Annotated in this window: 66 protein-coding genes and 2 tRNA genes (1 of these 68 running past the window's edge); 18 read left to right on the top strand and 50 right to left on the bottom strand. The window is 63.7% G+C overall.

What is annotated here, in order from left to right; all coding sequences use genetic code 11:
• From VL52_RS13190 to VL52_RS13120, 15 genes are all read right to left on the bottom strand, one after another.
• Positions 1-298: the 5' portion of a lysozyme inhibitor LprI family protein gene (locus tag VL52_RS13190; RefSeq protein ID WP_046157437.1), read on the bottom strand. It extends 59 nt beyond the left edge of the window; 298 of the gene's 357 nt are visible here — the first part of the coding sequence; the start codon lies at positions 296-298; its stop codon lies beyond the left edge, outside the window.
• Positions 299-384: 86 nt separating this feature from the next.
• Positions 385-1,620: a glycosyltransferase family 4 protein gene (locus VL52_RS13185; protein WP_046157436.1), complete on the bottom strand. Its 1,236-nt coding sequence runs from the start codon at positions 1,618-1,620 to the stop codon at positions 385-387.
• A 3-nt stretch (positions 1,621-1,623) separates the two neighbouring features.
• Positions 1,624-2,718, bottom strand: a complete 1,095-nt coding sequence (locus tag VL52_RS13180; protein WP_046157461.1) for a glycosyltransferase family 4 protein — start codon at positions 2,716-2,718, stop codon at positions 1,624-1,626.
• Positions 2,719-2,723: 5 nt separating this feature from the next.
• On the bottom strand, positions 2,724-3,806 hold the full coding sequence (locus VL52_RS13175) for a glycosyltransferase (protein ID WP_046157435.1): 1,083 nt from the start codon (positions 3,804-3,806) through the stop codon (positions 2,724-2,726).
• Complete coding sequence (locus VL52_RS13170; protein WP_046157434.1) at positions 3,799-4,380, bottom strand: acyltransferase; 582 nt, start codon at positions 4,378-4,380, stop codon at positions 3,799-3,801. The genes VL52_RS13175 and VL52_RS13170 overlap by 8 nt, the downstream gene beginning before the upstream one ends.
• Positions 4,377-5,648, bottom strand: coding sequence for a lipopolysaccharide biosynthesis protein (locus tag VL52_RS13165; RefSeq protein ID WP_046157433.1), 1,272 nt, complete (start codon positions 5,646-5,648; stop codon positions 4,377-4,379). Before VL52_RS13165 ends, VL52_RS13170 begins: the two co-directional genes overlap by 4 nt.
• A gap of 4 nt (positions 5,649-5,652) precedes the next feature.
• Positions 5,653-6,750, bottom strand: a complete 1,098-nt coding sequence (locus VL52_RS13160) for a DegT/DnrJ/EryC1/StrS family aminotransferase (RefSeq protein ID WP_046157432.1) — start codon at positions 6,748-6,750, stop codon at positions 5,653-5,655.
• Positions 6,751-6,848: 98 nt separating this feature from the next.
• Positions 6,849-7,430 carry an acyltransferase gene (locus tag VL52_RS13155; protein WP_021477408.1) on the bottom strand — a complete coding sequence of 194 codons (582 nt, stop codon included), beginning with the start codon at positions 7,428-7,430 and terminating at the stop codon, positions 6,849-6,851.
• Positions 7,427-7,693 carry a hypothetical protein gene (locus VL52_RS13150; RefSeq protein ID WP_046157431.1) on the bottom strand — a complete coding sequence of 89 codons (267 nt, stop codon included), beginning with the start codon at positions 7,691-7,693 and terminating at the stop codon, positions 7,427-7,429. The genes VL52_RS13155 and VL52_RS13150 overlap by 4 nt, the downstream gene beginning before the upstream one ends.
• Before the next feature lie 10 nt (positions 7,694-7,703).
• Positions 7,704-8,762, bottom strand: coding sequence for a Gfo/Idh/MocA family protein (locus VL52_RS13145; RefSeq protein WP_046157430.1), 1,059 nt, complete (start codon positions 8,760-8,762; stop codon positions 7,704-7,706).
• Positions 8,759-9,343, bottom strand: a complete 585-nt coding sequence (locus tag VL52_RS13140; protein ID WP_082113738.1) for a YdcF family protein — start codon at positions 9,341-9,343, stop codon at positions 8,759-8,761. The genes VL52_RS13145 and VL52_RS13140 overlap by 4 nt, the downstream gene beginning before the upstream one ends.
• Before the next feature lie 3 nt (positions 9,344-9,346).
• Positions 9,347-10,651: a nucleotide sugar dehydrogenase gene (locus VL52_RS13135; RefSeq protein ID WP_046157459.1), complete on the bottom strand. Its 1,305-nt coding sequence runs from the start codon at positions 10,649-10,651 to the stop codon at positions 9,347-9,349.
• A gap of 225 nt (positions 10,652-10,876) precedes the next feature.
• On the bottom strand, positions 10,877-11,677 hold the full coding sequence (locus VL52_RS13130; RefSeq protein WP_021477413.1) for a polyamine aminopropyltransferase: 801 nt from the start codon (positions 11,675-11,677) through the stop codon (positions 10,877-10,879).
• A complete protein-coding gene (gene ttcA, locus VL52_RS13125) occupies positions 11,667-12,632 on the bottom strand; it encodes a tRNA 2-thiocytidine(32) synthetase TtcA (RefSeq protein WP_046157429.1) in 966 nt (321 codons plus the stop codon). Before ttcA ends, VL52_RS13130 begins: the two co-directional genes overlap by 11 nt.
• 75 nt (positions 12,633-12,707) lie before the next feature.
• Positions 12,708-13,466: a pteridine reductase gene (locus VL52_RS13120; RefSeq protein ID WP_046157428.1), complete on the bottom strand. Its 759-nt coding sequence runs from the start codon at positions 13,464-13,466 to the stop codon at positions 12,708-12,710.
• A gap of 85 nt (positions 13,467-13,551) precedes the next feature.
• On the opposite strand from VL52_RS13120, the gene VL52_RS13115 reads away from it, so the two are divergent.
• The 4 genes from VL52_RS13115 (at position 13,552) to VL52_RS13100 (ending at position 16,808) form a co-directional block, all read left to right on the top strand.
• Positions 13,552-14,709 carry a class I SAM-dependent methyltransferase gene (locus VL52_RS13115; protein WP_046157427.1) on the top strand — a complete coding sequence of 386 codons (1,158 nt, stop codon included), beginning with the start codon at positions 13,552-13,554 and terminating at the stop codon, positions 14,707-14,709.
• An 87-nt stretch (positions 14,710-14,796) separates the two neighbouring features.
• A tRNA-Met gene (locus tag VL52_RS13110) sits at positions 14,797-14,873 on the top strand.
• Positions 14,874-14,909: 36 nt separating this feature from the next.
• Positions 14,910-14,986: transfer RNA gene (locus VL52_RS13105), tRNA-Met, on the top strand.
• Positions 14,987-15,116: 130 nt separating this feature from the next.
• Positions 15,117-16,808 carry a sensor domain-containing diguanylate cyclase gene (locus VL52_RS13100; protein ID WP_046157426.1) on the top strand — a complete coding sequence of 564 codons (1,692 nt, stop codon included), beginning with the start codon at positions 15,117-15,119 and terminating at the stop codon, positions 16,806-16,808.
• Positions 16,809-16,884: 76 nt separating this feature from the next.
• Here the strand turns inward: VL52_RS13100 and VL52_RS13095 are convergent, their stop codons facing one another.
• The 4 genes from VL52_RS13095 to VL52_RS13080 form a co-directional block, all read right to left on the bottom strand.
• Entirely contained in the window at positions 16,885-18,528 is a 1,644-nt protein-coding gene (locus tag VL52_RS13095; protein ID WP_046157425.1) for an acyl-CoA dehydrogenase family protein, read from the bottom strand.
• Between the two features lie 111 nt (positions 18,529-18,639).
• On the bottom strand, positions 18,640-19,500 hold the full coding sequence (locus VL52_RS13090; RefSeq protein WP_046157424.1) for an AraC family transcriptional regulator: 861 nt from the start codon (positions 19,498-19,500) through the stop codon (positions 18,640-18,642).
• Between the two features lie 132 nt (positions 19,501-19,632).
• Positions 19,633-21,330, bottom strand: a complete 1,698-nt coding sequence (locus VL52_RS13085) for a hydrogenase maturation protein (RefSeq protein WP_046157423.1) — start codon at positions 21,328-21,330, stop codon at positions 19,633-19,635.
• Positions 21,331-21,445: 115 nt separating this feature from the next.
• Complete coding sequence (locus tag VL52_RS13080) at positions 21,446-22,363, bottom strand: LysR family transcriptional regulator (RefSeq protein WP_046157422.1); 918 nt, start codon at positions 22,361-22,363, stop codon at positions 21,446-21,448.
• Between the two features lie 90 nt (positions 22,364-22,453).
• Between VL52_RS13080 and VL52_RS13075 the strand changes: the two genes are divergently transcribed.
• From VL52_RS13075 to lnt, 12 genes are all read left to right on the top strand, one after another.
• Complete coding sequence (locus VL52_RS13075) at positions 22,454-23,176, top strand: tetratricopeptide repeat protein (RefSeq protein WP_144410242.1); 723 nt, start codon at positions 22,454-22,456, stop codon at positions 23,174-23,176.
• Positions 23,177-24,139 carry a DMT family transporter gene (locus tag VL52_RS13070; protein ID WP_046157420.1) on the top strand — a complete coding sequence of 321 codons (963 nt, stop codon included), beginning with the start codon at positions 23,177-23,179 and terminating at the stop codon, positions 24,137-24,139. It abuts the gene before it with no gap.
• 69 nt (positions 24,140-24,208) lie between these two features.
• Entirely contained in the window at positions 24,209-24,910 is a 702-nt protein-coding gene (locus VL52_RS13065) for a S4 domain-containing protein (protein WP_046157419.1), read from the top strand.
• Between the two features lie 201 nt (positions 24,911-25,111).
• A complete protein-coding gene (locus VL52_RS13060; RefSeq protein WP_052717378.1) occupies positions 25,112-26,314 on the top strand; it encodes a cation:proton antiporter domain-containing protein in 1,203 nt (400 codons plus the stop codon).
• An 87-nt stretch (positions 26,315-26,401) separates the two neighbouring features.
• The gene (locus VL52_RS13055; RefSeq protein WP_046157418.1) at positions 26,402-26,782 is read left to right on the top strand and encodes a hypothetical protein; all 381 of its coding nucleotides are present in this window, start codon (positions 26,402-26,404) and stop codon (positions 26,780-26,782) included.
• A 30-nt stretch (positions 26,783-26,812) separates the two neighbouring features.
• Complete coding sequence (gene miaB, locus VL52_RS13050; protein ID WP_046157417.1) at positions 26,813-28,147, top strand: tRNA (N6-isopentenyl adenosine(37)-C2)-methylthiotransferase MiaB; 1,335 nt, start codon at positions 26,813-26,815, stop codon at positions 28,145-28,147.
• A 79-nt stretch (positions 28,148-28,226) separates the two neighbouring features.
• Positions 28,227-28,514, top strand: a complete 288-nt coding sequence (locus VL52_RS13045) for a YciI family protein (RefSeq protein ID WP_046157416.1) — start codon at positions 28,227-28,229, stop codon at positions 28,512-28,514.
• The gene (locus VL52_RS23315) at positions 28,511-29,188 is read left to right on the top strand and encodes an HAD family hydrolase (protein WP_052729283.1); all 678 of its coding nucleotides are present in this window, start codon (positions 28,511-28,513) and stop codon (positions 29,186-29,188) included. The genes VL52_RS13045 and VL52_RS23315 overlap by 4 nt, the downstream gene beginning before the upstream one ends.
• Positions 29,178-30,137: a PhoH family protein gene (locus tag VL52_RS13035; protein WP_046157415.1), complete on the top strand. Its 960-nt coding sequence runs from the start codon at positions 29,178-29,180 to the stop codon at positions 30,135-30,137. The genes VL52_RS23315 and VL52_RS13035 overlap by 11 nt, the downstream gene beginning before the upstream one ends.
• Positions 30,124-30,630, top strand: a complete 507-nt coding sequence (ybeY, locus tag VL52_RS13030; protein WP_046157414.1) for an rRNA maturation RNase YbeY — start codon at positions 30,124-30,126, stop codon at positions 30,628-30,630. Before VL52_RS13035 ends, ybeY begins: the two co-directional genes overlap by 14 nt.
• 3 nt (positions 30,631-30,633) lie before the next feature.
• A complete protein-coding gene (locus VL52_RS13025) occupies positions 30,634-31,485 on the top strand; it encodes a CorC family transporter (protein WP_021477432.1) in 852 nt (283 codons plus the stop codon).
• Between the two features lie 64 nt (positions 31,486-31,549).
• On the top strand, positions 31,550-33,040 hold the full coding sequence (gene lnt / locus VL52_RS13020) for an apolipoprotein N-acyltransferase (RefSeq protein ID WP_046157413.1): 1,491 nt from the start codon (positions 31,550-31,552) through the stop codon (positions 33,038-33,040).
• An 81-nt stretch (positions 33,041-33,121) separates the two neighbouring features.
• On the opposite strand, the gene VL52_RS13015 is transcribed toward lnt, so the two are convergent.
• Together VL52_RS13015 and VL52_RS13010 are read right to left on the bottom strand one after the other, a co-directional pair.
• Positions 33,122-34,765 (bottom strand): methyl-accepting chemotaxis protein, encoded by a 1,644-nt coding sequence (locus VL52_RS13015; RefSeq protein ID WP_046157412.1) that lies wholly within the window; start codon positions 34,763-34,765, stop codon positions 33,122-33,124.
• Positions 34,766-34,939: 174 nt separating this feature from the next.
• On the bottom strand, positions 34,940-36,817 hold the full coding sequence (locus tag VL52_RS13010) for a methyl-accepting chemotaxis protein (protein ID WP_046157411.1): 1,878 nt from the start codon (positions 36,815-36,817) through the stop codon (positions 34,940-34,942).
• A gap of 383 nt (positions 36,818-37,200) precedes the next feature.
• Between VL52_RS13010 and VL52_RS13005 the strand changes: the two genes are divergently transcribed.
• Together VL52_RS13005 and VL52_RS13000 are read left to right on the top strand one after the other, a co-directional pair.
• On the top strand, positions 37,201-37,998 hold the full coding sequence (locus VL52_RS13005) for an MOSC domain-containing protein (RefSeq protein WP_046157410.1): 798 nt from the start codon (positions 37,201-37,203) through the stop codon (positions 37,996-37,998).
• 33 nt (positions 37,999-38,031) lie between these two features.
• Complete coding sequence (locus tag VL52_RS13000; RefSeq protein WP_046157409.1) at positions 38,032-38,946, top strand: glutaminase; 915 nt, start codon at positions 38,032-38,034, stop codon at positions 38,944-38,946.
• Between the two features lie 94 nt (positions 38,947-39,040).
• Here VL52_RS13000 and rplQ read toward each other — a convergent pair whose 3' ends face one another.
• From rplQ to rpsJ, 29 genes are all read right to left on the bottom strand, one after another.
• Positions 39,041-39,436, bottom strand: coding sequence for a 50S ribosomal protein L17 (gene rplQ / locus VL52_RS12995; protein ID WP_021478373.1), 396 nt, complete (start codon positions 39,434-39,436; stop codon positions 39,041-39,043).
• A 24-nt stretch (positions 39,437-39,460) separates the two neighbouring features.
• Complete coding sequence (locus tag VL52_RS12990) at positions 39,461-40,444, bottom strand: DNA-directed RNA polymerase subunit alpha (protein ID WP_021478372.1); 984 nt, start codon at positions 40,442-40,444, stop codon at positions 39,461-39,463.
• Between the two features lie 23 nt (positions 40,445-40,467).
• Positions 40,468-41,088 (bottom strand): 30S ribosomal protein S4, encoded by a 621-nt coding sequence (gene rpsD, locus VL52_RS12985; RefSeq protein ID WP_021478371.1) that lies wholly within the window; start codon positions 41,086-41,088, stop codon positions 40,468-40,470.
• A gap of 18 nt (positions 41,089-41,106) precedes the next feature.
• Entirely contained in the window at positions 41,107-41,502 is a 396-nt protein-coding gene (gene rpsK / locus VL52_RS12980; protein WP_011137709.1) for a 30S ribosomal protein S11, read from the bottom strand.
• A 17-nt stretch (positions 41,503-41,519) separates the two neighbouring features.
• Positions 41,520-41,882 carry a 30S ribosomal protein S13 gene (gene rpsM, locus VL52_RS12975; protein WP_021478370.1) on the bottom strand — a complete coding sequence of 121 codons (363 nt, stop codon included), beginning with the start codon at positions 41,880-41,882 and terminating at the stop codon, positions 41,520-41,522.
• Between the two features lie 70 nt (positions 41,883-41,952).
• Entirely contained in the window at positions 41,953-42,066 is a 114-nt protein-coding gene (gene rpmJ / locus VL52_RS24030) for a 50S ribosomal protein L36 (protein WP_011137711.1), read from the bottom strand.
• A gap of 37 nt (positions 42,067-42,103) precedes the next feature.
• Entirely contained in the window at positions 42,104-42,322 is a 219-nt protein-coding gene (gene infA, locus VL52_RS12970; protein ID WP_031296780.1) for a translation initiation factor IF-1, read from the bottom strand.
• A 23-nt stretch (positions 42,323-42,345) separates the two neighbouring features.
• A complete protein-coding gene (gene secY, locus VL52_RS12965) occupies positions 42,346-43,665 on the bottom strand; it encodes a preprotein translocase subunit SecY (protein WP_021478368.1) in 1,320 nt (439 codons plus the stop codon).
• An 11-nt stretch (positions 43,666-43,676) separates the two neighbouring features.
• Complete coding sequence (gene rplO, locus VL52_RS12960) at positions 43,677-44,108, bottom strand: 50S ribosomal protein L15 (protein WP_021478367.1); 432 nt, start codon at positions 44,106-44,108, stop codon at positions 43,677-43,679.
• A 3-nt stretch (positions 44,109-44,111) separates the two neighbouring features.
• On the bottom strand, positions 44,112-44,297 hold the full coding sequence (gene rpmD / locus VL52_RS12955) for a 50S ribosomal protein L30 (RefSeq protein ID WP_011137715.1): 186 nt from the start codon (positions 44,295-44,297) through the stop codon (positions 44,112-44,114).
• On the bottom strand, positions 44,290-44,808 hold the full coding sequence (gene rpsE, locus VL52_RS12950) for a 30S ribosomal protein S5 (RefSeq protein ID WP_021478366.1): 519 nt from the start codon (positions 44,806-44,808) through the stop codon (positions 44,290-44,292). The genes rpmD and rpsE overlap by 8 nt, the downstream gene beginning before the upstream one ends.
• A gap of 13 nt (positions 44,809-44,821) precedes the next feature.
• Positions 44,822-45,175: a 50S ribosomal protein L18 gene (gene rplR / locus VL52_RS12945; protein WP_021478365.1), complete on the bottom strand. Its 354-nt coding sequence runs from the start codon at positions 45,173-45,175 to the stop codon at positions 44,822-44,824.
• A 13-nt stretch (positions 45,176-45,188) separates the two neighbouring features.
• Entirely contained in the window at positions 45,189-45,722 is a 534-nt protein-coding gene (gene rplF, locus VL52_RS12940; RefSeq protein WP_021478364.1) for a 50S ribosomal protein L6, read from the bottom strand.
• 9 nt (positions 45,723-45,731) lie between these two features.
• Positions 45,732-46,127, bottom strand: coding sequence for a 30S ribosomal protein S8 (gene rpsH, locus VL52_RS12935; RefSeq protein WP_021478363.1), 396 nt, complete (start codon positions 46,125-46,127; stop codon positions 45,732-45,734).
• Positions 46,128-46,141: 14 nt separating this feature from the next.
• A complete protein-coding gene (gene rpsN / locus VL52_RS24025) occupies positions 46,142-46,447 on the bottom strand; it encodes a 30S ribosomal protein S14 (protein ID WP_082107071.1) in 306 nt (101 codons plus the stop codon).
• A 4-nt stretch (positions 46,448-46,451) separates the two neighbouring features.
• A complete protein-coding gene (gene rplE, locus VL52_RS12925) occupies positions 46,452-46,991 on the bottom strand; it encodes a 50S ribosomal protein L5 (RefSeq protein ID WP_021478362.1) in 540 nt (179 codons plus the stop codon).
• A gap of 9 nt (positions 46,992-47,000) precedes the next feature.
• Positions 47,001-47,315, bottom strand: a complete 315-nt coding sequence (rplX, locus tag VL52_RS12920) for a 50S ribosomal protein L24 (protein ID WP_011137722.1) — start codon at positions 47,313-47,315, stop codon at positions 47,001-47,003.
• A gap of 11 nt (positions 47,316-47,326) precedes the next feature.
• A complete protein-coding gene (rplN, locus tag VL52_RS12915) occupies positions 47,327-47,695 on the bottom strand; it encodes a 50S ribosomal protein L14 (RefSeq protein ID WP_011137723.1) in 369 nt (122 codons plus the stop codon).
• Between the two features lie 209 nt (positions 47,696-47,904).
• The gene (rpsQ, locus tag VL52_RS12910; RefSeq protein WP_021478361.1) at positions 47,905-48,168 is read right to left on the bottom strand and encodes a 30S ribosomal protein S17; all 264 of its coding nucleotides are present in this window, start codon (positions 48,166-48,168) and stop codon (positions 47,905-47,907) included.
• 1 nt (position 48,169) lies between these two features.
• A complete protein-coding gene (rpmC, locus tag VL52_RS12905) occupies positions 48,170-48,358 on the bottom strand; it encodes a 50S ribosomal protein L29 (RefSeq protein ID WP_021478360.1) in 189 nt (62 codons plus the stop codon).
• Entirely contained in the window at positions 48,358-48,774 is a 417-nt protein-coding gene (rplP, locus tag VL52_RS12900) for a 50S ribosomal protein L16 (protein ID WP_011137726.1), read from the bottom strand. The genes rpmC and rplP overlap by 1 nt, the downstream gene beginning before the upstream one ends.
• Positions 48,758-49,459, bottom strand: coding sequence for a 30S ribosomal protein S3 (rpsC, locus tag VL52_RS12895; RefSeq protein WP_021478359.1), 702 nt, complete (start codon positions 49,457-49,459; stop codon positions 48,758-48,760). The genes rplP and rpsC overlap by 17 nt, the downstream gene beginning before the upstream one ends.
• Before the next feature lie 10 nt (positions 49,460-49,469).
• Positions 49,470-49,799: a 50S ribosomal protein L22 gene (rplV, locus tag VL52_RS12890; RefSeq protein ID WP_021478358.1), complete on the bottom strand. Its 330-nt coding sequence runs from the start codon at positions 49,797-49,799 to the stop codon at positions 49,470-49,472.
• Between the two features lie 9 nt (positions 49,800-49,808).
• Positions 49,809-50,087 (bottom strand): 30S ribosomal protein S19, encoded by a 279-nt coding sequence (gene rpsS / locus VL52_RS24020; RefSeq protein ID WP_011137729.1) that lies wholly within the window; start codon positions 50,085-50,087, stop codon positions 49,809-49,811.
• 6 nt (positions 50,088-50,093) lie between these two features.
• On the bottom strand, positions 50,094-50,927 hold the full coding sequence (gene rplB / locus VL52_RS24015; protein ID WP_021478356.1) for a 50S ribosomal protein L2: 834 nt from the start codon (positions 50,925-50,927) through the stop codon (positions 50,094-50,096).
• 11 nt (positions 50,928-50,938) lie between these two features.
• Positions 50,939-51,247 (bottom strand): 50S ribosomal protein L23, encoded by a 309-nt coding sequence (gene rplW, locus VL52_RS12880; RefSeq protein ID WP_021478355.1) that lies wholly within the window; start codon positions 51,245-51,247, stop codon positions 50,939-50,941.
• Positions 51,244-51,864 (bottom strand): 50S ribosomal protein L4, encoded by a 621-nt coding sequence (gene rplD / locus VL52_RS12875; RefSeq protein ID WP_011137732.1) that lies wholly within the window; start codon positions 51,862-51,864, stop codon positions 51,244-51,246. Before rplD ends, rplW begins: the two co-directional genes overlap by 4 nt.
• Positions 51,864-52,508 (bottom strand): 50S ribosomal protein L3, encoded by a 645-nt coding sequence (rplC, locus tag VL52_RS12870; RefSeq protein WP_021478354.1) that lies wholly within the window; start codon positions 52,506-52,508, stop codon positions 51,864-51,866. Before rplC ends, rplD begins: the two co-directional genes overlap by 1 nt.
• Before the next feature lie 158 nt (positions 52,509-52,666).
• Positions 52,667-52,978, bottom strand: coding sequence for a 30S ribosomal protein S10 (gene rpsJ / locus VL52_RS12865; protein ID WP_011137734.1), 312 nt, complete (start codon positions 52,976-52,978; stop codon positions 52,667-52,669).
• Positions 52,979-53,018: the final 40 nt, after the last annotated feature.

The following is a 53,018-nucleotide window of genomic DNA, read 5'->3' as shown; positions in this document are numbered from 1 at the left end:
CGCGCACGCACAAGGCATCCTCGCACTTGTTGCGCACTTCCTTCAGCCAGCGCACCTGCTCCTTGCCATAGGGATCCAGCCGTTTGCCGGTATCACCGTCGATGCCTTTGGTCTCATCCTGAATCGCGGCGAAGCGCTTGGCCAATTCCGAATCCAGGGCCGACAGCTCGGCGTCGGCGCAAATCATTTTTTCCACCTTCAGCTTGGCGTAAGCGCAGTTGAAGCCGGCGGACTGTGCCGGCACGGCGGCGAGGCTCAAACAAGCGGCCGCGGCCGCCATCCAGATTTTCTCCATCATCTTGTTCTCTTTCTTCTATCGCTTACATCACGGTTGCCCGTTTCCAGGCACATTCGACGGGGAGCGCCCGCAAGCGGGCCTACTCCCTAACCTTGCAGTTTAACGGCGGCCAGGAAGCGCCGCGCCAGCACCGCGTAGTCGTGGTTGGCCAGCACATAGGCCTTGCCGGCCGCGCCCATCGCATCGCGCTCGGCCAGCGGCAGCACCGCCATGCGCTTGACCGCGTCGGCGATGACGGCCGGGTCTTCCACGCCTATGCTCAAGCCCGCGCCGGCGTCCTTCACCATATCGTTGCCGGCCTCCACCGAGTGGATCACCGGCTTGCCCGCCATCATGTAGTCGAACAGCTTGTTCGGGTTGATGCCGAAGCGGTAGATCGGCAGCTTGCGCCAGCCGATGTACAGCGCGTCGCACTCGGCCAGGAAGGCGGGCACGCTGCGCTTGGCGATGGACGGCAGGAACAGCGCGTTGTCCAGCTTCAGTTCGGCGGCGCGCGCCACCAGCGCCTGCTTGTCCGGGCCGTCGCCAACCAGCACGAAAGTCACCGGCGCGTCGCGCATCAAGGCGGCGGCTTCCAGCAGATAATCCAGCGCGTTGGCCAGGCCGTGGCCGCCGGCGTAGCCGACGATGAAGCGCCCATGGGCCTTCAATTCCGCCAGCCGCATCCGGTGTTCGGCTGACAGCGGCAAGGCCTCGCCCTGCCACTCGCCCACGTCCACGCCGTTGGGGATCACCGCGTATTTTTCCAGCGCCATGCCGTGCGCCATCATGTAGTCCCTGGCGCAGGGCAGCATCGACACCACGGTGTCGGCGCGCCGGTAGCCGAAATCCTCGGCCCACTGCAGCAGGCGGATGAACGGATGTTTCGGCGACATGCCGCCCACCTCCACCGGCGTCAGCGGCCACAAATCATGCACTTCGTACACCAGCCGCGCGCCGGTCTTGCCGGCTATCCAGGCCGCCGGGATGGTGTCCAGCGGATAGGTGGACGAGGCGATCACCACGTCCGGCTTCCACTGTTTCAGATAACGGCCGGACAAGCCCATCACCTTGGCCAGGAAGCTGAAGATGTTCAGCACCCGGCCGATGCCGTTGCCTTGGTAAGGACGGGTCTTGCACCAGGTGTAGCGGATGCCGTCGATGTCCTCGTCCCGGTACTTGCCGTCGACCTGGGGATGGGTCTGGCGCAGGTGCGACGCGTCGGCCGCCAGCATGTTCACTTCATGCCCGGCCTGCACCCATTCGCGCGCCAGGTAATAGGGGCGGAATTCCATGCCGTGGCGCGGGCTGCCGGCGTAGTGGTTGATGTAGAGAATTTTCATGATTTACAGCGTCGCGTACAGCTTGATCAGCTTGTCGGCCTCTGCCGCCCAGCTGTATTTATTGAGCACCGCCCGCTTGCCGGACTCGCCGAGCGCGCGCATGCGCGCTTCGTCGCCCAACAGCTCGTTGATGGCGGCGGAGATGGCGGCCGCGTCCTGCGGATCGACCAGCACGCCGCAGCCGGCGTCGTCGACGATCTCGCGCCACACCGGGAAATCGCTGGCGATCACCGGCATGCCGGCGGCCATGTATTCAAACAGTTTGATCGGCAGCGCGTCGACGTAATTGGGCGTGGGGAACAGCGTCACCAGGCCGATCTTGCTTCTGGCCAATACCTCGGCCACGCCCTTGCGGTCCAGCACGCCCAGGTCGTTGACGCGCGCCCAGCCCGGCTCGGCCGTCACCTTGGCGCGGAGGTCGCTCTCGCTCCACGGCCCGGCCAGGTTCAGCCGGGTGGAGGTGCCCGGCAGCGCGGCGACAATGGGCTCGATGCCGCGGATGCGGCTGATGCCGCCGATGTAGCACACCTCGTTGCGGCGGCTTTCCCACGGCGTGTCGCGCACCAGCTCTTCCAGAATCGGGAAATTGCACACGTCCAGCGCGTTGGCGCCCAGCTTCTCGAAGCGCTTGCGGATGTGCGGGGTGGAGGTGACGATGGCGTCGAAGCGGCGCGCGGCCCAGTCCTCCAGCGTCTCGAAGCCGCCGGACACCAGCGGGCGCACCGCGCCGGGTATCCAGTGCTTGGCCAGGATCTGGCGCGGCACGTCCTCGTGCACGTCGTACACCACCTTGATGCCGGCCTGCTTCAGTCGCACGCCGGCGGGAATCAGCTCCGGGTCGTGGAAATGGACCACGTCCGGCCGCAGCTTCAGCGCGGCCTGGTAGACGCGCTTGACGGTGCCGGTCATCCGCGACAGGCGGCCGCCGGTCTTGGGGCCGACATCGTGGATGCGGACGCCGTTGCGGATTTCCTCGCCCTGGCCGTCGGCGACGATCAGCGTCACCTCATGGCCGGCCGCCGCCAGCGAGCTGCACTCTTTGACAAAGATGCGGATGTCGTGGCGCGGATGGGCGGAGGTCAGGTGGGCTATTTTCATCAGGTTCAAACCTTGTTGGCGGCCAGTTCGCGGATCAAGTCGGCGAACCCGGCCATATTGGCCTGGTGCAGCGCCTTGGCCGCCACCAGACCGCGGTTGATCTCGGCGGCGGCGCCCAGCGACGCGTCATCCTCGGCCTTGATCATCGCGCGGCACAGCTCAGGTCCCAGGCGCTCGACATCCTCGGCGATCATGCCGTTGAGGCCGTCTATCACCCATTCGCCATTGGCCGGCAGATTGGACAGCAGCGGCAGGCAACCATGGCCCATCGCCTCCATCAGGCTGACGCTGGTGGCGTCCGAGCGCGGCACGCTGACGAAGACGCGCGACTCGGCGTACAGCTTGCCCAGCGCGGCGCTGTCGACGAAGCCGGCGAATTCGACGCGCTTGAGGCCGAGCGCCGCCGCCAGCCGTTTCAAATTCTCAGTCTCGCCGCCGCTGGCGGCGACCACCAGGTTCCAGTCGGCGCAGCAGCCGCTGTTCTCCACCTCGGCCCAGCCCTTGAGGATGGCGTCGATGCGGTACAGCGGCTTGTGCAGCCGGCACGACAACACTTGCTTTTTCTTGACGTCGATCGCCGGCTGCGGCGGCAGCGCGTCGATGCCGTAGCTCAGCAGGCTGATCCGGCAATCGCCGGCCAGCTCGCGGATCTTCGCCGCCATGTACAAGGAATCGGACGTGATCGCGGCTGCGGCCTTGAGATTGCCGCGCACCATCGCCCGCAGCAGCGGGTTCTGGTCCGGCAGCAGCAGCACGTCCGAGCCCCAGGCGGTCAGCAGCATCGGAATGCCGGAACCGGCCAGCGCGCGGCGGGCGTGCCAGGCCACGCTGTTGGCCTGGTGGACATGGACCACATCGGGCTGCAGCTCGGCGATCCAGGCCTTCAGCCGGCCGGCGGTGGACCAGGCCTTCAGGCTGAAGTCGACGCGCAGCTCGCCCTTCAGGTTGGCCGGACGGCGCTCCGCCGGCACGTCGCCGTTGCAGGCCAGGTACAGCTCATCCACATGCGGGGCGATGCCGGAGAGGAAACGCCAGGTATGAATGGAGGCGGAACCCGCCACCAGCAGGCGGGCGATCTTGTCAGTCATTGGCCCAGGCCTCGTACAGGCGGTGCAGCTCCGGGCTCTGCGCCAGCCATTCGGCGTCGCCGTCGCGGGTGTCGCCGACCACCCGCGCCGGATTGCCGGCCAGGATGGCGAAATCCGGATACTCGCCGGCCGGCACGAAGCTATAGGCCGACACGATGCTGCCCTTGCCCAGCTCGACGCCCGGCATCAGCACCGAGTGCGGGCCGATGAAGCTGTACGGCCCCAGCCGGGTGGGCTTCTTCAGGTAGCCGACATGGTTGTCGCGCGTCAGGTACTCGCGGCCGTACAGCCGGATCGCCACATGGCTGGAGTGGGTCAGCACCGACACGTAGTTGGTGACCTGGCAGCCCTCGCCGATATACAGGCCTCCGGAGGAGTCAAGCAGATTGAAATGGCCGATATAGACATTGTCCTCGACCATCAGTTTGTCTATGTGTTCGATGCGCGTCATGTTGGAGACGCGGGTGCGCTTCAGGAATACGCCGTCGCCGCGCTGGAAGCCGTATACCATGCGCGGCCGCACCCATGCCGATAGCCGAAAGCGGATACGGCTGAGCAATCCATTCCAGTTCATCGTGCCGCCTTATAAAGCCAGGTAAAGTAAGCAAGGAAATAGCCGGCCATCACGACCGACACCAGTTGGAACGTGGCTACCGCATCCTGCCAGAGATGGAAGCCCAGCCACAACGAGCCCAGGAACAGCACGGCCTGCACCAGGGACAGGAAAAACGCGAAGCGCTGGCGATTGATCACCGGCGGCACCATGCCCAGCGGCGAGGCTACGAAATGGAACAGGATGTACAGCGACATCGCCTCGGCGTAGCGGCCGGCCTCGGCCCAGTTGCGGCCGAACACCAGCGTGAACAGCGGCTCGCCGAAAATCTGGATCACCAGGAAGGGAAACAGCGACATGCCGAACAGCGTCAGCATCATCTTGCGCAGGATGGGGCGCAGCGGCTTGCCCAGATTGCGCGCCTCGGCCAGCTCGCGGTAGGCCACCTGGGCCACCGCCTGGCCGATCAAGGCCGCCGGCAGCTTCAACACCCGCATCATCAAGCCGTAGAAACCGACAGCCGAGGTACTGGCCAACACGGTCAGCACCGCCAGCGTGGCGGAGTCCAGCAGCGCCGTGCTCAAGGCGTGCGGCGCGTTGATCTTGGGAAATTCGATATAGGCGAGCGCCGCCTCGCGCATGCCCTGGCGGCTGACGCCGCGCCGCCAGCCGAAGCGGGCCTTCAGGTCCTGCCAGCTCTGCGCCAGCAGCGAGCCTATCTGGCCGGCCAGCTGGCCCAGGATCAGGCCGCCGGCGCCGGCGCCCAGCCAGCCGGCCAGCACCTGGGTGCCGGCCATGCCGAAAGACTGGGTCATGCGGCCGTTGGCGTTGGCCTGGTAGCGGCGGTGGCGGTTGTTCCAGTTGGTCCAGGCCTGCATCAGGCCCGCCAGCCACACAGACAGCGGCAACAGCACCAGCCAGGACTCCAGCTCCGGCGCGCCCAGGTGGGCGGCGATGTGCGAATGGCCTCCCATCAACACCACCAGGCCGATCAACAAGGCCAGCGCGCTGGCGCACAGCAGCGACAGGCCCATCAGGTTGTCGGCGCGGCTTTCCTCGGCCGGCAGCACGATGGCCATCTCGTAGCGGGCGGTGGCCAGCACCGCCAGCGTCGACATCCACGACACGTACACCGCCTGGATGCCGACCTCGTGCGGGTCGTACAGGCGGGTGATCAGCGGCGAAGCCAAGAGCGGCACCACCTGGGCCACCGCCGCCCCGGTCACCAGGGTGATGATGTGGCGGATGAAACCGCTTTTAGGCACGCGCAGCGACGACAATGACACCATCCGCTCAGCCCAGCGCCTTCTTCACCGCGGCGACGATGGTCTCCTGCGCCTCTTCCGTCAGGAAGGGATGCATCGGCAAGCTCATCACTCGCTTGCCGGCGGCCTCGGACAGCGGGAAGCTGCCCTCGCCCTGGCCCAGATGGGCGAAGGCCGGCTGCAAGTGCAACGGGATCGGATAGTGGACGGCGGTCGGCACGCCCAGCTCCTTGAGCTTGGCCTGCACCGCTTCGCGCTCGTCCACCTCGATGGTGTATTGCGCGTAGACATGGGTGTTGCCGGCGCCGATCACCGGCACCCGGGCCACATCCTTCAGCAACTCGCTGTAGCGGGCGCCGATGCGCTCGCGCGCGGCGACTTCGTCGGCGAAGCTGGGCAGCTTGGCCAGCAGCACCGCGGCCTGGATGGTGTCCAGGCGGCCGTTCAGGCCGATGACCGGATGATGGTAGCGGCGGTCCTGGCCGTGCACGCGGATCTCGCGGATCTTCTTGGCCAGCGCGTCGTCGCTGGTGAACACCGCGCCGCCGTCGCCGTAGCAGCCCAAGGGCTTGCTCGGGAAGAAGCTGGTGCAGCCGATGGTGGACAGGTTGCCGGACTTGTTGCCGTGCTGGCTGGCGCCGAAGCTTTGCGCGCCGTCCTCGATCACCGCGATGCCGTGCTTGTCGGCGATGGCGTTGATGGCGGCGAAGTCGGCCGCCTGGCCGTACAGGCTGACCGGCATGATGGCGCGGGTGCGCGGCGTGATCGCCGCTTCCAGCAGGTTCGGGTCCAGGTTGTAGCTGACGGGGTCGATGTCGACGAACACCGGCTTGGCGCCCAACAGCGCGATCATCTCGCCGGTGGCGATAAAGGTGAACGGGGTGGTGATCACCTCGTCGCCGGGGCCGATGCCCAAGGCCATCATCGCGATCAGCAGCGCCTTGGTGCCGTCGCAGACGCCGATGGCGTGCTTGGCGCCGGTATAGGCCGCCAGTTGCTCCTCCACCTCCTTCACTTCCGGCCCCATGATGTACTGGCCGTGATCCAGCACCGCGTGGATGCGGGCGTCGATGTCGGCTTTCAGATGCTGGTATTGCGCTTTCAGATCGATGAACTGGATGGACATAAGAGGATCAACCCCAAATCAATATTTTAGAAAATCGCGCGGCGGCGGCCCATCGCCAACGATGGGGAGCCGCCCTGGACAAGCCGCGCGGGCGGCGCTTACTCGCCGCTCTTTATCGGCGTGCAGTGGTTGCCGCCGACCTCGTAATGAATGCCGCAAACCGGGCAGGAATGGGTGCCGATGTCGTTGGACAGGCGCTCGCCGCACGAGCACATCCAGCCGATGCGCTTGGCCGGCGTGCCCACCATCAGCGCATAGGCCGGCACGTCGCGGGTGACCACCGCGCCGGCGCCGATGAACGCGTACTCGCCCACCGTGTGGCCGCAGACGATGGTGGCGTTGGCGCCGATGGACGCGCCCTTCTTCACCACCGTGCGGCGGTATTCGTTCTTGCGGTTGACGTGGCTGCGCGGATTGTTGACGTTGGTGAACACCATGGACGGGCCGCAGAACACGTCGTCCTCCAGCGTCACCGCGTCGTAGATCGACACATTGTTCTGCACCTTGACGTTGTCGCCGATCAGCACATCGTTGCCGACGAACACGTTCTGACCGAAGGAGCAGCCCTTGCCTATCTTCGCCCCGCCGCAGATGTGCACCCAGTGCCAGACGCGGGTGCCCTCGCCCAGGGAGGCGCCTTCGTCGACGATGGCGCTAGGGTGGATATGAACCTGGCTCATTTCTGCCGCTCCCATTTTTCCAAAAGCTTGTCCAAGCGAGTCAATTGCTGCTCGGAACGAGCCATCGCTTTTTCCTGACGGCTCATCAAGTCCTCATAGCGGGCATGTTGGCGCTCGGCCTCCCGCTGCTGCGCCGATGCCGCTGAAACTTGCTTCTGGGCTTCAACGTGGTTCCCGAAAGAAGAAAATATCAACATCAAAACACCGCCGACCAGCCAGAACCCCAGGCCCCACAGCGCGCCGTCTACTATTTTTCTGAACATGCTGTCCGCCTTAATAATCCAGCGGCAGGCTGACGCGGCGGCCGTCGCGGGCCGACAGATACATCGCGATCAGCAGCTCCAGCGACTTCAGGCCCTCGCGGCCATCGGTTTCCGGCGTGGCTTCGCCGCGCATGGTCTTGATCACATTGTCGTAGTACAGCGGGTGGCCGAAGCCGTAGACGCTGGTGGTCGCGTAGCTGGCTTTCTTGATGTCTTCATCCATCGCGTGCGGCTCGGCGAACTCCCAGTGCTGGATCTCGTTGACGGCCACGCCGCCCACGCGCACCGAGCCCTTTTCGCCCAGGATGGTGATGCTGCCTTCCAGATTCTTCGGGTAGGTCAGCATGGTGACGTTCATGCTGCCCAGCGCCCCGGAGCGCCACTTGACGCTGACGGTGCCGGTGTCTTCCACCTCGATATTGCGGGCCAAGGTGGCGGTGTAGGCCTGCACGCTTTCCACCGGGCCGATCAGCCAGTCCAGCAGATCGACGTAGTGGCTGGCCTGGTTCATGAAGGCGCCGCCGTCGAATTCCCAGGTGCCGCGCCAGCCGGCCGCGTCGTAGTACTCCTGCGGACGAGTCCAGAACACATTGACGTTGACCATGTAGATGCGGCCGAAGCGCTTTTCCGTCATCGCGCGCTTCAACAGCTGCAGCGTGTCGTTGCGGCGGTTCTGCTTGACCACGAACAGATGCCGGTTCGCCTTGTCGGCGGCCTTGACCATCTCCAGGCCGTCTTCCCAGCGGGTGGCCATCGGCTTCTCGGTCATCACGTGGAAGCCGGCTTCGGAGCACTGGATGCTCTGGCTCGGATGCAGACCGGACGGCGTGGTCAGGATGACGATGTCGGCGTTGGTTTGCGCCAGCATGTCGGTCAGGCTGGCGTGGCCGCGGGCGCCGGTGCGCTCGACGGCGGCCTTCAGCGCGGCCGGATCGATGTCGCAGACGTCAACCAGCTCGGCGCGGTCGGCGTGCTTCTCCAGCGCGCCGAAGTGGTTGTTGGCGATGCGGCCGCAGCCGACCAGGGCGAAGCGGATCTTGCGATCGGCAATCGGAGGAATCACTATCATTTGAACGTCCAGTAACGTACTGAATACACCAGTATCTTCAAATATTCGGTCAGCACCGCGCCGGCGTCGTACAAGGCCAGGCTGTGGCGCAAATCGTTGCCCGGGTACACGATGTGCATGCCCCAGTCCACCTCCGGCCAGGCCTGGCGGAAAGTCTCCAGCGCCCGCCGCGAGTGGAACCACGAGGTCACCAGCGTGACGCGCCGCGGCTGGTGCGAGGCCAGCGCCTGCCGGGTGAATTCGGCGTTCTGCCGGGTATTCCGCGACTGGCACTCATAGCCTATCTTCCCGCGCGGCACGCCGGCCATCACCAGCCTGCGCACGATCAGCAGGCAATCGCCTTCGCCGCTGACGAAGACGAAAGGCGCGCGGCCCTGATGGTACAGTTCCGCCGCGCCTATCACCCGCTCGCCGCTTTCCCCGCCCAGCACCACGATCCAGTCCGCGCGCGGCTGGGGCACTTCGGCCACCAGCCAGCTCTTGGAATAGCGGATCAGCGGCGTCAACGCCAGCGCCGCCAGCAGCGTGAGCGCGCCCAGCCCCGCCAGCCACGCTCCCGCCCGGGGAAAGCGCCCTTGCACGCCTCAAGCCTTGACGATGTGCTCGGCAGGCTCCAGGTACTTGCCGCGGCTGTCGACCACCAGCTGGGCCTTGGCCTTGATCAGCTCGTAGTCGAACTTGTCGTGGTCGGTGGCCAGCAGCACGCAGTCGTAGCCGGCGATGGATTCGGCGGTCAGCGGCACGCTCTTCAGATCGAACGCGTGTTCGCGCATCTTCGGGAACACCGGCACGTGCGGATCGCTGTACGCCACTTCGGCGCCCAGGTCGCGCAGTTTTTCCATCAGGAACACCGACGGGCTTTCGCGCATGTCGTCGACGTTTTTCTTATAGGCGATGCCCAGCACCAGCACGCGGCTGCCGTTGATGGCCTTCTTGCGCAGGTTCAGCGCGGAAGCCACCTTGGACACCACGTAGTCCGGCATATTGCTGTTCACTTCGCCGGCCAGTTCGATGAAGCGGGTGTTGACGCCGTACTCGCGCGCCTTCCAAGTCAGGTAGAACGGGTCGATCGGGATGCAGTGGCCGCCCAGGCCCGGGCCCGGATAGTAGGGCACGAAGCCGAACGGCTTGGTGGCCGCGGCGCGGATCACTTCGTGGATGTCGATGCCCATCCGGTCGGCGACGATCTTCATCTCGTTGACCAGACCGATGTTGACCGCGCGGTGGATGTTCTCCAGCAGCTTGGTCATTTCGGCGGCGCGGGTGGACGACACCGGCACCACCTTGTCGATCACCGCGCTGTACAGCGCGACGCCGATTTCCTGGCAGGCTTCGGTGACGCCGCCGCACACCTTGGGAATGGTGCGGGTGGTGAAATCGGGATTGCCCGGATCTTCGCGCTCCGGCGAGAACACCAGGAAGGCGTCATCGCCCACCTTCAGGCCGCGCGATTCCATCCGCGGCAGCAGCTCTTCATCGGTGGTGCCCGGGTAGGTGGTGGACTCCAGCGACACCAGATGGCCTTCGCGCAGGTAAGGCACCAGGCTGTCGATGGTGTTCAGCACGAAGGACAGGTCCGGCTCGCGGTACTTGTTCAGCGGCGTCGGCACGCACAGGATCAGCGTGTCGGCCTCGCCGGCGCGGGAGAAGTCGGCGGTGGCTTCGAAGCCGCGGGTCAGGGCGGTGGCGATGCTGTCGGCGGAAATGTGCTCGATGTAGCTGTTGCCGGCCATCAGGGCATCGACCTTGCTCTTGTCGATGTCGAAGCCCAGAACCTTGTAGCCGACCTCGGCGAAACGCAGCATCAGCGGCAGGCCGACATAGCCCAGACCCACGATGCCGATGACAGCGGATTTGTCCGCGATACGATTGAGCAGTTGCTGCTTGATCACGATGAAAGTCCCAACAGGATGTAAAAGCTTGAGCGGCAGACGCCCGTCTGCCGCCCGGTCATTCGGTACTCAGGTATAAGGTACTGCCACGTCTGACCCGGGCCTCGGGCCCGAAACCGGCGCTCGATGCGCGCGCAGCTTGGCATTATACGCCGCGTTGCGCCGGCTTTTGGGTAAGCAAACGTAACCGCCGCGCGCTTTTCGCGGCGGATTTGTCCTGGCTCAGATCAACAGGTGCCCGGCGGTCTGCTGGTTGGTCTGCTTCAGCCGGTTGACGAACTCGCCGAACTCCAGCCCGAAGCGCCCCTCCAGCTCGTCGGCGCGCTTTTTCAGCGCCTCCCACTGCGTCAGCGTCGGGCTCTGGCGGAAAGCGATCACCGCGACGTTGCCATGGGTGGCGGCAGGCAGTTCGATCACCCGCCCCTCGAAAACGTTCAACAGCCGTTCGATGAAAGCCTGGTAGCGCTTGTCCCCGCTCCACCAGTTGGTGACGAACACGCCCTTGGGGCTCAGCGCGCGCTTGCAGTCCTCGAAGAAGTCTTCCGTCGTCAGCGCGTCGACGATCTGCAGGCCATCGAAGCCGTCCACCAGGATCGCGTCGGTGGAGCCGCGGAAGATCTTCACGTAATCGGCGCCGTCGGCCTCGACGATCTCGAAGAAATCGCCCTCCTCCGGCAACTGGAAGAAGGCGCGCGCCACCGCGATCACCTGCGGATTGATGTCCACCGCCACGCTGACGGCGTCCGGCAGGTACTCATCGATGAAGCGGGCGAATGATCCGCCGCCCAGGCCGATCTGCAGGATGTGCTTGGGATCGTCGTTCCACAGCAGAAAGCCCATCATCGCGCGGCTGTAGGACAGCACCAGATCCGGCGGATCGTCGAGGTCCATCGAGCTCTGTATCGTTTCCGAGCCCAGGTGCAGCGAACGGATATTGCCCTCTTCCGAGATCTCCACCTCCGGCATCGCCTCCACCGCCGGCCGCACGCGGCGGCGGAACGGGTGCAGCGCCCTACGCGCCACAGCCGGCCTCCTTGCCGCGGGAATCCAGGATGCTGATGGTGCGCTTCGGCGCAGCCTCGCCCGCGTCGTCCGCATCCGGCGCCGGATCGCGGAACTCTTCCTTGTCGAAGGCGGTGTCGCCGTCGGCGAAAGGCGCGTCGCCGGTTTTCAGCGACGCGAAATCGTACAGCCTGGTGTCGGCCAGATGCGACGGGACGACGTTTTGCAGCGCGCGGAACATGCTCTCGACGCGGCCGGGGAAACGCTTGTCCCAGTCATTGACCATCTCCTTGACCACCTGGCGCTGCAGATTGGGCTGGGAGCCGCACAAATTACACGGGATGATCGGAAATTCTTTCCAATCGGCGTAGCGGATGATGTCCTTCTCGCGGCAATAGGCCAGCGGGCGGATCACCATGTGGCGGCCGTCGTCGGACACCAGCTTGGGCGGCATCGCCTTCATCTTGCCGCCGTAGAACATGTTCAGGAACAGCGTGTGCAGGATGTCGTCGCGGTGGTGGCCCAGCGCGATCTTGGTGGCGCCCAACTCGTCCGCCACGCGGTACAGGATGCCGCGGCGCAGCCGCGAGCACAGGCTGCAGGTGGTCTTGCCTTCCGGCACCAGCCGCTTGACGATGGAGTAGGTGTCTTCCTCGACGATGCGGTACTCCACGCCGATGGACTGCAGGTATTGCGGCAGCACGTGCTCGGGGAAGCCCGGCTGCTTCTGGTCCAGATTGACCGCGACGATGGAGAAGTTGATCGGCGCGGACTTCTGCAGGCCCAGCAGGATGTCCAGCAAGGTATAGCTGTCCTTGCCGCCCGACAGGCAGACCATCACGCGGTCGCCCTCTTCGATCATGTTGAAATCATTGATGGCGTCACCGACGTGGTGGCGCAGGCGCTTGGCCAGTTTGTTGCCTTCAAACGCGGCCTTCTTGGCCTTGTCGTCGAGCGCGGCGTTCAGTTCGGACATGGGTACGGCTAAGAAATTGAAAAACAGGCGATTTTACCGTTTTCCGCCGCCAAAATCCATGGCGGCGGAAAACCGTCACAGCACGATGCCGCGGCCGCCATCCACCGCCAGGATCTGGCCGGTGACGTAAGTCGCGTCCAGCAACAAAAAAGCCACGGCCCGGGCGATGTCTTCCGGCACGCCGGTGCGCCGCAGCGGTATGCTCGCCTCGATCGCTTCGCGCCCCGCCGCGTCGAACGAAGCCTCGCTCTCCGGCCACAGATTGACGCCCGGCGCCACGCCGTTGACCCGCACCGCCGGCGCCAGCTCGATCGCCAGGCTGCGGATCAGCTGGGCGTGGCCGGCCTTGGCCAGGTTGTACACCACATGCCGCGCCATCGGCCTGTCCATATGGATGTCGGCGATGCCGACGATGGCGCCGCCGCGCCGCGTCAGCTCCGGCGCCAGCGCCTGGCTGAGAAACAGCGGCGCTTTCAGATTGCTGCCCATCAGATCATGCCAGGCCGCCTCATCGATCCGGCCCACTTCCGTCGGGAAGAAACTGGACGCGTTGTTGACCAGGCCGTCCAGCCGGCCAAAGGCCGCCACCGTCCGAGCCGCCAGCTCCGGCAGCGCCGCCGCGTCCAGCAGATCGGCCTGGACCAGCTTGGCGCTGTCCGGCCGAATCGCGTTCAATTCCGCCGCCAGCGCCTCGGCGTCGGCGCGCGAACCTCGGTAGTGCAACACCAGCCTCAGCCCGCGCGCGTGCAGCAGCCGGGCGATGCCCGCCCCCACCCGGCGCGCGGCGCCGGTGATCAGGACCACGCGCTCATCTTGTTGTCGCTCTGTTAGCATTGCTTCCTCGAATCGAATTCCTCGCCCCTTCACGGGCGCTGCGCTTTGCACCACAATCGCGCCACATTGTAGCAGGACGACAGCCATGACCACCTTACCCGCCGCCAGTCCAGAAGCGCTGGCCACCAGCCAGGCCCTGTGCGGCCGCATCAGCCAGGCCGTCGCCGAAGCCGGCGGCTGGATACCCTTTTCGCATTATATGGAATTGGCGCTCTACGCGCCCGGCATGGGCTATTACGCGGCCGGCAGCAGCAAGCTGGGCGAGAGCGGCGATTTCATCACCGCGCCGGAACTGACGCCGCTGTTCGGCCAGTCGCTGGCCCGCCAGCTGGCCGAGTTGCTGCCGCAGACCGCCGGCGCCATCTACGAATTCGGCGCCGGCACCGGCAAGCTGGCGATAGACCTGCTGGCCGAGCTGGAGGCGCTGGGCTGCTTGCCGCAAAAATACGTGATCCTGGACCTGTCGCCGGATCTGGTGGAACGCCAGCGCGACAACATCCGCGCCGCGCTGCCGCACCTGGCCGGCCGCGTCGAATGGGCCGACCGGCTGCCGGACGCGATCGACGGCATCGTCATCGGCAATGAATTGCTGGACGCGATGCCCTGCGAGATGGTGTTCCGCGACGAAAACCGCCAGCTTCGCCAGCGCGGTGTCACCGTCCGCGACGGCGCTCTCGCCTATGAAGACCGCGATTTCGCCGACGCCCGGCTGGCGGAGCTCGCCGCGCAGCTGGTGCCGGACATCCCGCGCTACGAGACCGAGATCAGCCTGGCCAACCGCGGCTTCATATCCACCGTCGCCGGCGCGCTGGCCCGCGGCGCCATCCTGATGATCGACTACGGCCACGCCGCGTCCGAGTACTACCACCCGGAGCGCAGCATGGGCACGCTGCTGGGCCACTACCGCCACCACACGGTGCAGGACCCGTTCTACCTGCCCGGCCTGATGGACCTGACCTGCCACGTCGACTTCAGCGCCGTCGCCCAGAGCGGCGTCGATGCCGGCCTCGACCTGATAGGCTATACCAGCCAGGCGCAATTCCTGGTCAACTGCGGCCTGGTCGACCGACTGCAGTCGCTGGACGCCAACGACGTCAAAACCTACCTGCCGGTGGCCAAGGCGGCGCAGCGCTTGCTGTCGCCGCAGGAAATGGGCGAAACCTTCAAGGCGATGGGCTTCGGCAAAGGCGTTTCCATAGACTGGCTGGGCTTCGCCCGCGGCGACCGCTGCTATACGCTGTGAGCCGCCGCCACAATCCCGCAAAAGGCGCTTGACAGCTCCCGGGGCGCTGCGTATAGTTCGCGTCTCGGTGCGACAGCATCGAAATGTGGCGAATTAGCTCAGTCGGTTAGAGCGACGGAATCATAATCCGCAGGTCCGGGGTTCGAGTCCCTGATTCGCCACCACAGTTTGACGAGAAGACGCACGAGCGGTTTCTCCACGGCGAATTAGCTCAGTCGGTTAGAGCGACGGAATCATAATCCGCAGGTCCGGGGTTCGAGTCCCTGATTCGCCACCAAATACAAAAAAGGCCAGCGCAAGCTGCCTTTTTTGCGTTCCCCGCTCCCGAAAACAGGCGCGCACCTAGCGCGCATGAACCATGCGGCCCGGCGCTATAATCAAGCATCGCCCCATTCGCCAGGCCCGCCATGACCCGCCCCCACTCCCTGCTCGGCAGCTTCCGGCTTAGGCTGGCCATCCTGTTCGGCGGACTGTTTCTCGCCTCGGCGCTGCTGGCCGCCGTCTGCCTCGACCAGGTGCTGTCCGACCGCATCGTGCGCGACCAGGGGGAGGCGATGAACAGCCTGGCCGGCAGCATCGCCAAGGCCATCGCAAGCAATCTGCGGGAACGCCACCGCGAAGTGCTGTTGCTGGCGCAAAGCCCCACCTATGTCCGGGCGCCGCTGGACGGCGGCGACCTGCGCCAGAGCCTGGAGCGCACCAAGCAAGCCTACAAGTACTACGCCTGGATCGGCATCGCCGACACGCAAGGCAAGATCATTTCCGCCGCCGGCGGCATGCTGGTCGGCCAGAGCGCCGCCAAACGGCCCTGGTTCATCCACGGCCAGCACGCGCCTTTCGTCGGCGACATCCACCAGGCCGTGCTGCTGGCCAAGCTGCTCCCCAATTCCTCAAGCCAGAGCGAACCGCTGCGCTTCGTCGATTTCGCCTCCCCGATCTACGATCCGACGGGCAAGCTGCGCGGCGTGCTGGCCACCCACGCGCTATGGGACTGGGTGGAAGACATCATACGGGAGCGGCTGCCCGCCAAGTCAGGCCTGGAAACCTTCATCGTCGACCGGCAGAACAACCTGCTATCGCCGTTCGAGGCGGTGGGAAAAACACAGGCCCCGGCGCCGATGTCCGCGGAGCAGACCTTCCGCCTCGGCCCCTGGCCCGGCGGCGGCGACTACCTGTACGGCGAGTCCCAGGTGCGGGAGGCGGGGCTGAACTGGCGAGTGATCGTCCGCCAGCCCCAGCAACAGGCGCTGGCGGCGCTGAACCGTCTGCGCGGCGCCTTGATGCTGCTGGGCCTGGCCGCCAGCGCGCTGCTGATGGCCGCGGTATATAAGCTGGCCACCTCGTTCAGCCGGCCGCTGGAACAACTGGCCGGCACCGCGAAGCGCGTCGGCCGCGGCGAAGAGGATGCCGACTGGGAAATACCCGGCGGCACCCAGGAACTGCGCCTATTGTCGGAAGCGATGCGAAACATGACCAACGCCCTGCTCGCCCGCAAGCAGCAACTGGCCGACGTCAACGCCAATCTGGAACAAATGGTGGCGGACCGCACCGAGCAACTGCGCGAGTCCAACCGGCTGCTGGTGCAAAAAGCCACGGAACTGGCGCAGCAGGCGCGCCACGATGCGTTGACCGGCCTGCACAACCGCATGGCCGCCAATGAGCAGCTGCAGGAAGAACACCTCCGCTATGGCCGCACCGGCGCGCCGTATGCGGTGTTGCTGCTGGACGCCGACCACTTCAAGCGCGTCAACGACACTTTCGGCCACGATGCCGGCGACCGCGTGCTGCGCCACATCGCCGACACGCTGCTGAATTCGGCGCGCGCCACCGACTTCGTCGCGCGCTTCGGCGGCGAGGAATTCCTGCTGCTGCTGCCAGAAACCGATGCCTCAGGCGCGGCGGTGCTCGCCGAAAAGATCCGCGCCGCCGTCGAGCAATCTCAGGCGCCGGATGTCGGCCGCATCACGATCAGCATAGGGTTAGCCACTGCCGACGCCGCGGACGCGCAGCCGGAAGCGGCAGTGAAGCGCGCCGATCTGGCGCTGTACCGCGCCAAGGCCGGCGGCCGCAACCGGGTCGAAGCCGAGGCGACGGCCTGATCCGGCCAACTTATCCACAATCCGGACTCGCCGCGCGATTTATCCACAGCGCGGCGCTTGGCGTCCAGAATGGCAGTCAACTGCCCGGCAGCGCCCGCTCCAAAAGATAGCGGACATCCACCGCCCGCGCGTCCAGCGCGCCAGCCACCCGCCCCCAGTGCCCATCCGCCAGCCTGCTGGCGATGAAGCCGTCGGCTACCGCCGCCGGCGCGCAAGCCCGCAGCAAGCAGCCTTGCGCGGTCAGCGCCAGTTGTTGGGCGAAGCGCCGGCCCAGAACCTCAAGCTCCGGCGCGGACAAGGCCGCCATCGCCATGAGATCCGCCAGCGCGGCGCGCAGCCGGCGATCGCCGCCCGCCAGCCCGGCCAACTCGTCCAACAGCCGCTGCCAGGCTTCCGGCTCGCGCTGCAGCGCCCGCATCACGTCCAGGCACATCACATTGCCCGAGCCTTCCCAGATCGAATTGACCGGCGCCTCGCGGAACAGCCGCGCCATCGGCCCGGCATCGACGTAACCGTTGCCGCCGAACACTTCCATGGTTTCGCCGGCCAGCTCCACCGCGCGCTTGCACACCCAGAACTTGGCCGCCGGCGCGACGATGCGCTTCCAGGCCGGCTCGTCGTTTTCGAAACCCTCGGCCAGCCGCGCCGCCAGCCGCAGCGCCGCCTCGCTCTCCAGCGCCAGATCGGCCAGCACCGCGCGCATCAGCGGCTGCTCGGCCAGGCGCTTGCCGAAGGCGACGCGCCGGCGGGCGTAGGCGATGGACTGGACCAGGCCCTGGCGGATCAAGGCCGCGCTGCCGATCACGCAATTGAGCCGGGTATAGGCGGCCATCTCGATGATGGTGGGAATGCCGCGGCCGGGATCGCCGATCAGCACGCCCCAGGCGTCCTGGAACTCCACCTCGCTGCTGGAGTTGCTCCGGTTGCCCACCTTGTCCTTCAAGCGCTGGATCGCCACCGCGTTGCGGCTGCCGTCCGGCCGCCAGCGCGGCACGTAGAAGCAGGACGGGCCGCCGTCGCGCAACTGCGCCACCACCAGGTGGGCGTCGCTCATCGGCGCGGAATAGAACCACTTGTGGCCGCGCAGCGCGTACTCGCCGCCGCGCCCGCCGGCGCCCAACGGCGTCGCGGTGGTGGCGTTGGCGCGCACGTCGGAGCCGCCCTGTTTCTCGGTCATGCCCATGCCCAGCCAGACCGACGCCTTGCGTTCGGCCGGCAGGTCGCGCGCGTCGTGGTCGCGACAGAGCAGCTTGTCGCCCAACTGCGCCCACAGCGCCGGCTCCCGCCTCAGCAGCGGAATCGCCGCCTGGGTCATGGTGGCCGGACACAGGGTGCCGGCCTCCACCTGGCCGTGCAGGTAGAACCCGGCTAGGAAGGCGGTCCAGCGTCCCTTGCGCTCGTTGTCGAACGGCAGAGACACCAGCCCCTGGGCGCGGTACAGCGCCAGCAGCTCGTGCCAGGACGGATGGAATTCGACGCGGTCGATGCGCCGGCCGCGGCGGTCGAAGGCCTGCAGCTGCGGCGCGCAGCGGTTGGCCTGCTCGGCCAGCTCGAAGGTCGCCGCGCGGCCCAGCCGCTCGCCGTAATCGGCCAGCCAAGTCGCCGCCCAGTCCGCGCCGGCGCGATGCAGCGCCTCCTTCAACGCCGGATCGGTATCGAACAACTTGTAATCCTGCAACTCGTCGTACTGATTGCTCACCTCGTGGGTCTGCCAGCTCATGCGCGCGCTCCCGAATGGCCGCGCCGCCTCTCGGCGGCGCTCAAATGAACGTTTGCTCCATCGCTTCAGCTTAGCGGACCGGACCGCCGGCCGCAGCCGGCCCAAAGCGCATCAGCGCAGCGGCAGATGCACGTCGGTCAGCAGCAAATGCTCCGGCGTGTCGCTGGCCAGGTTCAGGTAGTGGAAATACACCGGAAAATCCCGCAGCGCCTCGCCGCTGGCCGGCAGCCACTCCCGGTACAGGTACCAGATCGTGTCGCCCAGATTGTGGTGCGATCCATGGTGGCGGGCCACCGCGCAGCGCCCGCCCGGAATCTGTTTAACGATCACGCCTTGCGGATTGGCCGGCACAGGCCCCGCGACGCTGCCGCAGATGTCGAAGCGGAACCGTTCCGGCTCCGCGGTCTCCGGATTGTCGTAGGCGATGCCGTAGGTCTGGCTGCCGGCGACCGGCGACAAGCCGCTCGCCTTGCGCCACTCGATAAAGCGCAGCGCGCTGTCGTTGACCCGCTCCGGGGGCCCCAGGTGTTCCAGCGCCGCCACCATGACGGACTCTACGGTGATGATGTTGACTTCCATGCTGTCCATTCTCTCTCTGACGGGAGGCGTCATCCGCGCATGCCAGCCCGGCCAATCCGGACGGCGCCGGAACTCGCTGGGCGAACAACCCAGCGCTTGCCGGAAAGCGCGCGAAAACGATTCGGGATTGTCGAAACCGCAGTCCAGCGCGATGGAGGTGATCTTGCGCCGCGGCTGAAACGCCAGCCAGTACGACGCCCGGCGCAGCCGCTGCATCAGGATGTAGCGGGCCACGCCCACGCCCAGATACGCTGAAAACTGTCGGTGGAAATGGAAGCGCGAGAAGTGGGCCAGCTGGCTCAGGCGCTCGACGTCGAGCGGCTGGTCCAGATGGCTGGCGATGTAATCCAATACTTTTTCGAAACGCCGCGCGTAGCGGTCCGCCTTATCCATGCTCGTCCTCCATGGCGGCCACTATGCGGGAATGCGCGAAAACCTTCTTGACGCGGCTTGCTCTGTTTCACGCCGCGTCCGGAACCGGCGCCGGGCATGCCAGCATACAATACACCCGGCGCCGGATGCGCCTCAGTCTACCGCGCGCGCCCAGTCCTCGATCAGGCGCTCCGGCGTGCGGCAGGCGCGGCGCTTCAACACGAAACCCTGGCAGCGCTCGGCGAAGCCGCGGCGGTTTTCCAGCATGTCCTGCCGCATTTCGTCCAGCTCCGCGCGCCGGCACTGCTGCAGCCGGGCCGGGTCCAGCTCCTGTTTGCGCCGGGCAAGCTCCGGCCAGTTGCGCTCCGCCGCCGCGGCCATGCTCAGCAGCCAGCTGCCGAAGGTTTCCGGATCGCGCGGGCCGATGTCCTGCACCATGCCCAACCGCCAGGCCTGGCGCGCACCGATGGGCAGGCAGTCGCCGCACAGCCTGGCCGCCGTCTCGCCGCCCACCGCGCGCGGCAGGGTATAGGTCCAGTATTCGGAGCCGTACAGGCCCATGGTCGCATAATGCGGATTCAGCACCACCCCCTGCCGCGCCAGCACCACGTCGGCCGCCAGCGCCATCATCACCCCGCCGGCGCCGGCGTTGCCGGCCACGCCGGCCACCGTCAGCTGCGGCGCGGTAAGGATTTCCAGGCAGACGTCGTCTATCGCCTGTATGTTGCGCCACGCCTCCTCGCCCGGGCGCTCCGCCGCCTGGATCACGTTGAGATGGACGCCGTTGCAGAAGCTGCCGCGGCCGCTGCGTATCAGCAGCACCCGGGTGTCCTGCCGCTTCGCCCATTGCAAGGCCCGCACCAGGCGCTGGCAGTGCTCGGTGCTGAGCGCGCCGTTGTAGAACTCGAAAGTCAGCTCGCCCACCCGGCCCACCTCGCGGTAGCGGATGGGCTGGTAGCTCTCCTCGCAATGCGGATGGGTATCCACCGCCCACTCCAGCCGGGGCGCGCCGTCCAGCAGGCGGCCCAGTTCGTGGCGGGCCGGCCGCTTGAAGGTTTCCTCGCCCGGCGCCGGCTGCCGCCGCACCGATCCTATCCACAGGCTGGCGTCGCCGCAGGCCACCAGCACCGCGTCGTCGTGCACCGCCAGGATGCGGCCCGGCTCGCCGGTCCGGTGGTCGAGATGGGCGTCGCACAGGAAATAACGGCCGCCGGCCAGATCGGCCAACACGCCGGGCTGGCCGTCGGCGGCGTCGATGCGGCGCTTGATCTCGGCCGCCGGCTGGCGCCAGTCGAAGGCGCGGTCGGCCTGCTTCATGTTCGGCTGCAGCCGGCCGGCCACCTGCGGGTCGGCGTAATCGACCGCCTGCGGCTGGTAGCCGCCGGCGAACTTCTCCACCACGTCGCGGATGCAGTACATCGCGGCGTCGCTGACCGGTCCGTTGTAGAGCTCGGACTTGCGGATGCCCGGCGGCAGATCGAACTCGCGGCTGGACCACACCGGCCCGGCGTCCATCTCCTCCACCGCCTGCAGCGCGGTCACGCCCCAGCGCTTCTCGCCCTTCATGATCGCCCAGTCCAGCGCCGACGCGCCGCGGTCGCCGACGATGCCGGGATGGACGATCACTACCGGAAACGGACTGTCCCGCCACAACTCGGCCGGCACCCTGTCCTTCAGGAAGGGGCAAATCACCAGCTGCGGTCGCGCCCCCCTCACTTGGCGCGCCACTTCGTCGGCGTCGGTGAACAGCACCACGCTCGGCTTGTGGCCGGATTCGCGCAACTCCAGCCAGGCGCGCTGGGTCAGGCCGTTGAAGGCCGTGGACAGCAAAACGATTCTCAAGGCTTGCACTGCATTCTCCCGCGTATGGGCTCGGACAAGCGCCGCATGCTACGCAGCCGATCGGGGGAACAATTTGACTCAAAACAATTTTAATGCATTCGTCATTGCGCGCCTGACCCAAGGGTCAGGTGCCGCCAGCTGACGCCAGTCTCGCCTCCTCCAGCCCGCCCTCGCTCCGCAGTCGCGCCGCCATTTTCATGAATGCCCGCGCCGCCAGGCTCGCCTCCTCTTCGTCCAGCATCGCCAACCCCACCTGGCGCCGCACCGCGGGCGACAAAGGACGACTGACATAGCCTTCCACATAAGGCCGCGACGGCAGCGACAATTCCGCCACCACCGTCACCGCATCGCCGCGCGCCACCATTTCCAGCGTGCTGAGCAATTGCCCGCAGCGATAGCGAATGTCGGGCCGCAGGCGCTCGGCCTGGAACAGCCTGCCCACCAACTCGCCCGAGCCCGCGCCGGTCAGCGCGAACGGCTCCGCGCACAGCTCGCCCAGCGCCACGCGCTCCCGCTCCGCCAACGCGTGGCCGGCGGGCAGCACCGCCATCATTTGATCCTCGATCAGCGGACAAGTGACGAACCTGGGATCCGGCAGCACCGCGAAGGCGATATCCACCCGCCGTTGCTGCAGCCATTGCAGCGCCTGCTCATCCGGCCCCTCGTCGACACGGATCTCGATGCCGGGATGCAGCCGCCGATAATGCGCCAGCAGCAAAGGCAGCAGGCGCAGCGATGCGGTGGGGCCGAAAGAGCCGATGCGCAGCGTGCCGCGACGCAAGCCGCGCGCGTCGGAGGCCTCCTGCCGCATCGCCTCGGCCAGCCCCAGCATGCCCCTGGCCCGCCGCAGCGCCTGCAAGCCGATGTCGGTGGGTTCCGCCTTGCCCTGCCCGCGGCGCAGCAGCTCCACGCCCAGCTCCCGCTCCAGCTCGCGCATCGCATGGGACACGCCGGACTGGGAAATGCCCAGCCGGGCGGCGGCGGCGGTGAAGTTTTGCAGCTCGGCGACCAGGGAAAAGATTTCCAGTTGAGTCAGCGTCATCTTTGCAAACCAGTCATGAGTTTTTACTCATTTTACTATCATTGAAAATGAGCATAAAAATATTCAATCGCGCCAAAACCAGACCTCGCCATGCCAGACACCCATTCTCCGATAGACGGCGTCTCTTCGCTCTGCCCCGCCCTCAGCCATCGTTTTCTGTCATTGCAAGAAGCGGGACGCCATCCTCGGCCCCTCGCTCGCGAAAGCGTTCGGCTCCAGGCGCTGCTCAGCGGCTTCGACGATATCGCGTTCTGTCGTCCGCAAGCGCTGCCGCAGCTGGCCCAGCGCATTCGTGGACAGCATGTGCAGTCCGTCGTTTCAACCCTCGAGTCCGCCTGCCTGCATTGGGAAGCGAAGGAGCATCGCCTGGCGCGAGCGCAATTCGGCAACCATCTGCGCCGCCACCCGGCGGATGTCGTGGCATTGTTCTGCACCCATATCTTTGACTGCTGCCTCGGCCAGCCCCGCGCGCTGCGCGAGGACTTGGCGCGCTGCGCCAAGCATATCGAAGCAAGCCACTGCCTTTACCCGTACTACCTGTCCATCCATGCCTATGTTCTTGCCGACGCGGACCAGGCCGAGCAAGCCCTGCCGCTGGCGTTGGCGGCCCTGAGGCAGCGTCAGGACAACCTTTACGGCATCTACGCCGCGATGCGCGCCCTTCAAGCCCTGGGATGCCGGCAGGAATCCGCGCTTTTCCTCGCGCAGTCCCGCAGACTTTGGGCAGAGCGGCCGCAGTTCCATGCCCGCATGCTGCGGATGCTGACCGGCGCGGATGCATGCTTCGGTCGCGCCAACACCGGACTGGCTTGAATGCCTTCGACTCCCGGCGCCGGCGCGCCGCCCACCGCCAGCCGCCTCCCCTCGCGCTGGCTCTATCTGCGCCTGACCCTGGTCTCCGCGATCTGGGGCGGCACCTTCATCGCCGGCAAAGCGCTGGCCGGCGGCCTGCCCCCGCTGCTGGCCGCCAGCCTGCGCTTCGCCATCGCCAGCGCGACGCTGCTGGGCTGCCTGGCGTTGACGCGCACGCCGCTGGTCCGCCCGGCTCCCGAACAAATGCTGCGGCTGTCCGCGCTGGGCCTGCTCGGCGTGTTCGGCTACAACCTGTTTTTCTTCTACGGCCTGCAGCGCATCGGCGCCGCCCGGGCTTCGCTGATCGTCGCGCTCAATCCGGCCATGATCGCGCTGGCCTCCTTCCTGCTGCTGAAGGAAGCCTTGCCGCCGCTCAAGCTGGTCGGCGTCGCGCTGTGCCTGGCCGGCGCCGGGCTGGTCATCATCGGCAAAAATCCCGGCGCGCTGGCCGGCGCGGCCGATGGCGGCGGCGATCTGCTGATCCTGGGCTGCGTCGCCTGCTGGGCGGCGTACAGCGTCGGTTCGCGCGGCCTGTCGCAGGCGCTGGGGCCGCTGCAGACGGCCACCTGGTCCATCCTGCTGGGCACGGCGATGCTGTGGCTGGCTGCATGGCTGCGCGGCGACGCCAGCCTCGCCGCCATCGGCAAGCTGGACGCCGCGCAATGGGGCGGGCTGCTCTATCTGGGCGCGCTAGGCTCGGCACTGGCCTATATCTGGTACTACGACGGCATCCGCCGGATCGGCGCCGCCCGCGCCGGACTGTTCATCGCCCTCAATCCGCTCTGCGCGGTACTGCTGGGCGCCGGCCTGCTGGGGGAGCGCCTGTCGCTGGAAATGGCGGTCGGCGGCGCGCTGGCCATCGCCGGCATCGCGCTCGGCAACCGAGCCCCCTGGCGCGGCCAGCCGCCCTCCCGTTCAACCTGAGCCTTGTTTCCGTTGCCAGCCCGCGGGCGGCAACGGATAATCGCCGTCCGTTTGACAGGGGGTGGATCAATGGATGAGACAAGCGTGCGCCTGTCCAAGCGCATGGTGGAACTGGGCCTTTGCTCGCGGCGCGAAGCCGACGCCTGCATCGAGCAGGGCTTGGTTAAAGTGGACGGCAAAGTGGTCAATACGCTGGGCGCGCGGGTGCGGCCGGAACAGCAAATCACGCTGGCCGGAACGCCGCAGGCTTTGGCGACGCTGCCGGTGACGATGCTGCTGAACCGCCCGGCGGGCGAGGACGCGCCGCCGGCACAGCTGCTGGGGCCGGGCAGCCGCTCGCCGCAGGACGGCGCGGAACAAGTATGGCTGGCGCGCCACCGCCAGCACCTGAGCGTCCTCGGCGCCGTGGATGAGCGCTGCCATGGCCTGCTGGTCCTGACCCAGGATAAAAAGCTGCCGCGCCATCTGGCCGAGTGCGAGATGGAATTCCTGCTGCAAGTGGAGCGGGCGCCGGCGGCCGACGAGTTGAAAGCGCGCGTCGCCGCCATCCGCCTGGACGGCAAGCCCTTGCGCCAGTGCAAGATCAGCCGCCAGAGCGACCACCAGCTGCGCTGCGCGGTTTACGCGCCGGGCGACGGCTTCTTCGCCGACATCAGCCGCCAGCTCGGCGTCAACCTGCAAAGCGCGCGCTGCATCCGCATCGGCCGCCTGGCCCTGGCCGGGCTGCAGCCGGGACAATGGCGCTATCTGCAGCCGTTCGAACGCTTCTGATCCTTGCCCGCGCCAGCCCGCCGGACACCCCCGCGCGGGCTGCCCGCCTCCGGTTTTCCATGCGACGGCGATGCGTATTGCCCCGCCGGCGCGGGACGGCTTCGTGCCAAAATGAAAGTTGAATAAAAAATAAATTTATCGGAACTCGGTTCCCGATATTCCGTCTTTATATCATCCAGCCATTCAACCGGAATTCCGCCCATGCCTCACGACACCCCCTTGATCACCACCATCGTCGGCGGCCTGGTCTTCGCCTTCGCGCTCGGCGCGCTGGCCTTGCGCCTCAGGCTGCCGCCGCTGGTGGGCTATCTCTGCGCCGGCATCCTGGTCGGCCCGTTCACGCCGGGCTTCCAAGCGGATACCGCGCTGGCGCCGGAGCTGGCTGAGCTGGGGGTGATCCTGCTGATGTTCGGCGTCGGCCAGCATTTCTCGATCAAGGATTTGATGGCGGTGAAGGCCATCGCCGTCCCCGGCGCGCTGGTGCAGATCGCGGTCGCGACGCTGCTGGGCATGGGCCTGTCCCATTTCCTCGGCTGGCCCTTGGGCGAGGGGGTGGTGTTCGGCCTGGCGCTGTCGGTGGCCAGCACCGTGGTGCTGTTGCGCGCGCTGGAGGAATACGGCTGGCTGGACAGCGAGGACGGCAAGGTGGCGGTGGGCTGGCTGGTGGTGGAGGATCTGGTGATGGTGCTCACCCTGGTGCTGCTGCCGGCCTTCGCCGGCGCGCTGGGCGGCGGGCAGGCCGCGCCGTCGCTGGCTCAGTTGGGCTGGACGCTGGCGATGACCATGGCCAAGGTGGCCGCTTTCGTCGCGCTGATGCTGCTGGTGGGCCGCCGCTTCATACCGTGGATGCTGGAGCGCATCGTCCATACCGGCAACCGCGAGCTGTTCCGGCTGGGCGTGCTGGCCACCGCGCTGGGCGTGGCCTACGGCGCCACCCAGCTGTTCCAGATCTCGTTCGCGCTGGGCGCCTTCTTCGCCGGCATGGTGATGGCGGAATCGCCGTTCAGCCACCGCGCCGCCGAGGAATCGCTGCCGCTGCGCGAGGCGTTCGCCGTGCTGTTCTTCGTGTCGGTGGGCATGCTGCTGGATCCGGAAGTGCTGCTGAAGGACACCCCGGTGCTGCTGGCCACCGTGCTGATCATCGTGGTCGGCAAATCGGCGGCGGCCTACGGCATCGTGCGCCTGTTCCGCCGCAGCCGCCGCACCAGCCTGCGCATCGCCGCCAGCCTGTCGCAGATCGGCGAATTCTCCTTCATCCTGGCCGGGCTGGGCATGTCGCTGGGCTTGCTCAGCGCGCGCGGCCAGGCGCTGATCCTGGCCGGCGCCATCGTGTCCATCCTGCTCAACCCGATGATGTTCGCGCTGGCCGAGCGCTACGGCCGCCCCGCGGAAGCCTCCGCCTGAGGCATGCCGCCAGCGGCCTGCCCCTGAACATTTGGCCGGATCGGCCGCCGGCTATGATAGAATCGCGCGCAACGCGTTCAATTTGCTATGAAAAAACTCATCGCCACGCTGTGCCTGCTCTGCCTCGCCCTGCCTTCGTCGGCAGGCCGCTTGCTGCCCGATGGCTTGGTCATGGGCAGGCTGGCCGGCGTCGACGACTCGGGCATCGAGTTCGTCCGCTCCGACCGCACGCTGCTGCAGCGCTTGACGGCGCTGATCGCCGTCGAACCGCAGCATTTCGCGCTCGCCGCCGGCCTGCGCGTGTTCGATGAGCACAACCGCTTCCTGCTGAGCGGGCAACTGAACGCTCTGAAAGGCCGCACCATAGGCGTGACCTTCGATCAGCAAGGCAATATCAACCGCATCTGGGCGCTGGGCGACGACGAGGTCAAGGCGCTGAAACAGCGCCAGGCCCAGATCCAACCCTGAAACCGAATACCAGCGGGAAACCGAGTAGCAATGAAGAAGGTATACATCAAGACCTTCGGCTGCCAGATGAACGAGTACGATTCCGACAAGATGGCGGACGTGCTGGGCAGCGCCGAAGGCATGGTCAAGACGGACAACCCGGAAGAAGCCGACGTCATCCTGTTCAACACCTGTAGCGTGCGGGAAAAGGCTCAGGAGAAAGTGTTCTCCGACCTCGGCCGCATCCGCCCGCTGAAGGAAGCCAACCCCAATCTGATCATCGGCGTCGGCGGCTGCGTGGCCAGCCAGGAAGGCGACGCCATCGTCAAGCGCGCGCCCTTCGTCGACGTGGTGTTCGGCCCGCAGACGCTGCACCGCCTGCCGGACCTGATCGAGAGCCGCAAGCAGAGCGGCCGCTCGCAGGTGGACATCTCCTTCCCCGAGATCGAGAAGTTCGACCACATCCCGCCGGCCAAGGTGGATGGCGGCGCGGCCTTCGTCTCCATCATGGAAGGCTGTTCCAAGTACTGCTCGTTCTGCGTGGTGCCGTATACCCGCGGCGAGGAAGTGTCGCGCCCCTTCGAGGACGTGCTGACCGAGATCGCCGGCCTCGCCGCCCAGGGCGTCAAGGAAATCTCGCTCTTGGGCCAGAACGTCAACGCCTACCGCGGCCTGATGAGCGACGGCGAGATCGCCGACTTCGCGCTGCTCTTGGAGTACGTGCACGAAATCCCGGGCGTGGAGCGCATCCGCTTCACCACCAGCCACCCGCGCGAGTTCAGCCAGCGCATCATCGACTGCTACGCCAAGCTGCCCAAGCTGGTCTCCCACCTGCACCTGCCGGTGCAAAGCGGCTCCGACCGCGTGCTGATGGCGATGAAGCGCGGCTACACCGGCCTGGAATACAAGTCCATCATCCGCAAGCTGCGCGCGATCCGCCCGGACCTGTGCCTGAGCTCGGACTTCATCGTCGGCTTCCCCGGCGAAACCGAGGCCGACTTCGAACAGACGCTGAAACTGGTGCGCGACTGCGAGTTCGACTTCAGCTTCGTGTTCATCTACAGCCCGCGTCCGGGCACGCCGGCATCCAACCTGCCGGACGACACCCCGCACGCCGAGAAAGTGCGCCGTCTGGAAGCGCTGAACGAGGTGATCGAAGCCAAGGGCTTCGAGATCAATAAGGCGATGGTCGGCTCCGTGCAGCGCGTGCTGGTGGAAAACGTCTCGAAGAAAGACGCCGCGATGCTGGCGGCGCGCACCGCCAACAACCGCGTGGTCAACTTCGCCGGCCATCCGCGCCTGCTGGGCCAGACGGTGGATGTCAGAATCACCGAAGCCCGCCCGCACTCGCTGGCCGGCGAGGTGGTGATCAACGAGATCGCCTGACCGTGAACGGAGCCGGCTTGCTATGCAATGCGCATCTCGCGGCGTATGCTCGGCTGGTTCCGATACGGAGGATTTCAAGATGTTCGTCGTCTCGCTGACTTATACCGCCCCGCTGTCCGATGTCGACGCGCTGCTGGATGCCCACGTCGCCTGGCTGAAACAAGCCTACGCCGACGGCGCCTTCCTGGCCTCCGGCCGCAAGGTGCCGCGCGAGGGCGGCGTGATCCTGGCGCGCGGCGAACGCGCGGCGCTGGAGGCCCGCCTGGCGAAGGACCCGTTCGCCCAGGGCGGCGTCGCCCGCTACGACATCATCGAATTCGTGCCCGGCATGACCGCCCCCGGGCTGGAAAGCCTGAAGGAAGCATGAACGCGAGCGGCATCAAGGCCCTGCTGCTGGACCTGGACGACACGCTGTTCGACGACAGCCACGCCACCCATCAGGCGTTTTCCGCCTTCATCGGGCCGCATGCCGCCCGTTTCGCCGAATCCGAACCCGAGCTGTTCCGCCGCTGGCGCGCCTGCGTCGACCGCCACTGGCGGCGCTTCGAAGCCGGCGAGCTGACGATAGAACAGCAGCGCCACGAACGGCTGCGCGACTTTCTCGGCCTGCCGCATGTCGCCGAAGACGTAGCCGCGCGGCTGTTCCAGCCGTATATGGACGCCTACCGCCGCCACCGCCGGCTCACGCCCGGCGCGGCGGACTTTCTCGACGCCACCCGCCATTTGATCCGCATCATCGTCAGCAACGGCGGCGCCGAACAGCAGCAGGCCAAGCTGGCGCACCTGGGCATCGCCCACCACTTCCGCCACGTCGTCACCGTGGAGGACGCCGGCGCCGCCAAACCGGCCCCCCGCATCTTCCGCCACGCGCTGGCGCTGGAAAGCCTCGCTCCCGAACATTGCCTGATGGTGGGCGACGACCTGGAGCGCGACATCGAGCCGGCGCGCCGGCTGGGCATGGCGGCCTGTCATGTGTCACACGACCGCCACGCCGCCGTTTTTCAACAGTTAAGCGAACAATTGCACACGCATGAGCACTAGCGAATCCCTCAGCTTCAACCCGGTGGACAACGAACGGCTGGCCCGCCTGTGCGGCCCGCTGGACGAAAACCTGAAACAGGTGGAGACCGGCCTGGACGTCGTCGTCCAGCGCCGCGGCGAAGCCTTCCGCGCGCAGGGCCCGGCCGCCAAGCTGGCGGTGGAGGCGCTGACCCGGCTCTACCTGCTGGCGGAGAAACAGGACATCTCGGTCGACGACGTGCAACTGACGCTGGTGGAGCTGCGCCAGCAGCAATCCACCGCCGAGCAGGAAGAGTCGCCGGTGCTGGCCACCCGCCGCGGCGACCTGAAAGGCCGCACGCCGAACCAGGCTCGCTACATCAAGGCCATCCAGCAGCACGACGTCACTTTCGGCATCGGCCCGGCCGGCACCGGCAAGACCTACCTCGCCGTCGCCTGCGCGGTGGACGCGATGGAGCGCGACGCGGTCAAGCGCATCGTGCTGGTGCGCCCGGCGGTGGAAGCCGGCGAAAAGCTGGGCTTCCTGCCCGGCGACCTGGCGCAGAAGGTGGACCCGTACCTGCGGCCACTGTACGACGCCTTGTACGATCTGATGGGCTTCGACCGCGTGACCCGGCTGTTCGAGAAGAACCTGATCGAGATCGCGCCGCTGGCCTATATGCGCGGCCGCACGCTGAACCATGCCTTCATCATTCTGGACGAGGCGCAAAACACCACGCCGGAGCAGATGAAGATGTTCCTGACCCGGATCGGCTTCGGCTCCCGCGCGGTGATCACCGGCGACGTCACCCAGATCGACCTGGCCCGCCACCAGAAGAGCGGCCTGGTCGAGGTGGAGCGCATCCTCGACCATGTGCGCGGCATCCACTTCCATCATTTCAACAGCAACGACGTGGTGCGCCACCCGCTGGTGCAGAAAATCGTCGACGCCTACGACCATTACCAAAGCAAGCAAGATGAAAAAAGCTAAACGCAACCCGCTGCTGACCCGCCTGGCCGAGCGGCTGGAGCTGACCCTGGACGTGCGCAGCGACGCCGGCCTCCTGCCCGAGCCCGCGCTGATCCGCCGCGCCTGCCAGGCCGCGCTGCGCCGCGACGTCAAGCAGGCTCAGATCAGCATCGTCATCGTCGACGCCGCTGAAGGCCGTCAGCTCAACAACGACTACCGCGGCAAGGATTATGCGACCAACGTTTTGTCCTTCGCGCTGAACGAAGGCGAGCCGGTGGCCGGCCTGCCGCTGTTCGGCGATCTGGTGCTGTGCGCGCCGGTGGTGGAGCAGGAAGCCGCCGAGCAGAACAAGGACCTGATGGCCCACTACGCCCACCTGCTGGTGCACGGCATGCTGCACCTGCAGGGCTTCGACCACGAAGAGGACGAAGAGGCCGAAGCGATGGAAGCGCTTGAAACCGTAATCGTTAAACAGCTAGGATATCCTGATCCCTACCACGAGGAGCACATCTAAGAAATGGAAGACCCCAGTAAACCGCGACCCAGTTGGCTTGAACGCCTGTCCACCATGCTCTTGCGCGAGCCGGAAGACCGCGAGGAGTTGATCGAGCTGTTGCACAACGCCTTCGAGCGCAACCTGCTCGACGCCGAGGCCCTCGGCATGATCGAAGGCGTGCTGGAGGTCAGCGAGCTGACCGTGCGCGACGTGATGATTCCGCGCAGCCAGATGCACGTGCTGAACATCGACGACCCCATCGCCCGCTTCCTGCCGACCGTGATCGATTCCGGCCACTCGCGCTTCCCGGTGATAGGCGAAAGCAAGGATGACGTGCAAGGCATCCTGCTGGCCAAGGAGTTGCTGCGTTACTTCCATGCGCCCTCCACCTTCAATCTGAAGAACGTGCTGCGCCCGGCGGTGTTCGTGCCGGAGTCCAAGCCGCTGAACGTGCTGCTGCGCGACTTCCGCGCCACCCACAACCACATGGCGGTGGTGGTCGACGAATACGGCGGCGTCTGCGGCCTGGTGACCATCGAAGACGTGATCGAGCAGATCGTCGGCGACATCGAGGACGAGTACGACATCGACGACGACGAGGACGACATCGTGCCGGTGCGCGGCAACGAGCGTTACCGCGTCAAGGCGCTGACCGAGATCGAGGACTTCAACCACTACTTCGGCACCGACTACGCCGACGACGACGTCGACACCGTCGGCGGCCTGGTGATCTCGCTGACCGGCCACCTGCCCAAGCGCGGCGAGAAGATAGAAGCCGCCGGCCTGCGCTTCACCGTGCTGCGCGCCGACAGCCGCCGCCTGGACACCCTGCTGGTGGAACGCATCCAGGCCTCCCTCGACATGGCCGAATAAGGCTATGCTGAATGCAGCCGGCAGCCGCCGGCTGCAACTCTCGTATTCAACTGCAACAAGCCCCATGCGAATCCTGATCCTGCTATTGGCCGCCGCGCTGGCCGGCGCCCTCACCCTGTTTGCCTTCGCCCCCTATCGGCTGTTCTGGCTGATGCCGATCACGCTTGCCGCGCTGGTCGAGCTGCTGCAGCGCGAGCCGCGCCGCGCGTTCTGGATAGGCTATGCCTGGGGACTGGGCGCCTATGTCAGCAACTTTCGCTGGATCTACGACAGCCTGCACGACGTGGCCGGCCTGCCGGCCTGGATCGCCGCGCCGCTGGTGCTGCTGCTGCCGGCCTATCTGGCGTTGTACCCGGGCCTGGCCTCCTGGCTGGCCTGCCGCATCGATCCTCGGCCCGGCGTGCGCTGGCTGCTGGCCTTCCCGGCCGCCTGGGAATTGGGCGAATGGCTGCGCGGCTGGGTGATGACCGGCTTTCCCTGGGGCGCGGCCGGTTATTCGCAGATCACCGAAAGCCCGCTGGCGGGCTACGCGCCGGTCGGCGGCATTCATCTGGTCAGCTACCTGGTGGCGCTGTCCGCCGGCGCGCTGGCCATGCTCGCGCGCGCCGGCATGCGGCAGCGGATCGGCATCCTGATCGCCGCCGCGCTGATCTGGGGCAGCGGCGTGTGGCTGCGCGACATCGAGTGGACCCATCCGGTCGGCAAGCCGATCACGGTGGCATTGGCCCAGGGCAATATCGCCCAGGAGCTGAAATGGTCGCCGGAAAACCTGGAAAACTCGCTGCTCACCTATTACCGCCAAGTGGCGATGACCCGCGCCGACCTGATGATCCTGCCGGAAACCGCGCTGCCGCTGTTCCTCGACGATCTGCCGTCCGGCTATCTGTCGATGATCCGCGGCGAAGCGTCCCGCGCCGGCATGGCGCTGGCCAGCGGCATCCCGCGCCGCACCAACGACGGCCGCGGCTATCTGAATTCGGTGGTGGCGCTGTCCGATCCGAAAATGCCCTATTACGCCAAGGACCACCTGGTGCCCTTCGGCGAGTTCGTGCCGCTGCCGGGCCTGATAGGCTGGATCTACCAGCACATGGACATGCCGCTGTCCGGCTTCAGCCGCGGCGGCGCGGATCAGGCGCCGCTGACGCTGGCGGGGCACAAGGTGGCGTTCAACGTCTGCTACGAGGATAGCTTCGGCGAGGAGCTGATCGGCCCGGCCGCCCGCGCCGACATCCTGGCCAACGTCAGCAACCTGGCCTGGTTCGGCAAGAGCGAGGCGATGAGCCAGCATCTGCAGCTATCGCAGGCCCGGTCGCTGGAAACCGGCCGTTACATGCTGCGCGCCACCAATAACGGCATGACCGCCATCATCCGCCCGGACGGCGAAATCTCGGCGGTGGCAGCCCCGTTCACCGCACAGGTGCTGACCGGTTTCGCCCAGAGCCGCCAGGGTCTGACGCCTTACATGCGCGTCGGCAACCTGCCGGTCATCATCGGCTGCGGCGCGCTGCTGCTGCTGGCCCTGCTGCTGGGCTGGCGCCGCCGCGGCCAGCACTAGGCCGCATTGATCAAAAAAGCCCGGCGCGCTGCCGGGCTTTTCGCATCCACTCCCGCGCGCCCCCCGCGCCCCCCGCGCCGCTCAGCCTCTTACCGAGAAGCGCGACACCAGTTGCCGCAGATTGGCCGCCAATTGGTGCATATTATGGATGGCCTGCGACGCCGACTGCGACGCCGACGCGTTGCTGGTGGCGCTGTGGGCGATCTGCTCCACGTGCTGGGCGATGGTCTGGCTGGCCGCGCTCTGCTCCTTCAGCGCGTGGGAAATATCGCCGATCACGTCGACCACGCCGCTGGCGCTGTCCTGGATGCGGGCGATCTCGGAACCCGCCTGCTCGGCTAGCCCCAGCCCCGCCTTCACCCGCGACACCGCCTCCTCCATGCTGTGGCGGGAGTGCTCGGCCCCCTGCTGCACATCCTGGATCATGGAGGCGATTTCCTGCGTCGCCTGCGCGGTGCGCTCGGACAGCTTGCGCACCTCGTCGGCCACCACCGCGAAGCCGCGCCCCATCTCGCCGGCCCGCGCCGCCTCGATCGCCGCGTTCAAGGCCAGCAGATTGGTCTGGTCGGCGATATCCTTGATCACCTGCATGATGCTGGAAATGGTCTGGGTCTTGTCCGCCAGGCTGGTGATGATGCCCGAGGTCTGGTCGACCGCGTCGTTGATGCGCCGCATTTCGCTGACCGCCTCGGCGATCACCGCCCCGCCGCTCTTGGACAGCGTGCCGGACTCGTTGGCCAGGTTGCGCGCATCCTGCGAGCGGTCGGAAATGTGATTGACGCTGACGGTGAGCTGCTCGATCGACGCCGCCATCGCCGTGGCCGCCGCGCTCTGCTGCTCGGAGCCGCGCCCCACCGCCTCGGCCTCGCCGGTCACCTTGCTGCTGACCTGGGACAGCTGGTTGGCGCCGTCTATGATGTCGCGCACCAGCCGCTCCAGCTCGCGCTGCATCGCGCCCACCGCGGACATCAGGCTGTCCTGATCGCCCTCCTTCACCGCCACGTCCTCGTCCAGATGGCCGGCGGCGATGCGCTTGACCACCGCCACCGTCTCCTGCGGATCGGCGCCCAGCTGGCTCAGCACATTGCGCAATATCATGCCGCCCATGCCCAGCAGCACCAGCAGCGCCGCCGCCAGCACGCCGCCCAGCCACAACAACTCCCGATGGAAGGCGGCTGAAACATCGTCCAGATAAATGCCGGTGCCGACGATCCAATGCCACTTCGGCGTGGTGGTGACATAGGAAATCTTGGGTTGGGGCTGATCGAAGCCGGGCTTGCTCCACACGTACTCGCCATAACCTCCGCCGCCCGGCGATGAAATCGCGTTCTGAAACAGCGTCTTCAACTCGATGCCGTTCGGATCCTTCACTCCGGCCAGGTTCTTGCCGATCAGTTCCGGTTTGGCGCCGTGGGCGACGTAATTCCAGTCCGAGTCATAGGCGAAGAAATAATCCGCCTTCTCGTAATGCATCGAACTCAGCGCCTTGGACAGCATGCGCTTGGCGTCGGCCTCGCCGATCTTGCCGCTTTCCACCAGCTTCTCGTAGCTGGATACCAGGCCCACCGCGCTCTGCACCAGATTGCGCACCTTGTCCTGCCTGTCCTGCAGCATCACCTGGCGCTGGTTGTACACCGATACCACGCCCAGGCCGCACACCACCGCCACCACCAGCGCCATCAAGCCGACCAGGCGGGCCTTCAAGCTCATGCCTGCGTTTGCCATTTCCCGCTCCTTCCCCAACTCCGCACGTATTCGTGCTTGTTTTGATAGTTCGACTACAAAATCATTCTAGAAACGGATGCCCCCCGCCGCCACGCCGTTTTGCGCATTCCGATCAAGCGCAAGGCTCGCAGGCATGAAAAAGCCCGGACATGCCGGGCTTGAGGGACGGGTCGATCAGACGCGGAAGCTGGAGAACAGCTGCCGCATGCTGCTGGCCGAGTGCGACAGCTCGGACAGCGTGTCGCGCACGGTCTGCAAGGCGTCGTCGCTGTCGACGATGCGGCCATTGATCTGCTCGGTGCTCTGGGCGATCATCGTGGTGGCCTTGTGCTGCTCGCTGGTGGACAAGGTTATCTCGTTCATCTTGGCCATCACCTCCTGCATCGCCTGCTGGATCTTCTCGATGCGCTGCACCGCGCCCAGCGTCAGCTCCACGCCGCCGTCGACCGAGCTGACGGTGCGCTGCATATTGCTGACCGCCTGGCTGGTTTCCTCGCGGATGGTGCTGACCATGCCGGAAATCTCCACCGTGGCCTGGCCGGTGCGCTCGGCCAGCTTGCGCACCTCGTCGGCCACCACCGCGAAGCCACGGCCCATTTCGCCAGCGCGCGCCGCTTCGATCGCCGCGTTCAGCGCCAACAGATTGGTCTGGTCGGCGATGTCCTTGATCACATTGGTGATGCCGCTGATCTGCTGCGAACGCTGATCGAGCGAGCCCAGCATGGTGGACAGTCCCTTCACCGCCTCGACGGTGCTGTTCATCTCCTGCGAGATCTGCTGCATGCCGTGCGCGCTCTCGCTGGAGACCTGGCCGGTATGGTTGACCAGGCCGTCCGCCTCGCGTGCCGCGTCGGCGATGTGCGAGATGCTGACGGTGATCTCCTCCAGCGTGGCCGCGTTGGAGCTGGACACGTCGGAAATCTGGCGCGAATCGTGCGCCACCTTGTCCACGGTGTCGGTCACGCTCTCGACGCCGCCGGTCACCCGTTCGGCCTCTTCCTTCACCGCGATGAACATCTTCTGCAGTTGGCCGATGAAGCGGTTGAACGCGGTGGCGGTTTCGGCGATCTCGTCCTGGCCGGTCACCTGGATGCGGCGGGTCAGGTCGCCTTCACCCTGGGAAATTTCCAGCATCGCGTTGCGCAGGCGGCCCAGCCCGGCCAGCATCTTGCTCAGCATCACGCTCGCCACCGGGATCAGGATCAACACGCACAGCGCGCCGATGCCGATCACAGTCAGCAGCAAGGTGTTCAGCGGCCCGGTGACCACAGACTCGTCGGTCACCACGCCCAGCAGCCAGTTGGTGCCCTCCACAGGCTGCACCTCGATCAGCTTGCTCTCGCCCCCGATGTTGACCTCCTGCATCGTGGTATCGGTCGCCAGTTTCGTCAGACGATCGCTGGTCAGCTCCGGGACTTTCTCGGACAGCGGCTTCAGCGTCAGGCTGGCGTCCGGGTGGGCGATCACCTTGCCGCTCTTGTCCACCAGAAAAGCGTAGCCGTTGCCGCGCAGCTTGACCGACAGCACGGTCTTGACCAGGTCGTCGATGAAGATGTCGCCGCCGACCACCGCCTTCAGCGTGCTGCCGTCCTTGACCGGCGACACGAAGGTCACCACCAGTTTCTTGGTGTCGAAATCGACATAGGGATCGGATACGCCGGGGTTGCCGCTGGCCGACGCCTGCTGATACCACGGCCTTGCCACCGGATCGTAGCCTTGCGGCTGCGGCTTCATGTCGGAGCGGATCATCACATGATCGGCGGTGCCGATATAGGTCATGTCGAAGCCGCCGGCCTGGCTCATCCTGGCCAGGGTCTGGCGCGGATCCGGCGTGCCCACCAGCGGATTGGCCGCGATCACCACGCCCACCTTGCTCTTGTACCAGCTGCTCACCAGGGCCGAGTAGCCCTTGGAGGTGCCGCCCAACTCATTATCGACGCCTCGGACGATCTCATTCCGCATCTGGCCGTAAACCAGCACGGTAATCACCATACCCAGCAATACCAGCAGCAGGGCAATCACTGCAATCAGCTTGACACGCAAAGAGCGCATTACACTTCCTCCTCATCCCCAATTACTTGCCAGGCCGCATCGACCGCGGGCTTGCGGCATCGGGCGCTGTTATCTTGTAAGCCTCTACTCAGGTTTAGTCCGAATAAGCATAAAGCTCAACGAACAATTCCCTTCTCGCAAATTTTGCCCTCCATTTTCCCAGATGGCATGAAACATCCACTCCATCGACAGCGCCGGCCATCGCATGACAGTCCGACAATAAGCGGCGGGCATCTCAATGTAAATGGCCGATCACAGATATGCAATGCCCGCGTTACAACTTGCCGCTCCCATCCAGGCGCCATGCTTGAAAATCGGCACGCCGCGCCCGTCCCCCGCCGCCTCCGTGCTAGCATGCCGTCTATACGACAATGGAGACCCCCATGCACCTGAGCGCCATGTTCGTCCATCCGGTGAAATCCTGCCGCGGCATCGCCTTCGACCGCGCCTATGCGGGCAAGCTGGGCTTGCTTCACGACCGCGAATGGCTGCTGGTCAGCCCGGACGGCCAACAGATCACCGCGCGCACGCATCCCCAACTGGTCACCGTCCGCGCCGAGCTGTTGCCGGGCGGCGTGCTGCTGCATCGCGCCGGCAAACCGCCGATCTTCGCGATGGCCACCGTATACACCCGGCCTCATCCGGCCCAGGTCTGGAAGGACGGCTTCCAGGCCTGGCACGGCGACGAGCGCGTCGATGCCTGGTTCGCCGATCTCCTCGGCTGCGAATGCCGGCTGCTGTGGCTGGGCGCGCAATCCAACCGCGCGTTCAAGGGCGGCTCCGACAAGATGAGCTTCGCCGACGGCTATCCCTTCCTGCTGGTCAACCAGGCCTCGCTCGACGATTTGAACCGCCAGCTCCCCGAGCCCGTCACGCTGCGCCACTTCCGTCCCAATCTGGTCGTGAGCGGCGCGTATCCGTGGGAAGAAGACGATTGGCAGGTGATCCGCATCGGCGGCCTTGAATTCGACGTGATGAAACCCTGCGCGCGCTGCGTGCTGACCACCGTGGATCCGGACCTGGGCGAAAAGCGCGCCGATGGCGAGCCGCTGCAGACCCTGGTCCGCACCCGCCGCCAGGATGAAGGCGTCTGCTTCGGCATGAACCTGCGCGCTCGCAACGAAGGCGTGCTTGAGTTGGACGCGCCGGTCGAGGTTCTGGAACAGCGCTACAGCTTCTAGACTGGGCTGCCGGCAAGTGCTTACAATCTGTCAATGAATCTGCAAGCGCTCATTGAAGATATCCGGCAGCAAGTGCTGCCGTTTTATGACCGCGGCCAAGTCGCCGACTATATCCCGGCGTTGGCCTCGGTGTCGCCGCATCAGTTCGGCTTCGCCATCCACACCCTGGATGGACAGGAATATGGCTGCGGCGAATCCGACGTCCCGTTCTCCATCCAAAGCATCAGCAAGGCCTTCATGCTGGCCCTGACGCTGCAGGCCGACGGCGAGGCGCTGTGGCGCCACGTCGGCAAGGAACCGTCCGGCAATCCGTTCAACTCGCTGGTGCAGCTGGAATACGAGCACGGCATTCCGCGCAATCCCTTCATCAACGCCGGCGCGCTGGCGGTCACCGACCGCGCAATCAGCCATTTTGGCGACGCGCACTTGCAGCTGCTGGCCTGGCTGCGGAATGAGGCCGGCAACCCCCGTCTCGCCGCCGACGAGGCGATCGCCGCCTCGGAGCGCGAGCACGGCGACCGCAACGCGGCGCTGGCCCACTTCATGAAAAGCTACGGCAACCTCGACCATCCGGTGGAGACGGTGCTGGATCATTACTTCCACAACTGCAGCATTTCGATGAGCTGCCTCGAGCTGGCCCGCGCCGGCCTGTTCCTGGCCAACCACGGCGCCTCGCCCCAAACCGGACGACAATACCTGACTCGCAGCCAGGCCAAACAGGTGAACGCCGTCATGTTGACTTGCGGCACTTACGACGCCGCCGGCGAATTCGCCTACCGCGTCGGCCTGCCGGTGAAAAGCGGCGTCGGCGGCGGCCTGCTGGCGGTGATTCCGGGCAAGATGAGCATCGCGGTATGGAGTCCTCAGCTGGATGCCCGCGGCAACTCGGTACTGGGCCTGGAGGCGCTGGACCGTTTCACCACCCGCACCGGACTGTCCATCTTCTAGACGCGACAATGCCGGGCCCGCTAGGCAAACCCGGCTTTCCAGTCATGAAAAAAGCCAGCTCCAAGGAGCTGGCTTTTTCTTTCAACTTCGTCGATTAATCGGCGGAGTTGTCTTCTACGGCAACGGCGTCTTCCGGACGGTCCACCAGCTCTACCAGAGCCATCGGGGCGTTGTCGCCCTTGCGGAAACCGTACTTCAGGATGCGCACGTAACCGCCATTGCGGGTAGCGTAACGCGAGCCGAGCACGTCGAAGAGTTTAACCACGATTTCGCGGTCACGGGTGCGGTCGAACGCCAGACGACGGTTGGCGAGAGACGGCTTTTTGCCGAGCGTGATGAGCGGCTCGGCCACACGACGCAGTTCCTTGGCCTTCGGCAGCGTGGTCACGATAACTTCGTGCTTCAGCAGCGAGTTGGCCATGTTACGCAGCATCGCCAGACGATGGCTGGTCGTGCGGTTCAGTTTACGATTACTGTAACGATGACGCATTGTTAATGTCCTTTAGTCTCAAACTTACGGCTTTTCCAGACCAGCCGGAGGCCAGTTCTCGAGCTTCATGCCGAGAGTCAGGCCCTTGGAAGCGAGAACTTCCTTGATCTCGTTCAGCGACTTGCGGCCGAGGTTCGGTGTCTTCAGAAGCTCGGTTTCGGTGCGCTGGATCAGATCGCCGATGTAATAAATGTTCTCTGCTTTCAGGCAGTTGGCCGAACGGACCGTCAGTTCAAGATCGTCTACCGGACGCAGCAGGATCGGATCGATCGGCGGCGCCTTTTCAACGACTTCTTCAACCGCTGTGCCCTGGAGGTCGGCAAAGATCGACAGCTGGTCCATCAGGATGCGGGCTGCGTTGCGCACAGCCTGCTCCGGCTCGATGACGCCGTTGGTCTCGATGTCGAGAACCAGGCGGTCGAGGTCGGTACGCTGTTCAACACGGGCGCTTTCCACAGCGAAGCTCACGCGGCGAACCGGCGAGAAGGAAGCGTCCAGTTGAATGGTACCGATGGAACGGTTGTCGTCATGGCTGGTGCGAACGGACACCGGCTGATAGCCGCGCCCCTTCTCAACCTTGACCTCCATGTCGATCTTGCCGCCGGAGGAGATGTGACAAATCACGTGTTCCGGATTGATCACTTCCACATCATGCGGCAGCTCGATATCGCTAGCCAAGACAGCGCCCTCGCCTTCCTTTTTCAAGGTCAGCACGACACTGTCGCGACCATGCAGCTTAAGCACTACGCCCTTGAGGTTGAGGAGGATGTCAACGACATCCTCCCGCACGCCGTCAAGTGCGGAATACTCATGCAAAACGCCAGCGATAGTCACTTCGGTCGGAGCATAGCCCGGCATCGACGACAGCAGGATACGACGCAGCGAATTGCCCAGGGTATGGGCATAGCCGCGCTCGAACGGCTCCATCGACACGCGAGCGTGAGTGGCGGAAACCGGCTGTACATCGATCAGACGAGGTTTCAGAAATTCCGAAGCGCTGTTTTGCATAGTCATTCCCTAAGAGCTAGCGATTACTTGGAGTAGAATTCCACAACGAGTTGTTCGTTGATATCGCTAGACAGTTCGGAACGTTCCGGAGTGGATTTGAAAACGCCTTCCATTTTCTTGGAGTCAACAGACACCCAAGACGGGAAGCCGCCTTGCTCGGCCAGAGCCAGGCCTTCGACGATACGGGCCTGCTTCTTGGCCTTCTCACGGACGGTCACTACGTCACCGGCTTTAACCTGGTAAGACGGAATGTTCACAACCTGGCCGTTCACAACGATAGCCTTGTGGCTGACCAGCTGGCGCGCTTCGGCGCGAGTGGAGCCAAAGCCCATGCGATATACAACGTTGTCCAGGCGGGACTCAAGCAGCTTCAGCAGGTTTTCACCCGTGGAGCCCTTGCGGCGGACAGCTTCCGCAAAGTAATTGCGGAACTGACGCTCGAGTACGCCGTAGATGCGGCGGATTTTCTGCTTTTCACGCAGCTGGACGCCGTAGTCCGACAGACGGCCGCGACGGGCGCCGTGCTGGCCGGGGGCAGCATCCAGTTTGCATTTGGAATCCAGTGCACGACGCGCGCTCTTCAGGAAAAGGTCGGTGCCTTCACGACGAGCGAGCTTGCACTTCGGGCCAATATAACGTGCCATGTTCTCACACTCTCCGAATTAGATACGACGTTTTTTGGGCGGACGGCAACCGTTGTGCGGTACCGGCGTCACGTCGGAGATGCTGGTGATCTTGAAACCCAGCGAGTTGAGTGCGCGAACAGCGGATTCACGACCCGGGCCCGGGCCTTTGATACGAACTTCGAGGTTCTTCACACCATATTCTTGGGCAACTTTACCAGCGTGCTCTGCAGCTACCTGAGCGGCAAAGGGTGTACTCTTGCGCGAGCCCTTAAAACCAGCGCCGCCAGAGGTAGCCCAAGACAGTGCATTGCCTTGACGGTCGGTGATAGTGATGATGGTGTTGTTGAACGAAGCGTGCACGTGCACGATGCCTTCGCTAACAGACTTGCGCACTTTTTTACGTACACGGACAGCTGTGTTTGCTTTAGCCATTCTCTGTGTTCCTTAGTTTACTTCTTGCCGGCAATCGCCTTGCGCGGACCCTTGCGGGTACGGGCATTGGTGCGAGTGCGTTGACCGCGGCACGGCAAGCCGCGACGATGGCGGAAGCCGCGATAGCAGCCCATGTCCATCAGACGCTTGATGCTCATGGTGATTTCACGACGCAGATCACCTTCAACGGTGAACTTGGCGACTTGATCACGCAGAGTCTCCATCTCAGCTTCAGTCAGATCCTTCACCTTGGTGGAAGGATTCACGCCAGCTGCAGCACAAATTTGCTGAGCGCGAGTCTGACCGACGCCGAAAATTGCCTGCAGGCCGATAACGGCATGCGCATGATTGGGGATGTTTACCCCTGCAATACGGGCCATACTCTTTCCTTAAGCCTTAAGACCTTGAAAAGTTTGCGATTGTATCACGCAAATCGAGGTCTAACAAATGTTAGCCTTGTTTTTGCTTGTGACGCGGGTCCGTGCAGATCACGCGAACTACGCGATTGCGACGAATGATTTTGCAATTACGGCAAATCTTCTTTACAGAAGGCTGTACTCGCATGTTCAGATCCTTTCAAATCCAAAAAAGAGCGAATGCGTTACTTCGCACGGAACACAATACGGGCTCTGGACAGATCGTATGGAGTCAACTCCACAGTCACCTTGTCGCCCGGCAGGATGCGGATGTAGTGCATCCGCATCTTCCCAGAGATATGCCCGAGTACCACGTGTCCATTTTCAAGCTTGATCTTGAAAGTTGCGCTGGGCAAATTTTCCAAGATCTCGCCCTGCATCTGGATAGTGTCTTCCTTAGCCATATAACCCAGTGTCAACTCGTGTGTCAGCGGGTAAGGGCGTTGCCTTTGAAGTTAGCCTTCTTCAGCAAGCTCTCGTACTGATGCGACAACACGTAGGACTGCACCTGCGCCATGAAGTCCATCGTCACCACCACGATGATCAGCAGCGATGTACCGCCGAAATAGAACGGAACGTTCCACTTCAGGATCAGGAATTCCGGCAACAAGCAGACCAGCGTGATGTAGATCGCACCGATCAGCGTCAGCCGCAGGATGATCTTCTCGATATAACGAGAAGTTTGCTCACCTGGACGGATGCCCGGAATGAAAGCCCCGCTCTTCTTCAGGTTGTCAGCCGTTTCCTTCGGGTTGAAAACCAACGCCGTGTAGAAGTAGCAGAAGAAGATGATCGCCGCCGCGTACAGCAGCACATAGATCGGCTGACCCGGATGCAGCTTGTCAGCCACGCCCTTCAGCCAAGCCATGTGCTCGCCCTGGCCGAACCAACCGAGGACGGTGGCCGGAAACAGGATGATGCTCGAGGCGAAGATCGGGGGAATCACCCCCGCCATGTTCAGCTTGAGCGGCAAATGCGTGCTCTGGCCTTGCATGACGCGATTGCCCACTTGACGCTTGGCGTAGTTCACCAGCACCTTGCGTTGGCCACGCTCAGCGTAGACAACGAGGAAGGTGACCAGGATCACTCCGACAAACAGCAGCACGGCAAACAAGATGGGCAAAGAGCCCTGGCTGGTCAGAGTCAGGGTCTTGCCGATCGCAGCCGGAACACCTGCGGCGATACCCGCGCAGATGATCAGCGAGATACCGTTGCCGATACCGCGCTCGGTGATCTGCTCACCCAACCACATCAGGAACATGGTTCCAGTGACCAGAGACACCACGGTTGTCAGATAAAACTCCCACTGAGCAGTCATCACCAGATTAGGCTGCTTGTACAACATCACCGCGATGCCGAAACTTTGGAAAGTTGCGAGCGCCACGGTGGCATAACGCGTGTACTGGGTTATCTTGCGACGTCCCGCATCGCCTTCCTTCTTCAGCTGCTTCAGGCTAGGCAAAACCTCGGCCGCAAGCTGCAGAATGATGGAAGCCGAGATGTACGGCATGATGCCCAGGGCAAACACCGTAAACCTCGAGAGGGCGCCGCCCGAAAACATGTTGAACATGTCGAGCAGGCCCGTCTGCGATGTGTGGAACAACTTCGCTAGTTCGGCAGGGTTGATACCCGGGACCGGAATATGGGCACCGATACGATAAACGATCAGCGCGCCAATCAGGAACCAGATACGACGCTTCAGATCACCAAACTTATTGGCATTGGCCACTAGAGAAGTATTCGCCACAAATTTATGCCTTATTCAATGCTGCCGCCGGCAGCCTCGATGGCAGCGCGGGCGCCAGCGGTAACGCTGATACCACGCAGTTTGACCGCGCGCTCAACCTTGCCGGACAGGACTACTTTGGCAACGAGTGCCTGGGCAGCCACCAGACCGGCTTGCTTGAGAGCCAGCAGATCGATTTCATCGACCGGCAGCAGGTTCAGTTCGGACAGGCGAACTTCGCATACGAAGCGAGCTGTCAGAGACTTGAAGCCGCGCTTCGGCAGACGACGTTGCAGCGGCATTTGGCCGCCTTCGAAGCCTACCTTGTGGAAACCACCGGCACGGCTCTTCTGACCCTTGTGGCCGCGGCCGCAAGTCTTGCCCAGGCCGGAACCGATGCCACGGCCTACACGGCGCTTGGCATGCTTGGCGCCGACGCCCGGTTGTACGGTGTTCAGCAGCATCTCTTAGCCCTCGAATTTGAGCAGGTAGCTGATCTTGTTGATCATGCCACGGTTTTCAGGGGTATCGAGCACTTCAACAGTCTGACGAATCTTCTTCAGACCGAGACCGCGGGCGCAAGCCTTGTGAGACTCCAGGCGACCGATCAGGCTCTTTACCAGAGTGACCTTGACAGTCTTGGCGTTACTCATGACCCACCCCCAGGATGTCCTCGATGCTCAGGCCACGCTTGGCGGCGATTTGAGCCGGGGTATTGATCTTGCTCAGACCGTCCAGAGTCGCACGCACCACGTTGTACGGGTTCGTGGAGCCATGGATCTTGGCCGAAACATTGTGAATACCCATTGCGTCGAAGATCGCGCGCATCGGACCACCGGCCTTAACGCCAGTACCATCCTTTGCCGGCTGGATCAGGACGCGAGTCGCGCCGTGACGGCCTTCAACGGTGTGCTTCACGGTACCGTTGTACAGCTTGATCTTCACCATGTTGTGGCGGGCTTGTTCCATCGCCTTTTGTACGGCGACCGGAACTTCCTTGGAACGGCCCTTACCCATGCCGATACCGCCGTCGCCATCACCAACCACGGTCAGGGCGGAGAAAGCCATGATACGGCCGCCCTTAACCACTTTGGTGACGCGGTTGACGCTGATCATTTTCTCGACCAGACCGTCGCCGCGATCTTCCATTTCGTGCTTAGCCATTCTTTACTCCGAATTAGAATACGAGGCCGTGTTCGCGAGCGGCGTCAGCCAGTGCCTTCATGCGACCGTGGTATTTGAAACCGGAACGATCGAAAGCAACTTGCTCGATGCCAGCGGCTTTTGCCTTTTCGGCAATGCGCTGGCCGATCACGGCTGCAGCTGCCACGTTGCCACCATTGGCCATTGCGGAGCGAACATCGGCTTCCAGCGAGGAAGCGCTGGCCAGTACCTTGTTGCCGGTCTCGTCAATGATCTGGGCGTAAATGTGGCTATTGGTGCGGTGTACAGAGAGACGCACCATCTTGAGCTCCGCGATCCGTGCACGGGTTTTACGTGCGCGGCGGAGTCGAGTCTGTTTCTTGTCCATGTCAGTGCCTCAGTTACTTCTTCTTGGTTTCTTTCAGAACCACAACCTCGTCGGCATAACGCACGCCCTTGCCCTTGTAAGGCTCCGGCGAACGGTAAGCGCGAATCTCGGCTGCGACCTGGCCCACGAGCTGCTTGTCAGCGCCCTTGACCAGGATCTCGGTCTGAGTCGGAGTCTCAACTTTGACGCCAGCGGGCATCTTGTGAGCCACCGGGTGCGAGAAACCCAGAGACAGGTTCAGGGTATCGCCTTGGGCCTGGGCACGGTAGCCCACGCCGACCAGCTGCAGCTTCTTCTCGAAGCCCTTGGATACGCCGTTCACCATATTGTTCAACAGGGCGCGCAGGGTGCCGGACATGGCACGTGCGAACTTGCTGTCGTTCTTGGCGGCGAAAGTCAGCTGGTTGTTGTCCAGCTTGACTTCCACGTCGTTGCACAGAGCGGTGCTCAGGGAGCCCAGGGCGCCCTTGACAGTCACATCTGCTGCGCCGAACTTGACTTCGACGCCGGCCGGAATGGCTACCGGATTCTTAGCTACGCGAGACATTTGACCCCCTTACGCCACGACGCAGAGCAGTTCGCCGCCGATACCGGCAGCGCGCGCCTTGCGATCGGTCATCACGCCGCTGGAGGTGGACAGGATCGCCACGCCCAGGCCGTTCATGACCTTCGGGATTTCGGTGGAGCCCTTGTACACGCGCAGGCCAGGACGGGATACGCGCTCGATGCGCTCGATCACCGGACGGCCAGCGTAGTACTTGAGCTGGATATCGAGAACAGGCTTCTTCTCTTCGCCGGCGACGGCGAAGTCTTCGATGTAGCCTTCTTCTTTCAGCACCTGCGCCAGCGCAACCTTCAGCTTCGAGCAAGGCATGGAAACCTTGGTTTTGGAAGCTTGTTGGCCGTTGCGGATGCGGGTCAACATATCGGAAATAGGATCGTGCATGCTCATTTATGTGTCTCCTATTACCAGCTGGCCTTCACAACACCCGGAATCTCACCCTTCATGGCGATCTCACGCAGCTTGTTGCGACCCAAACCGAATTTACGGAACACACCACGCGGACGACCGGTCACGGCGCAGCGACGACGCTGGCGAACCGGAGAAGCGTTGCGCGGCAGTTGCTGCAGTTGCAGGCGGGCGGCGAAACGCTCTTCTTCCGAGAGGTTCTGGTTGTTGATGGTGGCGATCAGGGCGTCACGCTTGGCGGAGAACTTCTCAGCCAGCTTGACGCGCTTCTCTTCACGGTTAATCAGTGCAAGTCGTGCCATGTGCTTAACCCTTGAACGGGAACTTGAACGCGGCCAGCAGAGCGCGGGCCTCTTCGTCAGTCTTCGCCGAGGTAGTGATAGTGATGTTCATACCACGCAGAGCATCGATCTTGTCGTACTCGATTTCCGGGAAGATGATCTGTTCTTTGACGCCCATGTTGTAGTTGCCGCGGCCGTCGAAAGACTTGGCGGAAACACCACGGAAGTCGCGAACTCGCGGCAGCGCGATGGTGACCAGGCGGTCCAGGAACTCATACATGCGTTCGCGACGCAGAGTTACCTTGCAACCAACCGGATAGTCGTCGCGAATCTTGAAGCCTGCGATGGACTTGCGAGCGGTGGTGACGACCGGCTTCTGGCCGGCGATCTTTTCCATGTCGCCCACGGCGAATTCCATTACCTTCTTATCGGCAACGGCTTCACCCACGCCCATGTTCACGGTGATCTTCTCGATACGCGGAACTTGCATGATCGACTTGTAGCCGAACTGTTTCATCAGTTCCGGCACTACGCTGTCTTTGTAGAAATCGTAGAGACGTGCCATGTTTGCTCCTTAGGCGCCGATAACTTCGCCGCTGGACTTGAACACGCGCACCTTACGGCCGTCTTCAAGAACCTTGAAGCCTACGCGGTCAGCCTTTTGGCTTGCCGGATTGAAAATCGCGACGTTAGAAGCGTCGATGGGCATGGTCTTCTCGACGATACCGCCAGCTACGCCACGTACCGGGTTCGGCTTCTGGTGTTTCTTGGCGACATTCACGCCTTCCACAACCAGCTTGGTTTCCAGAACACGCAGGACAGTGCCGCGCTTACCCTTGTCTTTGCCGGTGATTACTACGACTTCATCACCCTTGCGAATCTTGCGCATGCGACCTCTCCTTACAGCACTTCAGGAGCCAGCGATACGATCTTCATGAAACGCTCGGTACGCAGTTCGCGCGTAACGGGTCCGAAGATGCGTGTGCCGATCGGCTCAAGCTTGTTGTTGAGCAGAACAGCAGCGTTGCTGTCAAACTTGATCAAAGAGCCGTCGGGACGACGCACGCCTTTGGCAGTGCGTACCACGACCGCGTTGTATACGTCGCCTTTTTTGACGCGACCACGCGGAGCGGCATCCTTGATGCTCACCTTGATGATGTCACCTACGCTAGCATAGCGACGCTTGGAGCCACCCAGCACTTTGATGCACTGAACATGACGTGCACCAGTGTTGTCAGCGACCTCAAGCATGGTCTGCATTTGGATCATTTGAGATTACCTTTCTAATCCAACTTTATCCGTCACTTTCCACTGCCGTTAGCCTGGGCATGTGTCGCCAGACTCGAACAGCGGAAACGCCACAGAACATTCTGTGGCGTGTCAAACGGCCAGTTTTGGACCCCGTAAGGGCGGAACTCCTACGCAGTTAGCGCGTAGGAGATGGCCATTATACAGAGGGACGCAGCCCTCTGCAAGCTTTATACCTGACGAGATTTCTCAACCAGGCCAGTTACCACCCACGACTTGGTCTTCGAGAGCGGGCGGGACTCGCTGATGATCACCAGATCGCCTGCCTTGAACTCGTTGTTTTCGTCGTGCGCGTGGAACTTCTTGGAGCGACGGATAATCTTGCCGTAGATCGGGTGCTTTACTTTGCGCTCGACCAGAACGGTCACAGTCTTATCCATCTTGTCGCTGACCACAACGCCGGTCAGCGTACGTACTACTTTGGTTTCGCTCATCTTAAACTGCCTTTTCTTTCAGAACGGTACGCACACGAGCAATGTCGCGACGCACTTTCTTCAGTTCAGAGGTCTTGGCGAGTTGCTGAGTAGCGTGCTGCATGCGCAGCGCAAACTGGGCCTTCAGCAGGCTCAGCAGTTCCACCTTCAGCTCGTCAACAGTTTTGGCTTTCAGTTCGGACGCTTTCATTACTGACCTACCTGTTTGGTTACGAACACAGTGGCGATCGGCAGCTTGGCGGCGGCCAGACGGAAAGCTTCGCGAGCGAGTTCCTCGGATACGCCATCCATTTCGTACAGCATCTTGCCAGGCTGAATTTCAGCCACGTAGTACTCCGGAGAGCCCTTGCCCCCGCCCATACGGACTTCGGCAGGCTTGGAGGTGATCGGCTTGTCCGGGAAGATACGGATCCAGATGCGGCCGCCACGCTTGATGTGACGGGTCATCGCACGACGCGCAGCTTCGATCTGACGCGCGGTCAGACGACCACGACCAATAGCCTTCAGACCGAAATCACCAAAGCTCACCTTGTTGCCACGAGTGGCGATACCGGTGTTACGGCCTTTGTGCTGTTTACGGTACTTGAGTCTAGTTGGCTGCAGCATTGCGGGCACCCTTTCTCATTTTCTTCTCGGGAGCTGCCGGCGCGGCCACAACTTGGCCCGGCTTCAGCTCGCCTTTGTACACCCATACCTTGATGCCGATGATGCCGTAGGTGGTCTTGGCTTCGGAGGTGGCGTAGTCCACATCGGCGCGCAGGGTATGCAGCGGCACGCGGCCTTCGCGGTACCATTCGCTACGAGCGATGTCGATGCCGTTCAGACGGCCGGACGACATGATCTTGATGCCTTCAGCACCCAGACGCATGGCGTTTTGCATGGCGCGCTTCATGGCGCGACGGAACATCACGCGCTTCTCCAGCTGGGAAGCGATGCCGTCGGCGATGATTTGCGCGTCCAGTTCCGGCTTGCGAACTTCTTCGATGTTCACATGGACCGGTACGCCCAGGCGCTTCTGCAGTTCTTGCTTCAGAACTTCAATGTCTTCGCCCTTCTTGCCGATCACGACGCCCGGACGGGCGCTGTGAATGGTGATGCGGGCGGACTTGGCCGGACGCTCGATGGTTACGCGGCCAACCGAAGCGTGACCCAGACGCTTCTTCAGGAATGCGCGAACTTCGATATCCTGTTTCAGCATTTCCGGGAAGTTCTGCGAAGACGCGAACCACTTGGAAGACCAGTTTTTGTTAACGGCAAGACGGAATCCCGTCGGATGAATCTTCTGACCCATTTCTTACCCCTTAATTGCCAACGGTCAAGGAAATGTGGCAGGTCTGCTTTTCGATGCGATTGCCACGACCCTTAGCACGGGCAGTGAAACGCTTCAGACTAGCGCCCTTGTCAACAAAGATGCTGGTGACACGCAGGGTGTCGATGTCAGCGCCTTCGTTGTGCTCGGCGTTAGCGATTGCAGATTCCAGCACTTTCTTGATGATTACCGCGCCCTTCTTCGGGGAGAAGGCCAGGATATTCAGCGCCTGGGCCACGGACTGACCGCGGACCAGATCGGCTACCAGACGGCACTTTTGAGCCGAAAGGCGAACACTTTTCAGATTTGCAGATACTCTCATCGCTTCACCTTACTTCTTCTTCGCCTTCTTGTCGGCAGCATGGCCTTTGAAGGTACGAGTCAGAGAGAATTCACCCAGTTTGTGGCCGACCATGTTTTCAGAAACATAAACCGGAACGTGAGTGCGACCGTTGTGCACAGCGATGGTCAGACCAATAAAGTCCGGCAGGATGGTCGAACGACGCGACCAGGTCTTGATCGGACGCTTGTCGCTGGTTGCCCGTACCGCATCTACCTTCTTCAGGAGATGCAGGTCAACGAACGGGCCTTTTTTCTGCGAACGTGCCATTGTCAATTACCCTTTGGTGGAATAGCGACGGCGTACGATCATGTTGTCGGTACGCTTGTTGCGACGGGTACGGAAGCCCTTGGCCGGAGTGCCCCACGGGCTAACCGGCACGCGGCCTTCGCCAGTGCGGCCTTCACCACCACCGTGCGGGTGGTCGATCGGGTTCATCGCCGTACCGCGAACGGTCGGGCGAACACCGCGCCAACGGGAAGCGCCAGCCTTACCCAGCTTGCGCAGGGAGTGCTCTTCGTTACCCACTTCACCAACGGTCGCACGGCAATCGACGTGCACCAGGCGGATCTCGCCAGAGCGCAGACGCAGTTGAGCGTACACGCCTTCGCGAGCCAGCAGCATTGCAGAAGCGCCAGCGGAACGAACCATCTGAGCGCCCTTGCCGGGTTGCATTTCCACGCAGTGGATAGTGGTACCCACCGGGATGTTGCGGATCGGCAGAGCGTTACCGGCCTTGATCGGAGCCTCGGAGCCGGACAGCAGCACGGCGCCAACTTTCACGCCGCGCGGAGCGACGATGTAGCGGCGTTCGCCATCGGCGTAGCACAACAGGGCGATGTGGGCGGTGCGGTTCGGATCGTATTCGATGCGTTCCACTTTCGCCGGGATGCCATCCTTGTTGCGACGGAAGTCGATCAGACGGTAGTGCTTCTTATGGCCGCCACCACGATGACGCGTAGTGATGTGGCCATTGTTGTTACGGCCGCCGGTCGAGTTTTTCTTCTCAACCAGGGCTGCGTGCGGAGCACCTTTGTGCAGGTCAGGGTGTACCACCTTGACAACGGCACGGCGGCCCGCGGAAGTCGGTTTTACCTTAACGATAGGCATGCTCTATCTCCTTACTCCGCCGCGGCCGGGCTAGCGGTCAGGTCAAGTTCTTGACCCTCGACCAGGCTAACATAGGCCTTTTTCCAGTCACTGCGACGACCCGTGCTGCGGCCGAAACGCTTAACCTTGCCCTTGACGTTCACAGTGGACACGCCGTCAACTTTTACGTTGAACAGCATTTCCACGGCGGCCTTGATTTCCGGCTTGGTTGCGTTGGTAGCAACACGGAACGCCACTTGCTGGTTTTTCTCAGCGATCATGGTGCTCTTCTCGGAAACGATGGGCGCAAGGATTACTTGCAACAGACGTTCTTGGTTCATGCCCACTGCTCCTCCAGTTGCTTCACGGCGTCGCGGGTGATCACGGTCTTCTTGAAGCGCAGCAGGCTGTACGGGTCAGCCTGAACCGCTTCGATAACCAGCATGTTCGGCAGGTTACGCGAAGAGAGATAGAGGTTTTCGCTCAGTTCATTGGTGATGAACAGAGCCTGCTCCAGACCCATCGGCTGAACGGCGCCGACGAATTCCTTGGTCTTCGGGCTGGCAACCGACAGGTCGTCAACCACGATCAGGCGTTCGTCACGCACCAGCTGCGACAGGATGGTCGCGATGCCCGCACGGTACATCTTGCGGTTAACCTTCTGAGTGAAGTTCTCGTCCGGCTTGTTCGGGAAGGCACGGCCACCACCACGACGGTTCGGGGTAGAGGTCATACCGGCACGAGCGTTACCAGTGCCCTTCTGACGGAACGGCTTCTTGGTCGAGTGCTTCACTTCAGCACGAGTCAGCTGGGCGCGGTTGCCGCTGCGCGCGTTCGCCAGGAACGCGGTCACAACCTGATGCACCAGAGCTTCGTTGTATTCGCGGCCGAACAGAGCGTCGGACACTTGCAGGCTGCCAACAGCCTTGCCTTGGGTATTGATTACATTCAATTCCATCACGCACCCGCTTTCACGCTAGGACGCACGACGACGTCGCCGTTCTTGGCACCCGGGACTGCGCCCTTGACCAGGATCAGCTGACGCTCGGCATCGACACGAACGATCTCGAGGCACTGAACAGTGCTCTTCACGTTGCCGTATTGACCAGCCATGCGCTTACCCGGGAAAACGCGACCCGGATCTTGAGCTTGACCGATGGAACCCGGCGTATTGTGCGAACGCGAGTTACCGTGCGAAGCACGGTTGGAAGAGAAGTTGTGGCGCTTGATCACGCCGGAGAAACCCTTACCCTTGGAGGTGCCGGTTACATCAACCAGTTGACCAACGGTGAAGATTTCGACAGCGATAGCGTCGCCCGGCTTGAAGTTGGACAGCGCGTCGGCGGACAGAGCGAACTCAGCCAGACCCAGACCAGCTTCCACGCCAGCTTTGGCGAAGTGACCGGCAGTAGCCTTGTTGACACGATTGGCCTTCTTGGAGCCATAGGTAACCTGAACGGCAGTGTAGCCGTCGGTTTCAGCGGTTTTGATTTGCGTGACGCGGTTGGAGGACATGTCCAGCACAGTTACCGGGATGGTTGCGCCATCTTCGGCAAAAATGCGGGTCATGCCGACTTTGCGACCGACAAGACCTAAACTCATGTTTATTTCCTTTTTCAGGCGCCGATTGCGATTGACCGGCATAAAAAACACGACATAAAAAACAAAAACGGACTCGCCAAAATGGCGAGTCCGGTAATGTATCACAGAAAATTCAAGAATCGCAAGCACTTAGCTCGCAAACCCTTGAACTTAAGCGATTACTGCAGCTTGATTTCCACATCCACACCGGCCGGCAGGTCGAGCTTCATCAGAGCATCAACAGTCTTGTCGGTCGGGTCTACGATGTCCATCAGACGCAGGTGAGTGCGGATTTCCAGCTGGTCGCGGGAAGTCTTGTTCACGTGCGGGGAACGCAGAACGTTGAAGCGCTCGATTTTGGTCGGCAGCGGAACCGGGCCTTTGACAACGGCACCGGTGCGCTTGGCGGTTTCAACGATTTCCTGAGCGGAACGATCGATCAGATTGTAATCGAACGCCTTCAGGCGGATGCGGATCTTTTGGCTAGACATGAGAAATCTCCGCTTCCGTTACTTGATGATCTTGGCAACG

It is taken from the genome of Chromobacterium vaccinii (assembly GCF_000971335.1).
GTDB classification, from domain to species: domain Bacteria; phylum Pseudomonadota; class Gammaproteobacteria; order Burkholderiales; family Chromobacteriaceae; genus Chromobacterium; species Chromobacterium vaccinii.
Note: the sequence above shows the minus strand (reverse complement) of the source record. Positions and strands in the feature narration are given on the sequence as shown.

What these genes read in the sequence shown, in the direction of transcription:
- rplC (WP_021478354.1), bottom strand. Translation starts at nt 52,508, where the DNA reads ATGAGTTTAGGTCTTGTCGGTCGCAAAGTCGGCATGACCCGCATTTTT.
- VL52_RS13115 (WP_046157427.1), top strand. Translation starts at nt 13,552, where the DNA reads ATGACCACCTTACCCGCCGCCAGTCCAGAAGCGCTGGCCACCAGCCAG.
- rpsM (WP_021478370.1), bottom strand. Translation starts at nt 41,882, where the DNA reads ATGGCCCGTATTGCAGGGGTAAACATCCCCAATCATGCGCATGCCGTT.
- VL52_RS13045 (WP_046157416.1), top strand. Translation starts at nt 28,227, where the DNA reads ATGTTCGTCGTCTCGCTGACTTATACCGCCCCGCTGTCCGATGTCGAC.
- VL52_RS13095 (WP_046157425.1), bottom strand. Translation starts at nt 18,528, where the DNA reads ATGAGCTGGCAGACCCACGAGGTGAGCAATCAGTACGACGAGTTGCAG.
- rplB (WP_021478356.1), bottom strand. Translation starts at nt 50,927, where the DNA reads ATGCCTATCGTTAAGGTAAAACCGACTTCCGCGGGCCGCCGTGCCGTT.
- VL52_RS13165 (WP_046157433.1), bottom strand. Translation starts at nt 5,648, where the DNA reads ATGGTGTCATTGTCGTCGCTGCGCGTGCCTAAAAGCGGTTTCATCCGC.
- VL52_RS13005 (WP_046157410.1), top strand. Translation starts at nt 37,201, where the DNA reads ATGCACCTGAGCGCCATGTTCGTCCATCCGGTGAAATCCTGCCGCGGC.
- rpsQ (WP_021478361.1), bottom strand. Translation starts at nt 48,168, where the DNA reads ATGAGCGAAACCAAAGTAGTACGTACGCTGACCGGCGTTGTGGTCAGC.
- ybeY (WP_046157414.1), top strand. Translation starts at nt 30,124, where the DNA reads ATGAAAAAAGCTAAACGCAACCCGCTGCTGACCCGCCTGGCCGAGCGG.
- VL52_RS13090 (WP_046157424.1), bottom strand. Translation starts at nt 19,500, where the DNA reads ATGGATAAGGCGGACCGCTACGCGCGGCGTTTCGAAAAAGTATTGGAT.
- rplF (WP_021478364.1), bottom strand. Translation starts at nt 45,722, where the DNA reads ATGTCTCGCGTAGCTAAGAATCCGGTAGCCATTCCGGCCGGCGTCGAA.
- rplN (WP_011137723.1), bottom strand. Translation starts at nt 47,695, where the DNA reads ATGATCCAAATGCAGACCATGCTTGAGGTCGCTGACAACACTGGTGCA.
- VL52_RS13070 (WP_046157420.1), top strand. Translation starts at nt 23,177, where the DNA reads ATGCCTTCGACTCCCGGCGCCGGCGCGCCGCCCACCGCCAGCCGCCTC.
- rpmC (WP_021478360.1), bottom strand. Translation starts at nt 48,358, where the DNA reads ATGAAAGCGTCCGAACTGAAAGCCAAAACTGTTGACGAGCTGAAGGTG.
- rplD (WP_011137732.1), bottom strand. Translation starts at nt 51,864, where the DNA reads ATGGAATTGAATGTAATCAATACCCAAGGCAAGGCTGTTGGCAGCCTG.
- rpsJ (WP_011137734.1), bottom strand. Translation starts at nt 52,978, where the DNA reads ATGTCTAGCCAAAAGATCCGCATCCGCCTGAAGGCGTTCGATTACAAT.
- VL52_RS13185 (WP_046157436.1), bottom strand. Translation starts at nt 1,620, where the DNA reads ATGAAAATTCTCTACATCAACCACTACGCCGGCAGCCCGCGCCACGGC.
- rpsC (WP_021478359.1), bottom strand. Translation starts at nt 49,459, where the DNA reads ATGGGTCAGAAGATTCATCCGACGGGATTCCGTCTTGCCGTTAACAAA.
- VL52_RS13145 (WP_046157430.1), bottom strand. Translation starts at nt 8,762, where the DNA reads ATGATAGTGATTCCTCCGATTGCCGATCGCAAGATCCGCTTCGCCCTG.
- VL52_RS13015 (WP_046157412.1), bottom strand. Translation starts at nt 34,765, where the DNA reads ATGGCAAACGCAGGCATGAGCTTGAAGGCCCGCCTGGTCGGCTTGATG.
- rpsK (WP_011137709.1), bottom strand. Translation starts at nt 41,502, where the DNA reads ATGGCTAAAGCAAACACAGCTGTCCGTGTACGTAAAAAAGTGCGCAAG.
- VL52_RS12990 (WP_021478372.1), bottom strand. Translation starts at nt 40,444, where the DNA reads ATGCAAAACAGCGCTTCGGAATTTCTGAAACCTCGTCTGATCGATGTA.
- rplR (WP_021478365.1), bottom strand. Translation starts at nt 45,175, where the DNA reads ATGGACAAGAAACAGACTCGACTCCGCCGCGCACGTAAAACCCGTGCA.
- infA (WP_031296780.1), bottom strand. Translation starts at nt 42,322, where the DNA reads ATGGCTAAGGAAGACACTATCCAGATGCAGGGCGAGATCTTGGAAAAT.
- rplV (WP_021478358.1), bottom strand. Translation starts at nt 49,799, where the DNA reads ATGAGAGTATCTGCAAATCTGAAAAGTGTTCGCCTTTCGGCTCAAAAG.
- VL52_RS13010 (WP_046157411.1), bottom strand. Translation starts at nt 36,817, where the DNA reads ATGCGCTCTTTGCGTGTCAAGCTGATTGCAGTGATTGCCCTGCTGCTG.
- VL52_RS13065 (WP_046157419.1), top strand. Translation starts at nt 24,209, where the DNA reads ATGGATGAGACAAGCGTGCGCCTGTCCAAGCGCATGGTGGAACTGGGC.
- rplP (WP_011137726.1), bottom strand. Translation starts at nt 48,774, where the DNA reads ATGCTGCAGCCAACTAGACTCAAGTACCGTAAACAGCACAAAGGCCGT.
- rpsN (WP_082107071.1), bottom strand. Translation starts at nt 46,447, where the DNA reads ATGGCACGACTTGCACTGATTAACCGTGAAGAGAAGCGCGTCAAGCTG.
- rpmD (WP_011137715.1), bottom strand. Translation starts at nt 44,297, where the DNA reads ATGAGTAACGCCAAGACTGTCAAGGTCACTCTGGTAAAGAGCCTGATC.
- VL52_RS13160 (WP_046157432.1), bottom strand. Translation starts at nt 6,750, where the DNA reads ATGTCCATCCAGTTCATCGATCTGAAAGCGCAATACCAGCATCTGAAA.
- VL52_RS13150 (WP_046157431.1), bottom strand. Translation starts at nt 7,693, where the DNA reads ATGTTCAGAAAAATAGTAGACGGCGCGCTGTGGGGCCTGGGGTTCTGG.
- VL52_RS13035 (WP_046157415.1), top strand. Translation starts at nt 29,178, where the DNA reads ATGAGCACTAGCGAATCCCTCAGCTTCAACCCGGTGGACAACGAACGG.
- VL52_RS13155 (WP_021477408.1), bottom strand. Translation starts at nt 7,430, where the DNA reads ATGAGCCAGGTTCATATCCACCCTAGCGCCATCGTCGACGAAGGCGCC.
- VL52_RS13100 (WP_046157426.1), top strand. Translation starts at nt 15,117, where the DNA reads ATGACCCGCCCCCACTCCCTGCTCGGCAGCTTCCGGCTTAGGCTGGCC.
- rpsE (WP_021478366.1), bottom strand. Translation starts at nt 44,808, where the DNA reads ATGGCTAAGCACGAAATGGAAGATCGCGGCGACGGTCTGGTCGAGAAA.
- VL52_RS13180 (WP_046157461.1), bottom strand. Translation starts at nt 2,718, where the DNA reads ATGAAAATAGCCCACCTGACCTCCGCCCATCCGCGCCACGACATCCGC.
- VL52_RS13075 (WP_144410242.1), top strand. Translation starts at nt 22,454, where the DNA reads ATGCCAGACACCCATTCTCCGATAGACGGCGTCTCTTCGCTCTGCCCC.
- VL52_RS13080 (WP_046157422.1), bottom strand. Translation starts at nt 22,363, where the DNA reads ATGACGCTGACTCAACTGGAAATCTTTTCCCTGGTCGCCGAGCTGCAA.
- rpsD (WP_021478371.1), bottom strand. Translation starts at nt 41,088, where the DNA reads ATGGCACGTTATATTGGCCCGAAGTGCAAGCTCGCTCGTCGTGAAGGC.
- ttcA (WP_046157429.1), bottom strand. Translation starts at nt 12,632, where the DNA reads ATGTCCGAACTGAACGCCGCGCTCGACGACAAGGCCAAGAAGGCCGCG.
- miaB (WP_046157417.1), top strand. Translation starts at nt 26,813, where the DNA reads ATGAAGAAGGTATACATCAAGACCTTCGGCTGCCAGATGAACGAGTAC.
- VL52_RS23315 (WP_052729283.1), top strand. Translation starts at nt 28,511, where the DNA reads ATGAACGCGAGCGGCATCAAGGCCCTGCTGCTGGACCTGGACGACACG.
- rplX (WP_011137722.1), bottom strand. Translation starts at nt 47,315, where the DNA reads ATGCGCAAGATTCGCAAGGGTGATGAAGTCGTAGTAATCACCGGCAAA.
- VL52_RS13025 (WP_021477432.1), top strand. Translation starts at nt 30,634, where the DNA reads ATGGAAGACCCCAGTAAACCGCGACCCAGTTGGCTTGAACGCCTGTCC.
- rplW (WP_021478355.1), bottom strand. Translation starts at nt 51,247, where the DNA reads ATGAACCAAGAACGTCTGTTGCAAGTAATCCTTGCGCCCATCGTTTCC.
- VL52_RS13175 (WP_046157435.1), bottom strand. Translation starts at nt 3,806, where the DNA reads ATGACTGACAAGATCGCCCGCCTGCTGGTGGCGGGTTCCGCCTCCATT.
- VL52_RS13170 (WP_046157434.1), bottom strand. Translation starts at nt 4,380, where the DNA reads ATGAACTGGAATGGATTGCTCAGCCGTATCCGCTTTCGGCTATCGGCA.
- rplE (WP_021478362.1), bottom strand. Translation starts at nt 46,991, where the DNA reads ATGGCACGTCTCTACGATTTCTACAAAGACAGCGTAGTGCCGGAACTG.
- rplQ (WP_021478373.1), bottom strand. Translation starts at nt 39,436, where the DNA reads ATGCGTCATCGTTACAGTAATCGTAAACTGAACCGCACGACCAGCCAT.
- rpmJ (WP_011137711.1), bottom strand. Translation starts at nt 42,066, where the DNA reads ATGCGAGTACAGCCTTCTGTAAAGAAGATTTGCCGTAATTGCAAAATC.
- VL52_RS13055 (WP_046157418.1), top strand. Translation starts at nt 26,402, where the DNA reads ATGAAAAAACTCATCGCCACGCTGTGCCTGCTCTGCCTCGCCCTGCCT.
- rpsH (WP_021478363.1), bottom strand. Translation starts at nt 46,127, where the DNA reads ATGAGCATGCACGATCCTATTTCCGATATGTTGACCCGCATCCGCAAC.
- lnt (WP_046157413.1), top strand. Translation starts at nt 31,550, where the DNA reads ATGCGAATCCTGATCCTGCTATTGGCCGCCGCGCTGGCCGGCGCCCTC.
- VL52_RS13060 (WP_052717378.1), top strand. Translation starts at nt 25,112, where the DNA reads ATGCCTCACGACACCCCCTTGATCACCACCATCGTCGGCGGCCTGGTC.
- VL52_RS13120 (WP_046157428.1), bottom strand. Translation starts at nt 13,466, where the DNA reads ATGCTAACAGAGCGACAACAAGATGAGCGCGTGGTCCTGATCACCGGC.
- VL52_RS13000 (WP_046157409.1), top strand. Translation starts at nt 38,032, where the DNA reads ATGAATCTGCAAGCGCTCATTGAAGATATCCGGCAGCAAGTGCTGCCG.
- rpsS (WP_011137729.1), bottom strand. Translation starts at nt 50,087, where the DNA reads ATGGCACGTTCGCAGAAAAAAGGCCCGTTCGTTGACCTGCATCTCCTG.
- rplO (WP_021478367.1), bottom strand. Translation starts at nt 44,108, where the DNA reads ATGCTGCTGAACACCGTACAACCGGGCGTCGGCGCCAAGCATGCCAAG.